Origin of the sequence: Klebsiella sp. V115_8, assembly GCF_029967715.1 — a bacterium.
In the GTDB taxonomy this organism is placed as follows: domain Bacteria; phylum Pseudomonadota; class Gammaproteobacteria; order Enterobacterales; family Enterobacteriaceae; genus Klebsiella; species Klebsiella quasipneumoniae.
In genome coordinates this window covers 282,157-338,631 of the sequence record NZ_JASCAR010000044.1, presented here as the reverse complement: position 1 = coordinate 338,631, position 56,475 = coordinate 282,157, and the positions used below count along the sequence as shown (strand labels likewise).

The window sequence follows — 56,475 nt, the reverse complement described above, 5'->3', positions numbered from 1 at the left end:
TACTCTTGATAACTGTCAGGGGAGCAACCGCTGGCGTTCCGCTACGTCATTTCTTCCTTTGAATGCTGAAAGCGGGACAGTCTCCGCCGCCTGCTTATTTCTGCTTTACCGTAATAAGAGATAAAAACCGCTGATGGCAGATGAAACATTTTAATAATCATAAAAATCGATGTGGTGGGTAATGACCTTTATTGGGGGATACGATATAAGGTATGGCGAACGCAAATTAATATTCTCATAACTTTTTAAGGTTAAATAAATGAAGCAGGTGGGTATTGTTGGCTGGCGGGGCATGGTTGGCTCAGTATTGTTGCAGCGAATGATCGAAGAGAATGATTTCGACGATATTTCAGCGCATTTTTTTAGTACCTCCAGTGCGGGTGCCGCGGGCCCGGTTATTAATGGTAAAAGCGACAGACTGAAAGATGCGAATTCCCTGAGCGCCCTCGCCGAAATGGATATTATCATCACCTGTCAGGGCGGGGATTATACCAAAGCCATCTATCCGGCGTTAATTCACTCTGGCTGGCAAGGGTACTGGATCGACGCCGCTTCGGCGCTGCGAATGGATGAGAACGCCTGCATTATTCTCGACCCGGTTAATCGCGATAATATCGATCGTGCGGTGAAAGCAGGAGTGAAACTGTTTGTCGGCGGCAACTGCTCCATTACGCTGAGTCTGATGGGGCTGGCCGGGCTGATCAAGGCTGATCTGATCGAATGGATGAGCGTGATGACCTATCAGTCTGCCTCCGGGGCGGGCGCTAAGCAGGTGCGGGAATTGATCGCGCAAAGCGCGTATATCAGCCAGCATTTGTCCGCTGATGAACTGGCGGCATCAGGTTCCGTGCTGCCTTTAGTCAATAAAGTGAGTGAGCTGATTAATAGCGCCGGCATGCCGGTGGAGAATTTTGGCGTCCCGCTGATGGGCAGCATTATTCCATGGATCGACAGCGATTTAGGCGATGGAAATAGCCGCGAAGAATGGAAGGGTGAGGCGGAAACCAATAAAATACTTGGCCTCGCGCCCGGCACCATCCCGGTTAATGGTTTATGTATTCGGGTCGGCGTGATCCGCTGCCACAGCGCTGCCATTACCCTTAAACTTAAACGTGAGGTCAGCGAAACGGAATTCGCAGAGTTAGTGACCCATTCCCATCCGTGGGTAAACTATATCCCCAATAATAAGCCAGAGAGTGTCAGTAAACTGACCCCGGCTGCTATTAGCGGTTCGCTGCAGGTGGGTATTGGCCGCTACAAGAAAATGTCGCTAAATAATGAGCCGATCTACTCGGTGTTGACGGTGGGCGATCAGCTGTTATGGGGCGCGGCGGAACCCTTGCGCCGTATGTTAAATATCCTGCTTGGCAAAGTGTAATGACTGTTGCTGCCTGACAGGCCTGCGGCAGAAATGACCTTTCCAGCGCAAGACTATCTGCTGATTCAGCAGCCCTCAAACACCTGACCATCGTCCATCACTCCATTTTTACCGGTCCGGGAATGGCCAGGGGAGACCGTATCCACCTGGCCATAATCGGTATTGTTCCCCTCAGTCCATCAGACTGACCTGGGCGGCGACAATCCGCCAGCCATAGGGAAAGCGCACCCACGTCTGTTGCTGGCGTCCAGGGCGGGCGCTGCCTTCGCGGGTGAACTCGGTGCTGCACACCGCCATGTCCGCGCCAAAGGTGGTGATGGTGGTATGGCGCAGGTCGCGGGCCAGACCGGCGGCGGGGCGGGCGGCGCGAAAGGCGCGGATCGCCTCGATGCCATACAGATTTTCACCGGCCCCCAGCCGTACGGTGCGCGGGTCGTGCCAGAACAGCGCATCCAGCGCCTCGATGTTATTGCTGACCAGCGCCTCTTCATACTGATAAAACGCCGCCGTCACCTCGGCGAGGATCGCCGGGCGGTCTACATTATCCAGATTGATCATGCTGCACTCTCCGCCACTCGGGCATCGGTAATGCCCATCGCTTCCAGCGCCCGCGCGGCGCGAAGACAGGCTTGTTCATTAAACGGCGCGGCAATCAGCTGCAGGCCAATCGGCTTGCCGCTGGCGGTACGCAGGGGCACGGTCGCCACCGGCAGCCCGAGGAAGGAGATCGGCTGCGTCAGCATTCCCATGCTGGCGCGCACCGGCAGCGGCTGGCCGTTAATCACCATCTCCTCGGCGCCAATCGGCGTGGCGCTGCATGGGGTGGCCGGGGCGATCAGCACATCGGCCTGACTGAACAGGGATTTCATCGCCTGACGGGCATGGCGGCGGAAGCGCTGGGCCTGCAGATACCATGCGGAGGGGATCATCGCCCCGGCCAGCAGCCGCTCGCGGGAGTGAGGCTCAAAGCGCTCGGGCGAGTGGCGAAGATCCGGCAGATACTGATTGCCGCCTTCGCTGGCGCTGATGATAAAGGCCGCCGAGCGGGCCAGGGCGGCATCCGCGAACTGCAGCTCGCTGTCGGCGCCCAGCGCGTGGGCGACCCGATCCACGGCCGCCCGGGCGTCGTCATCGCACCAGGTGGTGAAATAGCCCCCCAGCCGCGCGCAGCGCAGACCCTCCAGCCCGCGCTCCAGCAGGTTGCCGGTGCGCTCGCTGGCTTTATCGGCCTGAAAGTCATCGGCAGGGTCGCGCCCCTGCAGGGCGTCATACACCGCGGCAAGGTCGGCCACCCGGCGGGCAAAGGGACCAATATGATCCAGACTGGCGACAAACGGATGGCTGCCGGAGCGGGAGAGGCGGCCGAAAGTGGGTTTCAGACCAAAGATCCCGCACAGCGACGCGGGGACGCGGATCGAGCCGTTGGTATCGCTGCCGAGGCTGAAATGGACCAGCCCGGCCGCCACCGCCGCGGCCGAACCGCCGGAAGATCCGCCGGCGATCCGCGACAGATCGTGCGGGTTATGCGTCGCGCCATAGTGGCTGTTTTCGGTGGTGAAGCCGTAGGCGTAGGCGTCCATATTGAGCATCCCGCTGAGCAGGGCGCCCGCGCTGTGCAGCTGGCGCACCGCCCAGCTGTCGCTGGCTGCCGGCGGCCGGTCGCTCAGCAGTTCCGCGCCGGCGAGGGTGGTGTGCCCGGCGACATCAAACAGATTTTTCACCGCGTAGGGAATGCCCGCCAGCGGCGGCAGGGGGCGCTTTTCCCGGCGCAGGGCGTCGATGCTGTCGGCCTCCGCCAGCATGCGCTGGGCGGTGACCTCGGTCCAGGCGTTGATCTGCGGATTCACGCGGGCGATATCGTCCAGCGTCTGGCGGGCGATCTCCCGGGCGCTCAGTTCGCCCTCGTGCAGCGCACGCTGGATCTCGGCGATGGTGAAATGGTGAAGTGTCATGCTTTATACACCCCCGCAATGTCGTCGCGCGGCCCGAGGGGATAGTCCATCAGCGGCTGCGCCATGGCGGCGATGCGGGCAAACTGGCGCTCCAGCTCCTCACGGCGCGGCGCATCCAGCTCCAGGCGCAACAGGTGGGTCATTTGCGTCAGATACTCGCTCCAGTCTGGCTGTGTGGTCATGGTCTGCTCCTTAGTATCCGGCGGCGGCGCCGTTGCTGCGTGGATCGGTAGCCCCTTCAAGCAGGCCGTTGGGATGGCGGACAATGGCCCCGGCGTGGCCCATCGCCTCGCTGAAATCGGCCAGCACTTCCACCTCGTGCCCCAGCTCGCGCAGGCGAGCGATGCAGGCGGGGGCAAAGCGTCCCTCCAGCTTCAGTGAATCCGAGGACTGGCCCCAGGTGCGGCCCAGCAGCCAGCGCGGCCGGGAGATGCTCTCCTGCAGCGGCGCCCCCTGCAGGATATAGCGGGTAAACAGCGCCGCCTGGGTCTGCGGCTGACCGTCGCCGCCCATCGAGCCATAGACCATCACCCGACCATCGTTCAGGCGCGCCGCGGCGGGGTTGAGGGTATGGAACGGCTGTTTGCCTGGCGCCAGCGCCAGGAGATGCTGCGGGTCGAGGCTAAAGGCCGCCCCGCGGTTTTGCCAGACGATCCCGGTGTCCGGGATCACCACGCCGCTGCCGAACTCGTGATAGATACTCTGAATAAACGACACCGCCAGGCCGCTGTTATCCACGACGCCCATCCAGACGGTATCGCCCGGGCCTTTGCCGCCGCCCCAGGGGGAAGCGCTGGCGTCGTCGATGCTGTCGGCCAGCGGCTGCAGGGCTTCCGGGGTGAGCAACTGCTGTACATCCACATCCAGATGGCGCGGATCGGTGATATGCGCATCGCGCAGGGCAAACGCCCGCTTGGTGGCTTCGACGATGCGATGCACCGTTTGCGCCTCGTCGGCGTCGGCCATGTTCAGACGGTCAGTGATGCCAAGGATCGCCAGCGACACCAGCCCCTGCGTCGGCGGGGCGAGGTTCCACAGCGTGCCCTGTCGGTGCTGGAGCGTCAGCGGCGCCGGGCGCCGGGCGCGGTGGGCCTGCAGGTCGCCGAGGGTGACGGGCATCCCCAGCGCGGCCATCCCCTGGGCGAGACGTTCGGCCAGCGGGCCGCGATAGAAACTGTCGAGACCGTCGCTGGCCAGCATGCGCAGGGTTCCGGCGAGGGCGGGCTGGCGAAAGCGGCTGCCGGCCCGGGGGGGCTCGCCTGCCGCCAGCCAGGTTTCGCTGAAGCCCGGCTGGTGGCGCAGCTCTTCCAGTTTGCTGGCGGTGGCATGGGCCTGCGAGGCGGTGACCGGAATGCCGTCTTCGGCATAACCGATAGCATCGGCCAGCAGGCGCGCCACCGGCAGCGCGCGGCCGGTTAAGTCCCGTGAAATTCGCAGCGCCTCGTCCCAGCCGCTGACGGTGCCGGCGACGGTCAGCGCAGCCTGCGGCCCCCGGTGGGGGATATGCCGCTGACCGGCATAGGCCTCGAGGGTGGCCAGCGAGCCGGCCGCACCGCTGGCGTCAATGGCGATGGGATCCCCCTCGGGAGGCACGATCAGCCAGAAACCATCCCCGCCCAGGCCGTTCATGTGCGGATAGACGACGGCGATGGCCGCGGCGGCAGCCACCATCGCTTCAATGGCGCTGCCGCCCTCGCGCAGGATGGCCAGCGCGCTCTGGCTGGCGAGGTGGTGGGGAGCGACCGCCATGCCGTGGGTCGAAACGTTGCTACTGTGCATAAATTATCCTTTCTGAACGAATCACCCGCAGAACACTGCAAAAGCTGTTCCATCTCTGAACGTTTCGTTTCATTGATAAAAACAATGACCGGAATTTTCCCGCTGGCACGCTATGTGTAAGGCATAGCAGATACAGTATGATGAGGGATGGATGATGAAACGAAAGTTACAGGGGCGCTATGCAACAACTCGATGAACGACTGAAAGGGCAATATGCCTCGCTGTCGCCGCAGGAGCAGCGGGTGGCGGATTTCATCTTTGACCACTTTGATGACCTGATAAGCTACAACAGCGCCGAGCTGGCGCAGCTGAGCGGCGTGTCGAAAGCCACCGTCAGCCGGCTGTTCAAGCGCCTCGGCTATGACAAATATAAGGACATGCGCGATGAACTGCGCACCCTGCGCCAGAGCGGAATGCCGCTGACCGACCAGCGCGACGCGGTGCAGGGTAACACGCTGCTGGCGCGTCATTATAAGCAGGAGATGGCGAACCTCACCCAATGGGTCAATGCCCTTGACGCTCACCAGTTCGCCGAGGCGCTGACGGCGATGGTGGCCGCGCGCCGCATTGTGGTGATTGGCATGCGCAATGCCTATCCGGCGGCGCTACACCTGCGCCAGCAGCTGCTGCAGGCTCGCGGTCAGGTGCTGGTGCTGCCCCAGCCGGGGCAGAGCCTCAGCGAAGAGCTGGTCGACCTGACCGCCGATGACCTGGTGGTGATGATGGCGTTTCGCCGGCGGCCGCGGATCGTGCGCCCGCTGCTGCAGCAGCTGCAGCGCGACGGGGTGCCGGTTCTGTTAATGTGCGAGCCGCAGGCCCACAGCCTGTTCCCGCTCTCCCGCTGGCAGCTCTGCGCGCCGCTGGACAGCGTCTCGGCTTACGACAGCTATGCCTCGGTCAACAGTCTGATCAATCTGCTGGCCAATGCCTTTCTGCATGAAACGCTCGACAGCGGTCGTCCGCGGATCCACGATATCGCTACGCTTTATCAGCAGCTGGACGAGCTGGAACAACGCTGATGGGGCGCCAGCGTGGTGCTGTGCATCAATATGGTGCATTTGATTCCGCGTTCTGGCGCCGCCGATTTTTACACTTCTGCTCCTTACTCCCTGTCCGTTCTCACTTTTTGCCTTAATTCCTCGCCAACCCGCGCATCGACCGTATCTGGCACATTAGTTGCAAAAACAGATTCAAAGAATCTTTTGTTTCATGCTAACGTAACGGGTAAACATCATGAAGAAACTGTTGATCGCACTGGCCGGGGCCGCTTGTCTCCTTTCGTCTGTTTCCGCCGCTCAGGCTGACCAGCTCCAGGATATTGAAAAACGCGGCGTCATCCGCATTGCCGTACCCCAGGATTTTCCGCCATTCGGCTCGGTGGGGACCGACCTGCAGCCGCAGGGGTATGACATCGACATGGCGCGCTATCTGGCGAAGTCGATGAAGCTCAAGCTGCAGCTGGTCCCGGTAACCAGCGCCAACCGCGTGCCGTATCTGCAGACGGATAAGGTGGACCTGGTGATCTCCAGCCTCGGCAAAAACGCTGAGCGTGAGAAAGTGATCGACTTCAGCCGCGCCTACGCGCCGTTCTTCCTCGGGGTGTTTGGCCCGAAAGGGGCGGAGCTGAAGGACGCGGCCGCGCTGAGCGGTAAAAGCGTCGGCGTGACCCGCGGAGCGGTGGAAGACATGGTGCTGACCAGCGTGGCGCCGCAGGCGGCGCAGATTAAGCGCTACGAGGACAATAACACCACTCTGTCGGCCTATCTGTCAGGCCAGGTGCAGTATGTCGCCACCGGGAACCTGGTGGTGGCGGCCATCGCCCGGCAGAACGCCGACAAAGCGCCGGTGCCGAGCTTTATGCTGAAGGACTCGCCGTGCTTTATCGGGCTGAAAAAGAACGAACCAGCGCTGAAGGCGAAAGTGGATACCCTCATCGAGCAGGGCATTAAGGACGGCACCCTCAACGGTCTGTCTGAGAAGTGGCTGAAAGCGCCGCTGCCTGCCAGCCTCGGCGCGTAAGGTCTGTGGATGACGGAGCAACTTCATTTTTCTGAGCTCTGGCCGCATTGGCCGGAGCTGCTGGCCGGCCTGTGGGTGACGGTGCAGCTGACGGTGCTGGCGACGATCGGCGGACTGGCGATCGGCATCCTCGGGGCGGCGATCCGCAGCGGCCGCCCGGGCATCCTCAGCCGGGTATGGGGCGGATATGTGGAAATCATTCGTAACACGCCGTTCGTGGTGCAGCTCTTTTTTATCGTCTTTGGTTTACCGAACCTGGGACTGAAGATGACCGCCGGCGAAGCGGCGCTGCTGGCGATGGTGGTTAACCTTGGGGCCTACAGCACCGAGATCGTGCGCGCCGGCATTCAGGTGACGCCGAAAGGCCAGTGGGAGGCCGGACGCGTGCTCGGACTCAGCCGGACGCAAACCTTCGTTCGCGTCGTGCTGCCCCCGGCGCTGCAGCGGATTTATCCGGCGCTGGTCAGCCAGTGCATCATCGTGATGCTCGGCTCGTCGGTGGTGTCGCAGGTCTCCTATGAGGAGTTGACCTTCGCCGCCAACCTGATCCAGTCGCGGACATTTTTGAGCTTTGAGGTCTATCTGGTGACCACCGGGATCTACTTAGCGTTATCGATAGCGATGCGTCAGCTGCTGATGGCGGCGGGACGTAAATGGCTGGGAGTGCAGGCATGATGACCACCTTTACCGACTGGGACATTATCCGCAACCTGCTGCTGGCCGGTCGCTGGACGGTGCTGCTGTCTCTGGTCGCCTTCACCGGCGGGGCGCTGGTGACCTTACCGTTGCTGCTGTTGCGTCTGACCGGCGGACGGCAGGTAAAACGACTGATCCGCGGCTACGTCGAACTGTTTCAGGGGACGCCGCTGCTGATGCAGCTGTTTCTGGCATTTTTCGGCGTGGCGCTGTTCGGCATCGACGTCTCGGCATGGACCGCGGCGTCGGTGGCCCTGACGCTCTACACCAGCGCCTTTCTGCTGGATATCTGGTTCGGCAGCATTCGCGCGCTGCCGAAAGGCCAGTGGGAAGCCTCGCGCTGTCTCGGGCTGAGCTTCGGCCAGACCCTGTACCGGGTGGTGGCGCCGCAGGCGCTGCGCATCGCCATCGCGCCGACGGTGGGGTTCGCCGTGCAGGTGATCAAAGGTACGGCGCTGGCCTCGATTATTGGCTTTGTGGAGCTGACCAAGGCGGGAACCATGCTGACCAACGTCACTTACCAGCCGTTTAAAGTGTTTGCCCTGGTGGCGCTGGGCTATTTCATTCTGTGCTATCCGCTGTCCCGCTACAGCCGTTATCTGGAGAACAAATTCAATGCCTCTCATCACCATTAATCAGATGCAGAAGTACTACGGCGACAACCATGTGCTGAAGGGCGTCGATCTGGATATCGACATGGGGGAAGTGATCTCGATCATCGGCCGCAGCGGCTCGGGCAAAAGCACTCTGCTGCGCTGCATCAATGGCCTGGAGGGGTACCAGGAGGGGAGCATCAAGCTCGGGGGCATGACCATCACCGACCGCGATTCCCAGGCCCGGGAGATCAGCCGCTCCATCGGCATGGTATTCCAGAACTTCAATCTCTTTCCGCACATGACGGCGCTGGAGAACGTCATGCTGGCCCCGCGGCGGGTGCTGAAGAAGTCCCAGGCCGAATGCCGCGAGCTGGCGCAGCGGATGCTGGAGAAGGTCGGGCTCGGCGACCGTCTGGATTACTACCCGGCCAACCTCTCCGGCGGCCAGCAGCAGCGCGTGGCCATCGCCCGGGCGCTGGCCATGTCGCCAAAGGTTTTACTTTGTGACGAAATCACCTCGGCGCTCGACCCTGAACTGGTGGGCGAAGTACTGAAGGTGCTGGAGCAGCTGGCGGCGGAAGGCATGACGCTGATCCTCGTCACCCATGAAATGAATTTTGCCCGCGAAGTGGGCGACCGCGTGGTGTTTATGCATCAGGGGCGCGTCTGGGAGCAGGGTGACAGCAAAACGCTGTTCGCCAGTCCGCAGACAACCGAACTGAAACAGTTTATCTCCTCGGTGCGCGGTCTTAACTAACGTAAGGAATGGCAGATGGATATCACTCAGTTTTCGCAAATTAACCCGCCGCAGCGCCTGCTGATGGGTCCGGGGCCGATCAACGCCGACCCGCGCGTGCTGCGCGCCATGGCGAGCCAGCTGGTGGGTCAGTACGATCCGGCGATGACCCACTATATGAATGAAGTGATGGCGCTCTACCGCGGCGTGTTTCGCACCGAAAACCGCTGGACGATGCTGGTGGACGGTACCTCCCGCGCCGGTATCGAAGCGATCCTGGTGTCGGCGATCCGTCCGGGCGACAAGGTGCTGGTGCCAGTGTTCGGCCGGTTTGGTCATCTGCTGTGCGAGATTGCGCGCCGTTGCCGGGCAGAGGTATACACCATCGAGGTGCCGTGGGGGGAAGTCTTTACCCCGGACCAGGTTGAGGACGCGATCAAGCGCGTGCGCCCGCGCCTGCTGCTTACCGTGCAGGGCGATACCTCGACCACCATGCTGCAGCCGCTGGCGGAGCTGGGGGAGATTTGTCGTCGCCACGACGTGCTGTTCTATACTGACGCCACCGCGTCGCTCGGCGGCAACCCGCTGGAAACCGACGCCTGGCAGCTTGACGCGGTGTCCGCCGGGATGCAGAAGTGCCTGGGCGGCCCCTCCGGCACCTCGCCCATTACCCTCAGCCCGCGGATGGAAGAGGCGATCCGCCGCCGCCGCTGCATTGAGCAGGGGATCCGCACCGACGCCCACCACGATGGCGTCGACGAGATGATCTACTCCAACTATTTCGATCTCGGGATGGTGATGGATTACTGGGGGCCGGAGCGCCTTAACCACCACACCGAAGCGACCTCGGCGCTGTTCGCCGCCCGGGAGTGCGCGCGCCTGATCCTTCAGGAGGGACTCGACAACGGCATCGCCCGCCACAAGCTGCACGGCGATGCGCTGCTGAAAGGGATCCAGGCGATGGGTCTCGAGACCTTTGGCGACCTGCGGCACAAAATGAATAACGTGCTGGGGGTGGTGATCCCCAACGGGGTCAACGGCGACCAGGTGCGTAAGCTGATGCTGGAAGATTTCGGCATTGAGATTGGCACCTCGTTCGGCCCGCTGCACGGTAAAGTCTGGCGCATTGGCACCATGGGCTATAACGCGCGTAAAGACTGTGTGATGCAGACCCTCAGTGCGCTGGAGGCGGTGCTGAACTACCTCAAGTTCACCACCACTCAGGGCGCGGCGATGCAGGCGGCCTGGGATCACTACCGCACCGAGGGCAACCTATGAGTGATACCGTCCGCCAGCAGGCGGAGAGAGAGGTGGCCGCCAGCCGGGTAATGGCGCGGGCCGACCAGCTGGCCGCCCTCAGCGAAACCGCCGACGCCCTGACCCGGGTCTATCTGTCGCCGGAGCATCTGCAGGCCAACCAGCTGGTGGGTCAGTGGATGCAGGCCGCCGGTATGATGGTGTGGCAGGACAGCGTCGGCAACATCTGCGGTCGCTATGAAGGCGTGCAGGAGGGCGCGCCGGCAGTGCTGCTGGGCTCTCATCTTGACACCGTGCGCAACGCCGGGCGCTACGATGGCATGCTCGGCGTGCTGACGGCGATTGAGGTGGTGCAGCGTCTGCACCAGCAGGGGCGACGGCTGGCAAAGGCTATCGAGATCGTCGGTTTTGGCGATGAAGAGGGCACCCGCTTCGGCATCACCCTGCTTGGCAGCCGCGGCGTCACCGGCACCTGGCCCGAAAGCTGGCTGTCGCAGTGCGATGCCGACGGGGTGAGCGTCGCCCAGGCGCTGGTGAATGCCGGGCTCGATCCGGCGCGGATCGCCCATGCCGCCCGCCGCCCGCAGGATATCGCCGCCTATCTGGAACTGCATATCGAGCAGGGGCCGTGCCTGGAGCAGGCGGGTCTGGCGCTCGGCGTAGTGGAGGCGATTAACGGCGCCCGCCGCCTGAACTGCCGCTTTACCGGCGAAGCCGGCCATGCCGGCACGGTGCCAATGCTCCATCGTAAGGACGCGCTCGCCGCGGCGGCGGAATGGATGGTGCAGGTGGAAAGCCTGACCCGGCAGCGCGGCGGCAATCTGGTGGCGACGGTCGGCACCCTGCGCTGTGCGCCGGGCGCGGTGAACGTGATACCGGGCGAGGTGCAGCTGACGCTGGATATTCGCGGCCCGCAGGATGCGCCGCTGGCGGCGCTGCTGGAGGAGGTGCTGGCGGAGGCGCAGGCCATTGTCGGGCGCCGCCAGCTGAGCTTCAGCGCCGAGGAGTATTATCGCATCGCCGCCACCGCCTGCGACAGCCAGCTGCAGGCGGTGCTGAGCGAGGCGGTGGTGGCAGTGCAGGGGCGGTCGCTGACGCTGCCGAGCGGCGCAGGGCATGACGCCATCGCCATCGCCGAGCGCTGGCCATCGGCCATGCTGTTTGTGCGCTGTCTGGGGGGCGTCAGCCATCACCCGGCGGAATCGGTCACCACCGCCGACGTCGGGCTGGCCATCGACGCGTTCTCCCGGGCGGTAGAGCAGGTGGCCGACGCCTGATCGCGCCGGTTGCCGTACCCCGGCTGGCGGCGTTACACCGCCAGCCGGTTGACCACCTCGGCGACGGAGGTGATGGCATGGATATTGCCGATCCCCGCCCCCAGCGAGATATACCCCTCATCAGTATTCCCCTCCAGCATGCCCAGCCGCATTCCGCGCAGACCGCCCATCGCCTGGGCCAGCTCGGCCTTTGAGGCGCCGGCCCGGTCCATGGCTACCAGTTTGTCGCTCAGTTTGCCGGGCAGAGCGCGGTAGTAGTCCGGCAGGGTGCGGAACAGCCGCAGATCCAGGCCGTTGGCGGCGACAATTTTCGCTTTCACCGAGTCGGGAACCCGGCTTTCGACGGTGCTGATGAATACCGAACCGGCGAAGACGCCTTCCGCGCCGAGGGCGTGAGCGGCATGCGCCCCTCGGGCATCGGTTATCCCCCCCGCGGCCATTACCGGAACCCGCTGTACCGCGTCAACAATCAGCGGGACGATGGTGAAGGTCCCCAGCGCGGTGCCCGGCAGCGTGCCGCCTTCGTCAAAGCCGGTGGCGACGATAATGTCCGCTCCGGCCTGCTCCGCGCGGCGGCTGTTCTCAGGCGTCGGGTTAATATCGCGATAGATAATGGTGATCCCGGCGGCTTTCAGTTCGTCAAATAGCGCCGGTTTTAACGAACCGTCGCCGTAGCCGGTGTAGACCACCACCTTAACGCCTTCCGCTTTGATCACCGGCAGGATCGCCGGCGTCCAGATGTCGTTTTCCGCCGTCGGGATAAGATTGACGCCAAAGGGCTTCTCGGTCAGCTGTTTGGTTTTGCGGATCTCTTCGCGCATTTTCTCAGCCGTCGCTTCCGGCGTGGAGACAGCGGTTGCCGCCGTCAGCCCGGCGTTCGGGCCCAGTACCCCGAGACCACCGGCGTTGCCGACGGCCGCCACCAGACGCGCATCGGTCAGCCAGGAAAGCGGCCCCTGGACCACCGGTTTTTCAATACCCAGAATGCGGGCAACGCGGTTAGATTGCATGATATTTTTCCTTTTATGTTAACAAGTTATCTTTTTTTTCGCCCCAACGATGCGGCAATGAGAGCAGTGTAGGCGCCTTTATTGTTTTAAAAAATGAGCGAAAACTTTCAGCACTATTATTAATTTAGTAATAATTACGGCAGGCGATGAGATAGGGGACGGGCCGTTATGCAGATGAATCTGTTTGAAAATATTAAAATCTTTATTGAAATCGTCGACGCCGGCAGCTTTTCCCAGGCGGCGGAAAATTTGCAGATCCACCGGCCGGCGGTGACCAAAGCGCTGCAGCAGCTGGAGCGGGAGAGCGGGGTCAGGCTGCTGCAGCGTACCACCCGGCGCCTGTATCTCACGCCGGAGGGAGAAGAGTTTTATCGCCGCAGTAAACCGCTGCTCTCCCAGGCCGACGATCTGCTGGAGTCGTTCGCGCCGGACCGGCCGATACGCGGCCAGCTACGCGTCGATATGCCGATCGCTTTTGCACGGCTGCTGGTGATCCCGCATCTGGCGGATTTTTATCAGGCCCATCCGGAGGTGGAAATTGTCCTCAGCAGCTCCGATGTGCGCCGGGATATGCTGCGCGATGGCCTGGATTGCCTGCTGCGGGTGGGTGAACTGGAGGATGGCGACTATGTGGCGCGCTCGCTGGGGGAGGTGGCGTTAACCACCTGCGCCAGTCCGGAATATCTGGCGCGCTATGGGGTGCCCGCCACGCTGGAGGACCTGCAGTCGCACCTGGCGGTGAACTGGGTGAACAGCAGCAGCCGGCAGATTATGCCCTGGCGATTCCAGACCCCGGAGGGCGTCCGGCAGATCGCCATTCCCGGCAAGCTGGTGCTGGACAACTCGGAAGTCTTTACCGCCGCCGGACTGGCGGGGCTGGGGATGCTGCAGGGGATGAGCTTCTTTTTACAGCCCTACATCGACAGCGGCCAGCTGGTAGAAATTCTGCCGGACTTTCCGGCGCCGCGTCGCCCGCTGTCGCTGCTCTATCCGCACCGGCATCTTTCGCACAAGGTGCGGGTCTTTGCCGACTGGCTGCAGGGGCTGGTGGCGACCCTGGCGCGGACGCCGCCGGCTTGACTCTGCTGGCTGAGCGTTTATATATAAAATGTGAATGCTATTAAAGCAATAAATCACAAGGCTGGATAATGACTCAACCTGTAAGGGAATGCTGATGAAACTCTGGAATAAAACACTGCTCGCTTCCGCACTGTGCCTGACCCTGTTTGGCTGCGACGATGCGTCGAAAGTAGATAACAAACTGGATAAGGCCAAAGATAATGCGGAGCAGATGAAGGATGCCGCGGCGGACAAAGCCCAGGCGATTAAGCAGGATGCGGATAAGCAAATTGATACGCTGAAAAGCCAGGCCGACGCCGAGGCCGATCGTCTGAAGGATCAGGCCAGCGCCATCAAGGCGGAGGCGGACAAGAAAGCGGATGCCATCGCCGAGCAGGCGAAAGCCCAGGCCGATGCGGTGAAGCAGAACGCAAAGCAGGAAAGTGACCGCATCGTCAAAGAGGCGGGTCAGATCAAAGACAACGCCATCGGCGATGCCAATCAGCTTTCGGCGGAAGCGGCGAGCAAAACCAAAGCCATTCAGGACAGTATCGCGAAGGATAAACAGAACGCTACGCCACCGGCCGCCCAGCAGTAACTTGCGGTGTTTGCCTGGCCAGCCGCCGTCCGTTAAAACAGGGCGTGGAGCCTGATATCGCGCCCGGCGGCGCGGCGCTTGCGCGGGCCTGCAAGCGGGGCGAGTTGGCTGCGCAATGATCGGGTATTGTAGGCCGGGCAAGGCGTTGCCGCCGCCCGGCACATAGGACGGCATTAACATCCTGCTCAGGGGTATCTTACGATACCCCTTTTTGATGCCCGTTCCGGGTTCAGCGGTTTGGAAGCAGGGTGCCTTTCAGGCCGTGCGGCTCGGAGCGCAGATATTGCGAAGGTACGCGAACCTGGGCGCCAAGGCTGGCCGCGGCGTGCCATGGCCAGTGCGGATCGTAGAGCACCGCGCGGGCGAGGGCGATCAGGTCGGCATCGCCATTCTCCAGCGCCGCTTCCGCCTGCTGCGGGTCGGTGATCAGTCCCACGCCAATCACCGGGATGGCTACCTGCTCGCGAATGTCGCGGGCGAAAGGCAACTGATACCCCGGCCCGACGGTGATTGCCTGCTGCGGCGACAATCCGCCGCTGGAGACATGGATATAGTCGCTGCCCAGCGCTTCCAGCTGCTGACTGAACTGAATGGATTGCTCGCCGTCCCAGCCGCCTTCGACCCAGTCGGTAGCCGACAACCTGACGCCCACCGCCATGGCGTTGCCCACCGCCTCGCGGATTGCCTTAAACACTTCCAGCGGATAGCGCATGCGGTTTTCCAGCGAACCGCCATACTCGTCCCGGCGCTGATTGCTGAGCGGCGAGAGAAACTGGTGCAGCAGATAGCCGTGGGCGGCGTGCAGCTCAATCAGCTCAAAGCCCAGGCGTTGGGCGCGCAATGCGCTGGCGACAAAGGCCGCTTTGATGCGCGCCAGATCGGCATGGCTCAGCTCGGCCGGGGCGCGATCGCCGTCGTGAAACGCCACCGCGGAGGGGGCGACGGTCTGCCAGCCGCCCTGGTTGAGCGCCAGCTGATGGCCACCCTGCCAGGGGGCCGCGCAGGAGGCCTTGCGCCCGGCATGCCCCAGCTGGATCCCCAGAGGGATCGGTGACCAGGCCCGGATATCCTCCACCACGGCGCGCAGGGCGTTTTCGGTTTCATCATCCCACAGCCCCAGATCCCCCGGCGAGATACGTCCCGCCGGCTCTACCGCCGTGGCTTCCAGAATTAACAGGCCGGCGCCGGAGAACGCCAGCTGCCCGAGATGGATCCGGTGCCAGGACGTCGCCTTCCCCTCGTCAGCAGAGTACTGACACATGGGGGCGATAACGATACGGTTATCCAGCGTCAACTGACCAATACGCGTCGCGCTAAAAAGATGACTCATGAGTACCTCGTAAATGTTAGACGTGGTCTTGCTCGGGGGCGAACAGCCACTGTTTATAGCACGCCTGCCAGCCCCCCTTTATTCGGATATTGCGTTTAAACGTCCCGCTAGTCGATAAACCAGAGACGGCGCCGCCGGCCGGTTGCCTGCTGTGACACCGCGCGGGCCATTGCGCTGCCAATCTCGGCGCTGGCCGTCAGCCCCTGGATAAAGGGGCGATCGTGCATCAGCCAGGGAAGGGCGCCGAAGGCGACCCGGCCGCGCACTGCCTCCGGCGCCTGCAGCGTGTAGTCATCGCCAACGTCCGGAATAGCGTCGCCGCAGGCCAGCAGCTGCTGGCGCAGTGAAGGAAAGGGCAGATCCCGGGTTTTGAGCGCTTTCTGTCCGCGGGCATCGATAAAGACATCGAATTCACAGCGCTGCTGATGATGGACAATCAGCGTCCGGTCAGACTCGCGCTGCAGATCGTAATCCTCACCCAGCGCCACAATTCGCAGAATGCCCGCCCGGTGCAGGGCCAGCAGGCGGCGAATGGACTCCGGCGGGATCGCGGCGTAGTTATCAATAAACACGCGGGCGAGCCCCTGGCGGAAGCGACGGCTGTCCTCGTCGTTGAGCTGCGGCACCACGGTTTCAATCGCCTCGTGCAGGCGGAGAATGGCATAGCGCCAGGGCACCGTGTGGCGCTCGCGCTTATTGCGCTCCACCTCCTGCAGATTGCGCTGCGCCCACTGGAAGGGGTCATGGGTGAGACGGTCGGCAAACCAGGTGTCGGCGATGCTGTCAGGCGTCAGCTGGCGCAGCCCCATCGCCTGGCACCAGGCCGGGGCGGCATATTCCAGCTCCTGGACGATCAGCTGAAACACCCGCTCCAGCAGGCCGTCGCTACCCTGAGCGACGGCCGCCTCAAGGGCGGCAGGGGTGGCGAACTCCAGCGGCTCCCACGGGATCGGGCAGTAGAAATCGGCCTCTGGCAGCACGCCGTTGCGTGACATCAGCGTGATCTCCAGCGCTTCGCTGCCGGGATGCAGGGAAAAATGGGTCGTTTTGTCGTGTTCAGTATGGAAAACGCCGTGGCGGGCCACAACCGCCACGGCGGCATCAATCGCGCTTAAGGAGGTCCCGAGGATCCCGACCCGACAGGGGGCGATGCGGGCCTCCATCAGGCCGGTCCACGGACTGGGGAAGTATTGCCGGCTGGCGCGTTCTTCTTCAGGCCACAAATGGCCGGTGGCTACCACCACCAGATCGACGATATCCGGCTGCGCCGCGCTGTCGGTGTGGATGGCGATCCCGACGGGCTGCACCGCAATATCCGTGACCTCACAGGACTCGCAAACGTTCACCACGAAGCCCGCGTCTCTGGCCCGTTGGACAAGATACAGAAAGCGGTCGCGGTAGTACTCGCCGAGGATCACCCGTGGCAGAAACTGGCGCTCATGCAGCGCGTGCCGTTCAAGACCGCGCGCCGCCAGCCAGTCATCGCTCTGCTGCTGCAGCCATTGCAGATAGGTCAGGTCGATAGGGGGGATCTCAATGCTGGCGATGTTGGCCAGCATCTGCGCCGCGGTATTATCGTCACTGTAGGGCATACCGACCCCGGCCTGCGCCTCTTTTTCAAACAGCGCGATCGATAGCGGCTCACCGCGCTTCACCAGTTCATACAAGGTGTAAATCCCCGTCGGCCCGGCGCCGACGATGGCGATTCTCTTCATGATTCTCTCCCTTCCTGTGGGTGGATACGGCATCGGGGCAGTGCACTGAAGCCAGCCTGCCCTTAATTCTGGTCGAAAATTAGCGAACCGGTGGGCCGTCGCACGCAATTTGAAACAAATTAGCGTGCTAATAAACTTGCCGACGGCCGGAAAAGGGGTGTAATTAACAAAAGAGCAACTTTCTATACAAACAATTTACACAAGCGGTGACACCAGCCTGCTCTGCCGGACGCCGCGCAAGCTCCCGGCAACGCCGTCGGGATAGGGATGACAAGATGCACGGCTGGACTTCACGACAGCGCAATGCGGCGATCGCCAGTTTTTTAAGCTGGACGCTCGATGCTTTCGACTTTTTCCTGTTGGTTTTTTTACTGAGCGATATCGCCCACTCCTTTCACGTCGACCTCGAAGAGGTCACCCTGGCGATTCTGCTGACCCTGGCCGTGCGGCCCGTCGGCGCATTGATCTTCGGCAGGGCGGCGGAAAAGTTTGGCCGCAAACCGATTCTGATGCTCAATATCGTTTTCTTCTCCGCCTTTGAGCTGCTCTCCGCCGCGGCGCCGTCGTTGATGCTGTTTTTTCTGCTGCGGGTGCTGTACGGCGTGGCGATGGGCGGGATCTGGGGCGTGGCTTCGTCGCTGGCGATGGAGACGATCCCCGACCGCTCGCGCGGCCTGATGTCCGGTCTGTTCCAGGCGGGGTATCCCTTCGGCTATCTGCTGGCGGCGGTGGCCTACGGGCTGCTGTTTGCACAGCTCGGCTGGCGCGGGATGTTTGTCATTGGCGCCGCCCCGGTGCTGCTGTTGCCGTTTATCTATTTCTGCGTCGAGGAGTCCCCGGTCTGGCTGGCGGCCCGGCAGAGTAAAGCGAGCACGGCTCTGCTGCCGGTGCTGCGTAGCCACTGGAAGCTGTGCCTGTACCTGGTGGTGCTGATGGCGGCCTTTAACTTCTTCTCCCATGGGACGCAGGATCTCTACCCGGTATTTTTGAAAGTCCAGCACGGGTTTGCGCCGGAAACGGTCAGCATTATCGCGGTGTGCTACAACATCGCCTCAATCATCGGCGGGGTGTTCTTCGGCTCGCTGTCGGAGAAGATTGGCCGGCGCAAAGCGATTATGATCGCCGCTCTGCTGGCGCTGCCGGTGATCCCGCTGTGGGCTTTCGCCAGCGGCTCGCTGGCGCTGGGGGCCGGGGCGTTTCTGATGCAGTTTATGGTGCAGGGCGCCTGGGGGGTGATCCCGACCTGGCTCAACGAACTGGTCCCGGCCAATACCCGGGCGGTGCTGCCCGGTTTCGTCTATCAGCTGGGGAATCTGTTGGCCTCGGTGAATGCCACCCTGCAGGCCTCCATTGCGCAGCACCACGGGCATAACTACGGCCTGGCGATGGCCCTGGTGGCCGGGACGGTGGCGATCGTCATTACCATTCTCACCTTCTTTGGCCGCGAGGGCCGGGTGGCGCAACCTGCCGGAGCGGCGAGTCACCAGCCGCTCTCCACCAGCCGTTAAGGGCTGACGCCGGGCGTAATCAGGCGCCCGGCAGACACGCTAACCGCGCAGGCGAACCGTCGCCGCCTGGCGTTTTTCCAGCGAGCAGATGCCAATCCCCAGCATAATGAACAGCGCGCTGAACAGGTGCCAGGCATGGGGCTGGGTATGCAGGAAGAGGATGCTTAACACGCCACCCGAGAGGGGGATGATGTGGGTGTAAATCTCCCCCCGCGTGGCGCCGATGGTGGCGATCCCTTTATTCCAGAACAGATAGGCCAGCCATGACGGAAAAATCACCAGATAAGCCAGCCCGCTGAGGAAAAACGGCTCGCGCCAGGCATCCCAGTCCTGCGCCGGGTGGCGCATCAGCCAGAAGGCGACGATCGGCAGCAGGAGCAGGGCGCCGAGCAGCGAGCTGACGGCGACAAAGCAATTCGCCGGGATCCGGCGGTCCTTCAGACGTAACAGCGAACAATAGAGCGCCCAGCTCAGCGCCGACCCCATCGCCCACAGATCGCCGACGGAAAAGGTATGCAGCGAGGCGGCATGCAGCGGGTTGCCCTGGAATAAGAGGATCATCACGCCGAGGGTGCTGAAGACCACCCCCAGCCAGTTGCGGGCCGATACCGGGTCGCGAAAAATCAGCCGGTTAATCAGCAGCACCATGCTCGGCGTGGCGGACATATAGATGGCGGCGTTGAGGGCGGAGGTGGTTTGCAGACCGATATAGAGCGTGAGCGGGAAACTGACCTGACCGCAGAGGGTGAGCACCAGCACCGCCGGGGCGTTTTCCCGCAGCAGATGACGACTGCCGGCAATCTGTCGGCGGTAGAGCAGGCCCAGCAGCAGCGCCGTTAACGCCCACCGCGCTTCGGTCATCAGGATCGGATCCACGCCCTGAACCAGCACGTGACCGACAACGTAATTCCCACCCCAGAACAGGGCGGCCAGCGTCAGTAACAGATAGGGCATCGTGATTCCTTGTGTCGTTTGTCACTGTACTGAATGGTAACGTTATTATTTTTATAATATCAACACTATTTTAGTGGCTTTTGTTCTGTTTAGTTAAAGTCTTTAATAAACAGCGCATTAACAATGTGGTTGAAATTTACGTTGCCGCATTGTGAGCGGTACTATACCGTATAGTCGCCATGCATTTCACAGGGATAAATTCATGCGTAATACCGACAATGGGGTCATTGGTAGTGACCAAACCGCGGTGATGGCCAGGCTGGCGCTGGATGAGTTAATTGACCAGCTTCTGCACAGCAACGCGCTGTCGCTGAAGCTGACGGCCAATCCACTGGTCGCTGACAGAGCCTGGCATCTGACGGAGAATACCTGCATCCGCGCCTTCTCCGCTGACGATCCGCAGGCCAAAAAGCGCGCGCACCATGCGCTGTTCATCCTTTATCAGTCCTGGCTTGCCGACCCGCTCTCGCCGGCGGCTGCCAATCAGTTTCATCCGCTGCTCTCCGGGATCCGAAATTACATTGAGTCTGAGTGGCTGCGGGCGGAAAGCAAACGTTTCCACCGCCAGAGGCCGGTGCTCAATGCCGGCAATATCGTCGACGAACTGCGCGCCTTATGCCAGCAGCACCCGGCGTCTCATCATCCGCTGTTCGATTTCCTTGCCAGCGAGGCCTCCGCGGCGCAAATCGACTATTTCTTCAAAAGCGACAGCGCGCTGAATCTGCTTTTCTTCGATCTGGTGGCGATGGGGCTGGTGGGCTCGTTGCCGGAAACCCGCGCCGAGATTGCGCAAAATCTGTGGGATGAGATAGGCCAGGGCAGCACTGAGATCACCCACGTCAATCTGTATAAGGATTTACTGAAGCGGCGGAATATCGCCTTACCGGACAATCATTTTGCCCATCTTTATGAGTGGCAGGGGCTGGCCGGGTATAACGCCTTTATGCTCGGCGGCGTAAATCGTCAGCATTACTACAAATCGCTGGGGGTGATGGCGATGACCGAACTGCTCGACCCGCCGCAGTATGAAAAACTGGTGGCGGGCTGTCGGCGGATTGGGCTTAGCGATCGCGACGTGCATTACTATGCCGAACATATCACGGTCGATATCGGCCATGCGGACGGTTGGCTGAACAATGTGATTGTGCCGATTGGCAAAAAACATCCGGCGGCGATGGAGGAGGTCTACTTTGGCGCCGCGCTGCGCCTGCAAACCTGCAACGATTACTATGATGGTCTGCTGGCGGCGCTGCAGTCGCTGGACGGCAGCATGAGCTCACAGCGTACCGCCTTCTGAGTAGATCAGCGCTTTGGCCGCGCTCCAGGCGGTCGTCCCCGGCGGGATCTCCCGGCATTCGGCGGACTCGGCCTGCTGGGCGGCGATGGCGCCATCGATGAGCATCACCATCATCATGGCGACCCGTTCGGCAGGCTCTGGTTTTAATACCCGAGTCAGAATATCGCGGAAGAACTGCCACAGGCGCGATTTGAACCGGGAGCACTGCTCCCGGATCGCCGGCGATGACGCGCCATATTCGAACAGCGCGCGGGTAAACATGCAGCCGTGGAACGTTTCGCAGGTCAACCAGCACTGATAGTAGTCGAACACGGCGAACAGCTTCTCCCGCGCGGTGGCTTTATCCGCGGTGATCTGCGTCAGATCCTGCATAAACTCGCTCTCTTTCTGCCGGAGGATAGCCAGAATGAGCGCCTCTTTATCGGCATAGTAGCGGTAGAAGGTCATTTTGGAGATGCCGGCATGCTCAGCAATCCGCTCGATGCTGGGCGACTGATATCCTTCGCGATTAAACAGCGCGCTGGCGTGGCGGAGAATGTCCGCTTGTTTTGGCTTCATGCGTTTTCCTGTCGAATGGTTCGCTGTCATGACTGCCGGTGACCCGGTCGTCCTGCGACAGCGGTGCATTATGCCGGATCTTGCCGCCAGGCGGGCAAAAAGTAAATCAGCCGCGCCTCGCGCGGCGCCGGTATTGGTGTATAAGGTGACAAGGATGAAGAAGAACATTGCCTTTTTTGACTTCGTTGGCACGATAACCCACGAAGATACGTTTACCCCTTTCATTTATCAGTCCCTCGATGCGAAAGCCATTCGTCGGGGCAAACTGCGGCTGTTGCCCTATATTCTGGCCTGGAAAATGGGCTGGCTTTCAGCCTCTGCCATCCGGCAAAAAGTGTTTCATTATGCTTTTGCCGGGAAATCGCAACCTGAGATCCTGCAGCGTGGGAACGATCATAGCCTGGCGTTTATTCCCCGTACGCTGCGGGAGAACGCGATGCAGCGTATAGCCTGGCATCAGGCGCGAGGGGACACCGTGGTGGTGGTCTCAGCCTCGCTGGATGTCTACCTTCGTCCGTGGTGCCAGCAGCATAATCTTGAGCTACTGTGCAGCGAAGTGGAATTTCAAAACGGGGCAGCGACCGGAAAGTATCAGGGTGGAGACTGCAGCGGCCTGGCCAAAAAGGCGCGTATCCTGGCGAACTACGCCCTGACCGATTACGAAGCGATCTTCGCTTACGGCGATACGCCGGAAGATTTCGCCATGCTGGCGCTGGCCACCACTCAAATCTATCGCTGGGAGGAGGCACCGCCATGCGGCTAGCGGCGTCAGGCTGCGCAGGTTAAGATGGCGCGCTATTGCCCCTCTCACCAGGAAGAAGAGAAGAGATGTTGCTACCCCTGACCACGCCCCGGCTGCTGCTGCGCCGGTTCAGAACGGAAGATCTGCCGTCTTTCAGCCGCTATCGCAACCTGCCGGAAGTGGCCCGCTTTCAGAGCTGGAGCCATTACGGTATGGCAGAGGCGACTGCCTTCTATGAACAACAGCGTTCCCTGGCCTTTGCTGAGGATGAGAGTTGGTTCCAGCTTGCCGTAGAGATCCAGGCCAACGGTGCGCTGGCGGGAGATGTGGGGATCCACTTTTTCGATCAGGGCAGACAGGCCGAGCTGGGGATGACCTTTTCCCCGGCGTATCAGCATCAGGGGTATGCCCGGGAAGCCATACAGGCGGTGATAGCCTTACTCTTTGAACCGTTGGCCCATCACCGGCTGATCGCGGTGGTAGACACCCGCAATACCGCCGCGATCAAACTCCTGGAAGGGCTGGGCTTTCGTCGCGAGGCGCATTACCGGCAGAATATCTTTTTTAAAGGCCAGTGGGGCGATGAGTATCTGTACGCGCTGCTGCGCAGCGAATATCAGTGAAGTGACGGCCTGGCCGTCACTTCTGCCAGGGTTGCCGGTTAGGTATGCTGGCGGATAAAGCGCGCGCGCCACGGTTTTAGCACCCACAGCGCGAGGGCGGCGGTGACAAAATCCAGGCCAATGGCGCAGCTGAAAACCACATGCCAGCCGTGGGTGTACTGATAGAGCAACGCCGCCAGCGGGCCGCCGAAGATTGACCCGATGCCCTGAGAAATATACAGCCAGCCATAGTTGCTGGCGGCATGTTCGCTGCCGAAGGTATCGGTGAGCGTCGACGGGAAGAGGGAGAAGATTTCCCCCCAGCCAAAGAACACCACCCCGGAAAGCAGGACAAACAGCAGCGGATCTTCCCGGCACGCCAGCCAGAGCGTCATCGCCACCCCCTCCAGCGCAAAGGCGATAAACATGGTTTGCTCGCGGCCGAAGCGGTCGGAAATAAAACCAAACAGCGGCCGGGTTAAACCGTTGGTGAAGCGGTCTATCGTTAACGCCAGCGGCAGCGCCGCCATGCCAAACACCACCGCCTGGCTAATGCCGAAGTCCTCGGCGAACACCGCCATCTGCGAAGTGACCATCAGCCCGGAAGTCGACATCATCGCCATCATGGCAAACATCAGCCAGAACAGCGGTTGGCGCAGCATTTCCCGGGAGGTAAACGATCTGCTGCTCTGCGCCACCGTCTGGCTGACGGGCAAAGAGACAGCAGGCGGCGGCAGCTTCAGTCCCTGACTGGCGAGGAAGCCGACGAGCGCGAAGAGGACCCCGAAGGTCGTCATCGTGTGTTCAAGGCCGTTGGTGGTCAGCGACAGGGAGATGGGGAAGGTGGTTAGGATGGCCCCCATCCCGTAGCCCGCCGCCACCGCGCCGGCGGCGAACCCCCGCTGCCGCGGAAACCATTTGACCATCAGGCCGACAACGCCGATGTAGACGATCCCGGTTCCAAGGCCGCCCATGCAGCCATAAACCAGCCACAGCGTCGCCAGGCCATTTACCTGTGCGGAAAGCACCCAGCTCATTCCCGCCATCACCGTGCCGATAGCGATTAGCCGCCGTGGGCCAAATTTCTCCACTAACCGCCCCTGAAAGGGCGAAAAGAAGGTCTGGAGGATGATCAGCAGCGAGAAGGTGACCTGCAGCTCGGGCAGACCGACGCCCAGCTTTGCGGCCAGGGGTTTCGTCAGCAGCGTCCAGACATATTGCGGACTGGAGATGGCGGCCATACAGATCAGGCCCAGCACCAGCTGGCGCCATTTGCCATATTTCGGGGTAACCAACGGTTCGCTGAGTGTCGTCATATTGTTCTCCGTTTTCAGTTAACAGGTTTCCGTGAAACGCATCCGCCCCGGAGGCTTCACGGAGAGAAGAAGGCGTTGGCGTCGCGACCGCAGGTGGCTATGGGTTGTCGCCTCCTGGCCTGAGATCTTGTCAACATCGCTGTATACAACCGCAGAGCATTAAACGTGCCAGTTAAAATAGTTATTTATATACAAACAGTTAACATGGAAGTGTGGGAGGGGATGGGATTCAGTATGGTGAACAGGCGGCACTGAGTCGGTGCAAATGGGTCATCGCTGTGCGCTTCACTTATTGATTGGCTCAAGGCCGATGGTAGGTCCAATGGAAAAAGAGGCATGGCATTCAGGCGGGGGACAGGCACCCACCTGTTTATCCTCTTCCTGATCGCTGATTATATTCACGCTATAGATACAGGAGGCGCTAACCTGGTCGGTGCGAACGGCTTTAAATCGCATGCTGATGAAGTTGAAGATAAACCCTGCTTAAACATGACGCAGAAATAAGTGAAAAATAAGTTACAGTTAACAATTTATTAAATTCACATTGGAATTATTTTAATGGTTATTTTCTCAATGCGCTGATTTATAAGTTTAAATATAATGACAGCCTGGATTTTCATCAAATAGTGATAACGGAGAATATCATTGATAATACCAATATCATGATCTATGGTAGCGTTCACTTAATAGTAAATTGAATGAGGTGGGAAATGCATAATTATATTGCCAAAGGTATTGCGCTGGCTGTAGCCATCGCTGCCTCAGGAACGGTGCAGGCTATTGATAAAAAGAATCCTGATCCTTATTTTTCAGGGGTCAAGATTTTTGCCCTAAAGGAGGCCGCCGGAAGTGAATGGGATAGCGTGACCGGCGAGGCGAAGTATCTGGTGACCTATAAAGTTACGCTTGATAACTTCTCTGATAAAAGCATTGAACCTGGCAAAGATAACAAAATGTGCTTCTTTTTGTATGATAAAAATGGCAAGTCATTTATGAGCACGGGTATTGAAATGGAGATGCTGAAAAAATACAAACCCATTGAAAGCCGAACAGGTAACGTGTTCTTCAGCAGCGCCGATCCTGAAATACTGAATATACCTTTTGTCCGTCTCGCTTTCGGTAAAGACTGCTTAACAAAATAACCACCATCCCGAGCGTGGATGATCTGCCTTATATGACGTTAGCGTAACACCAGGCGTCCGTCAGGTGTTACGAGATGAACATAACATCTGGATGATGAGGGGCGTGCGCGGCAGACATCAACTGTGTCAAGCACTACGCTCATCTGAAGTAGGTCACTCGTATTTCATTTTACGGGGGAGGTGCGTCTGCCGGGAGGGGGATACACTGGCCAGTTATTGGACAATCTTTACGCGTCTTTTTTTGCGTCGCTATCCGTGACGCTCCTGATGATTTTTCTCAGTTGGCAAATGCCAAAACTCATCGCTAATTTATTATGGTGCTTCGCTTTGCTTACGGTGCCTGTAAAAAGAGAGTGCCCGACAAAATGGCTATCCTGATAAAAAACAGTATCAGCGTGTAACTCGCCAGAAATCACCAGCACTGCTATTAGCAAAAGGAGAGAGGTTTTCATCATTCGTTTCTTTTCAGCTTAACACTGTCTCTGGTTATCCGGGCATTATGAACACCGTTCAGCAATGGTAGTGACCGACCGATGTATATCCGGGGCATGCGGCGCATAATAAAATTCTACCGAAGTCTGCCTGCCGTTGAAGTTACTGATTTCCACCCACGCGACAGTCGTTTTTTCAGTATTCATCAGGTTGTATTTATCGATGTTTTCAGGAAGAGTGTCATCATATTCCAGCGATAAATTCGCTTTAGAAGCGGCATAATGAAGGCAATCGATCACCTGATGTTTTCCCTGATTAACGTAATAGGTTTCTTCTTCCGGGTGTATGCCCACATCCCCCAGATCCACACAACCACTTAACAGAAAAAGGGTGGGCAACATCAGCAATATTTTCATGGAACCTCTCTGTGTTAAATAACATCGGCGTGATTTTAACTTGTATTTAACAGGCCAAGCATTCTGAGTTAACGAATGGTGAATTTATTCCACCCCTCTACTTAACGTGGCGCAATATTATCACTGTGCGTTAAAACGCACAAGCTTGCGATTTAGCGTTAGTATGTATTCAACATTTAAATGCTTTACCGTCAGGCGGGTAAAACAGGCGGTAAAAATATGATCCCCGCCTGGCGACGGGACAGGGGAGAAGCGCCTGCGACATCCCCCCATGTCGAAGCGGCGTAATGGCAAACATTTACCCCGCGCCATGATAATCAGCTACAGGATTCATCCCCCATGACCCCCGGCCGGTTGTTGTCCAGAACGCGGTGGGCTTTCCCTTTGCACCAAAGCCATGCAATGCCCCACTTTTACTCCCCATTTTTGGGAGGCGATGCGCCGGTTGGCGGTAAATCACTGAAAGCACGGCTGTCTGGCTCCTGGCATGGCGCTTGCAAGACCATCAGCAGAAAGCAGCGCAACAGACAATTTAGATCACACAATAGCTGGCTAGGGTTCCGGTTCACCGCGGTGAACGTCTGGTCCGAGAGCTGGCGACCTCGGCGAGGTTACACGGCGGGATAAAAGCCCGGGAGACAGCAGCACCGTTGGGTGTCGCGCTGCTCCGTTTCTCGTGCTAACCAGAGGTCCACCATGAAAACATCGCCGCTCCTCCGCTCACTTGTCCTGTCACTGACGCTATTGACCAGCGTCCCGTCCTTTGCCGCCGTCAAGAAAGAGTTCAACGTCTGCTGGACCATCTACGCCGGCTGGATGCCCTGGGGCGCCATCAGCAATGAAAAGATCATCGATAAATGGGCCAGCAAGTACGGCATCAAAATCAATATTGTTCAGCTCAACGATTACATCGAATCCATCAATCAGTACACCGCCGGACAGTTTGACGGCTGCACGATGACGAATATGGACGCCCTGACCATTCCGGCGGCCGGCGGCGTCGACAGCACGGCGCTGATCACCGGCAGCTACTCCGATGGTAACGACGGGGTGGTTCTGAAAGGGGCGGATAAAAAGCTCAGCGACCTGAAAGGGATGTCGGTGTATCTCCCGGAGCTGTCGGTCTCCCACTATCTGCTGGTGCGCGGCCTGGAAAAAGCCGGGCTGCAGGAAAAAGACGTCAAAGTGGTCAATACCTCGGATGCGGATATCGTCTCGGCTTTTGGCACCAGCGGCGTGCGGGCGGCGGTGGCCTGGAATCCGCAGCTTTCGGTTATCAAAAAGACGCCGCAAACCACGGAAGTCTTTAGCTCTTCGCAGGTTCCCGGCGAGCTGATCGACATGATGGTGGTCAATACCCAGACCCTGAAAGATAACCCGGCGCTGGGCAAAGCCCTGACCGGCGCGTGGTTTGAAATGATGGCCAAAATGAAGGCCGGCGATACCCAGGCGCTGAGCGCTATGGCCGCCGACTCCGGTACCGATCTCGCCGGCTACCAGGCGCAGCTCAAAACCACTCATCTTTTCTGGACGCCTGCCGACACCCTGGCGTTTATCGCCTCGCCGGATCTGGCGAAAACCATGCAGCGTGTGGCGCAGTTCTCCTTCGATAAAGGTCTGCTGGGCGAGGGGGCGCAGAGCGCGGACTTTATCGGAATGACCTTCCCGGGCAATGTCACGCTCGGCGATGCCGCCAACCGCAAACTGCGCTTTGACGACAGCTACCTGAAGCTGGCCGCCGCGGGCCAGCTGTAATGATTGCCGCCGGGAGACCACGCCATGCGCCACATTAACCGATATCCCCAAAAGGGGATGCGCCTGACGCTGATGCTGCTGCCGTTTGTGCTGCTGATCGCCGCCTGGTTTATGGGATCGGCGGTGCGGCTGGAAGCCAATCCGCAGGACAAGTTGCTGCCAGGCCTGTCGCAGATGGCGGCGGCCATCGATCGGATGGCGTTCACCCCGGATAAACGCAGCGGCGAGTATCTGCTGTGGGCCGACACGCTGATCAGCCTGAGCCGTCTGCTGACGGGCCTGGCCGTCTCGTCGCTCATCGGCCTCGGCATCGGTATCGCCGCCGGCGTCTTCCCGATGTACCGCGCGGCGCTGTCGCCGCTGATGACGGTGGTGTCAATGATCCCGCCGCTGGCAATCCTGCCGGTGCTGTTTATCGTCTTTGGCCTGGATGAGCTGTCGAAAGTGATGCTGATCGTCATCGGCATTACGCCGATGCTGGCGCGCGACCTGGAGCAGCGGGCGCGGGAGATCCCGGCGGAGCTGTTTATAAAGGCGCAGACCCTGGGGGCCAATAGCTGGACGGTGGTGCTGCGGGTGGTGCTTCCTCAGCTGCTGTCGCGGCTGATCGCTTCTCTGCGCCTGCTGTTGGGATCGGCATGGCTGTTCCTGATCTCCGCCGAGGCCATCTCCGCCACCGCCGGGCTGGGGTATCGCATCTTCCTGGTGCGGCGCTATATGGCGATGGACGTGATTATTCCGTATGTCATCTGGATCACGCTGCTGGCATGGCTGATGGATCTGGCGCTGCGTCAGCTGCACAAAGCCTGTTTCCCGTGGGCGGAAGGAGGCCGGGGATGAGTTTTATCGACATCAAAAACATCTGGCAGGAGTACGGCGACCACGTGGTGCTGGAGCGCATTAATCTGCAGGTGAAAGAGGGCGAGTTTTGCTCAATGGTCGGCGCGTCCGGCTGCGGTAAATCGACCTTTCTGCGTCTGCTGCTCGGTCAGGAGCAACCGACCCGCGGCGCCATCCTGCTCGACGGCCAGCCGCTGGCGGCGGAGCCGGACCGCAGTCGCGGCGTGGTTTTCCAGCGCTATTCGGTGTTTCCGCATCTCAACGTGCTGGATAACGTCGCCATCGGCCTGGAGCTGCCGGCGTCCCCGCTGCTGGGGCGCCTGTTTGGCGGCAGAAAGCGCGAGGCCCGGCAACAGGCCCAGCGAATGCTGGAGAAAGTGGGCCTGGGACACGCCCTGGATAAATACCCGGCGCAGCTCTCGGGCGGGATGCAGCAGCGGCTGGCCATTGCCCAGGCGTTCGTGATGCAGCCGAGGGTGCTGCTGCTGGACGAGCCCTTCGGCGCGCTGGATCCCGGCATTCGCAAGGATATGCATGCGCTGCTGCTCCAGCTGTGGAGCGAAACGCGCATGACGGTGTTTATGGTCACCCACGACCTGGCCGAAGGCTTCAACCTGGGCACGAGGCTGCTGGTGTTCGACAAAGTGCGCATCGACCCGCAGGCGCCCAACGCCTGGGGAGCGCGTATTACCTACGACATCCCGCTCAATGAAGCGCGGATGGCGCAACTGGCCGCCGGTAGCGACACCAACGTTTACGCATTAAGGAGATAAATTGATGACTGAACTGTTTCACTCCACCCCCAGCCTGCGCGAAGAGCGGCTTCCCGGCGGGGCGCACACCTCGCTGATTTTGCGCAAAGGGCAGATCCTGCGCATGACCGATCTCGACGGCGGGGCAAACGTCAGCATGATGATGCTCAATCCCCATGAGAAAAGTGAGCGGCTCAACCTGCCGGATACCCTCAAAGGACAGCATACCGCGCGCCTGAGCGCCGGGCACTGTTTCTACTCCGATATGGGCCGGGTGCTGGCCGGGATCGTCGCCGACAGCTGCGGCTGGCACGATCCGTTCGGCGGGGTCCTCAACGCCGGGGAGACGCACGACAAATATGGCGCCGGACGCTACCAGGAATTACGCAATGGCTTCTACCGCAACGGCGTCGATAACCTGCTGGTGGAGATGGGGAAATGGGATCTCGGTCTGGAAGATCTGCTGATGGTGGTCAACTTCTTCAGCAAAGTGACCGTCGATGACGAGGGGCGCTTTCACTTTGTCTCCGGCAACAGCCGCGCCGGGGACTATGTGGAACTGTATGCCCCGATGGACGTCCTGCTGGTCCTCACTGCGCTACCGCATCCTCAGGATCCGGCCACAGAGTATGCCCCCCGTCCGGTACAGCTGAGCTGGTATCAGGCCGACGATGAAGACGCGGCCACTCAGGCGCTCCTGACCCGCGATGAGAACCTGCGCGCGTTCCGCAATACCCAATTTTTTGCCCTGTAAGGAGGCGTTTATGACCCTTATCACCAGTCACCGACGTCCGGAAGAGGCCGTCTATCGCCATGTGATCCCCGCCGGGGAGCCGTGGCTGTTCGAGGTTAAACAAGGGCAAACCCTGCGTCTGCTCGATCTCGAAGGCAACCAGGCGATTGATACCCTGTTTTACAACGCCGACAACCCGCGCGAGCGCTACGATGCGCAGCGCACGCTGCGCCGCCAGGGTAACGCCTACCTCACCGCCGGCAGCGTGCTCTATTCCAACCTTGGCCGTCCGCTGATGACCATCGTGGCCGATACCTGCGGGCGGCACGATACCCTCGGCGGCGCCTGCGCCCAGGAGAGTAACACCGTCCGCTACGCCCTCGACAAGCGCTACATGCACAGCTGCCGGGATAATTTCCTCTGCGCCTGTCTGCATGATGGTCGTCTGCATAAGCGCGATATTGGCGCCAACATTAACTTCTTTATGAACGTGCCGGTGACGCCGGAGGGCGGTCTGACGTTTGCGGATGGCATCTCGGCGGCGGGAAAATACGTGGAACTGCGCGCGGAGTGTAACGCCATGGTGTTGATCTCCAACTGCCCGCAGCTCAACAATCCCTGCAATGGCTGGAACCCGACCCCCGCCGAGGTGCTGGTATGGAACTGACCCGCTGGCAGCGCTGGCGTTTGCTGGCCTTTCGGCTGTTCGCCGTTCGCGCCGACCGCCTGAACCACACGCCGACGCGCCACCTTTAAGCGCCGGTTCTCCCGGGGACGACCTCAGGGGAAGACGAATTGTTGCGGGACGACCCGCTTCGCTGTGAGTTCCGCTTATGTTTGATACCTTACTGATTGCCAACCGCGGGGCGATTGCCTGCCGCATTCTGCGCACCCTGCGCGCCATGCAGGTGAAGGGCGTCGCCGTTTACGCCGAAGCCGACCTGAGCAGTCTGCACGTCCGCGAAGCGGATGAGGCGCTGAGCCTTGGCGAGGGGCCGGCAGCGCAAACCTATTTAGTCGTAGAGAAGATCATTGCCGCCGCGCGGCAGAGCGGCGCCCGCGCCATCCACCCCGGCTACGGCTTTCTGTCGGAAAACGCCGCCTTCGCCGAGGCCTGTGAGGCGGCGGGACTGGCGTTTGTTGGCCCGACCCCGCAACAGCTGCGAACCTTCGGCCTGAAACATACCGCCCGCGCGCTGGCCAAAGCGGAGGGCGTTCCGCTGCTGGAAGGCAGCGACCTGCTGGCCGACAGCGAAGAAGCCTGCCGGGCGGCAGAGGCGGTGGGCTACCCGGTGATGCTCAAGAGCACGGCGGGCGGCGGGGGGATTGGCATGCGCGTCTGCCGCGACGCCCGCGAACTGAGCGAGGCGTTTGCCACGGTGCAGCGGCTGGGGCAAAACAACTTCAGCGACGCCGGGGTGTTTCTCGAAAAATATATCGAACGCGCCCGCCATCTCGAGGTGCAGATCTTCGGCGACGGGAAGGGGGCGGTTATCGCCCTCGGCGTGCGCGACTGCTCGCTGCAGCGGCGTAACCAGAAAGTGATTGAGGAGACGCCGGCGCCAAATCTGCCGGACGGGATGGCGCAGGCGCTGTGTAGCGCGGCCATTGCCCTCGGGAAAGCGGTGAACTACCGCAGCGCCGGGACGGTGGAGTTTGTCTACGACAGCGCGGCGCAGCGCTTTTATTTCCTCGAGGTCAATACCCGGCTGCAGGTGGAGCACGGCGTCACGGAGCAGGTGTGGGGCGTGGACCTGGTGCGCTGGATGATCGCCCTGGCGGCAGGGGATTTACCGCCGCTGAGCGAGCTGTCCGCCGGGCTACAGCCCCGGGGGCATGCCATTCAGGCGCGAATTTACGCCGAAGATCCTGGCCGCCAGTTTCAGCCTTCGCCCGGACTGTTAACCGACGTCTGGTTTCCGCCGGCGGACGGCGCTACCCTGCGCATCGACCGCTGGGTGGAGGCCGGCTGTGAAGTGCCGCCGTTTTTTGACCCGCTGCTGGCGAAAGCTATCGTCTGGCGCCCCAGCCGCGATGAGGCGATCGACGGCCTGGCGCAGGCCCTGGCGGAGACTCGCCTGTACGGCGTCGAAACCAACCGCCAGTACCTGCAGCAGATCCTTGGCTTTGCGCCGTTCACCGCCGGGGAACCCTGGACCCGCTGTCTGGAGCAACTGCGCTACCGGGCCGATACCGTGGAGGTACTCAGCGCCGGCACCCAGACCAGCGTCCAGGACTACCCGGGACGTCTGGGGTTCTGGGCGGTGGGCGTACCGCCCTCAGGCCCGATGGATGACCGGGCGCTGCGCCTGGGCAATCGTCTGCTGGGCAATGCCGAGGGCGACGCCGCGCTGGAGATCACCCTTAGCGGACCCACGCTGAAATTTAATACCGCGGTGCAGGCGGTGGTCTGCGGCGCGCCGCTGCCCGTAACGCTCGACGGCATCGACCAGGAGATGGACGGCGTCTTCTCTGTTCCGGCGGGGGCGACCCTCAGGCTGGGGGCGATAAGCGGGCCAGGCGTCAGAAGCTATCTCTGCCTGCGCGGCGGCATTCAGGTGCCGGACTACCTGGGCAGTAAAAGCACCTTTACCCTCGGTCAGTTTGGCGGCCACGGCGGACGGGCGCTGCGCGCCGGCGACGTACTGCATCTTGCGCCTCCGGCTGAGACCATGGAAGGCGCGGCGCTTCCCGCAGGGCTGCGCCCTGAGCTTTTGGAAGTACGAACGCTGCGGGTGATTTATGGCCCCCACGGCGCGCCGGAGTTCTTTACCCCGGCGTATATGGCGACCTTTTTTGCCACCGACTGGGAAGTGCATTTTAACTCCAGCCGCACCGGCGTGCGCCTGATCGGGCCCAAGCCGGTCTGGGCCCGCGACAGCGGCGGAGAAGCCGGGCTCCATCCGTCGAATATTCACGACAACCCCTACGCGGTGGGGGCGGTGGATTTTACCGGCGATATGCCGGTGATCCTCGGGCCGGACGGCCCAAGCCTCGGGGGCTTTGTCTGCCCGGTCACGGTGATCGAAGCCGATCTCTGGCAGCTGGGCCAGCTTAAGGCGGGGGATAAGGTGCGCTTTGTGGCGGTTGACGTCCCCACCGCCCGGCGGCTGGCGGCAGGCCGTCGCGCGGAGCTGGCGACCCTGCAGGCGCAGGACGTTGCCTGGCAGCCTGTGCCGCTCGCCTCGCCGGTGGTGATGACCTGCGGCGACGCTGACAAACGCCTGGTGGCGCGCCTCTCCGGCGATACCCATCTGCTGCTGGAGGCCGGTGAGGCGGAGCTGGATCTGGTGCTGCGCTTTCGCATCCATGCCCTGATGCAGGCCCTTGAGGGGCAATCCCGGGACGGGATCATCGATATCACGCCGGGGATCCGCTCTCTGCAGCTCCATTTCCAGCCGGAAACGCTGGCGCTGGAGACACTGCTGGCGTGGGTCCGCGAGGAGTGGGCCACGGTCTGCATGAGCGACGATCTGCAGGTTCCGACACGGGTGGTGCATCTCCCGCTCTCCTGGGACGATCCGGCCTGCCGCAAGGCGATCGACAAATATATGACCACCGTCCGCCCGGACGCCCCCTGGTGCCCAAGCAACCTCGAGTTTATTCGCCGGATAAACGATCTCCCGGATGAGCAGGCGGTGTGGCAAACGGTGTTTGACGCCAGCTATCTGGTGATGGGTCTCGGCGATGTCTATCTCGGCGCGCCGGTGGCCACGCCCCTTGATCCGCGCCATCGGCTGGTCACCACCAAATACAACCCGGCGCGAACCTGGACGGCGGAAAACTCGGTGGGCATCGGCGGAGCGTATCTGTGCGTTTACGGCATGGAAGGCCCGGGCGGCTATCAGTTTGTCGGCCGCACCCTGCAGATGTGGAATCGCTATCATGAGGTGGCCGATTTTGCCGGCAAGCCCTGGCTGCTGCGCTTTTTCGACCAGCTGCGTTTCTATCCGATCTCGGCGGAAGAACTGCTGGCTATTCGCCGCGATTTCCCGCTCGGACGCTACCCGCTGCGCATCGAGCACAGCACGCTGCGGCTGGCGGAGTACCAGCAGTTTCTCTCTCGCGAGGCGCAGAGCATTAGCGCATTTCGCGACCATCAGCAGCGGGCGTTTAACGACGAGCGCGAGCGCTGGATCGCCAGCGGCCAGGCCCATTTCGACAGTCAGGAGAGCGCGACAGAAGAGGCGGGCGATGCGCCGCTGCAGCCGGGGGAGCAGGGGGTGGAAAGCCCGGTATCCGGTAATCTGTGGCAGGTACAGACCGCGGCCGGCAGCCAGGTACGCGCCGGCGATGTGCTGGTGGTGCTTGAGTCGATGAAAATGGAGATCCCGCTGCTGGCGCCGTGCGATGGCAGGGTTCAGCAGGTCAATGTGCAGCCAGGCAGCGCGGTGCGTGCCGGGCAGCGGGTGGCAGTGATTATTGAGGAGAAGGCATGATGCAGCAGACGTTTGATTTACGCCTGGCGACTCTGGCGGCGAACTATCGTAACGGCCACACCACCCCGCGCGCGCTGCTGGCGGGGATCCGCCAGCGGGCGCAAGCGCTGGATCCCGAGTTTAATCTGTTTATCCATCTCCTGAGCGAAGCGGAGCAGGCGCCGTTTCTGGCGGCGCTGGAAGGCCATTCGCCAGACACGCTCCCGCTGTACGGGGTGCCGTTCGCCATCAAAGATAATATTGACCTTGCGGAGATCGTCACCACTGCCGCCTGTCCGGCGTTTGCTTACCGGCCGACGCAAAGCGCGACCATTGTCGCACAGCTGATTGCCCTGGGGGCGGTGCCGGTGGGCAAAACCAATCTCGATCAGTTTGCCACCGGCCTGAACGGGACCCGTTCGCCGTATGGTCGCTGCCGCAACGCGTACCATCCCGCTTATCCCTCCGGCGGCTCCAGCGCCGGCTCGGCGCTGGCGGTAGCCCTGGGCGTCGCCAGCTTCGCGCTGGGGACCGACACCGCCGGCAGCGGTCGCGTCCCGGCCGGGCTGAATAACCTGGTGGGCCTGAAAGCGACGAAAGGGGTGATCTCCACCGCCGGGGTGGTACCGGCCTGCCGCACGCTGGACTGCGTGACCTTTTTCAGCGCCACCGCCGACGAGGCCAGCCAGCTGCTGGCGCTGGTTGCCCGGGCCGATCCGCAGGATAGCTACAGCCGCCGCAATCCCCAGTGGAACAGTCGTCAGGCCTTCGGCAGGCCGTCCGCCGGGTTTCGCTTTGGCGTCCCGCGGGAGCTTAACTTCCTCGGCTGCCGCGCCAGCGAAGCGCTGTTCGCCCAGGCCGTGCAGCGGCTGACGGCGCTCGGTGGGGAAGCCGTGGCAATCGATTTTGCGCCTTTTCTCGCCGCCGCCCGCCTGCTGTATGACGGGCCGTGGGTCGCTGAACGCTATGCGGTGGCTGGCCCGTTGATTGAGCAGCAGCCGGACGCCGTGCTGCCGGTCATTCGCGACGTGCTGGCGAAAGCGCCTGATATCGACGCGACGGCGACCTTTAAGGCGATGTATCAGCTGCAGGAGTATAAAGCGCAGTGCGATGCTATCCTCGAGACGCTGGACTGCGTGCTCACGCCAACCTTTCCGCGGCCTGTAACGCTGGACGAGCTGGCGGCGGAGCCCATCGCCCGCAACGCCGACCTGGGCTACTACACCAATTTTATGAACCTGCTGGACTATGCGGCGGTGAGCGTGCCGTGCGGGTTTATGCCCGACGGACTGCCCTCCGGCGTCACGCTGTTCGGCCGGGCCTTTACCGATCAGTATTTGCTGAGCCTGGCCGACGCCTTCCAGCGCGCGGAGCGGCTGCCGCTGGCAGGCGGCGCGCGGCTGGAGAGCCCGCCGCCTGCGCGCCCCGCGGGCCATGATCGGATGGCCCTGGCGGTATGCGGCGCCCACCTGACCGGCCAGCCGCTGAATGGTCAATTGCTGGCGCGGGGCGGCCGACTGCTGCAGGCTACCCACAGCGCGCCGCGCTATCGGTTGTATGTCCTCCCGGATGGCAAGCGCCCGGCGATGGTGCGTGACGAGCCAGAGGGGGCCGCGATAGCGGTGGAAGTCTGGGCGATCCCCAGCGCTGAGGTGGGGTCGCTGCTGGCCGCCATCCCCGCGCCGCTGGGGCTGGGACAGATTGAGCTGGCGGACGGCCGCTGGGTGACAGGCTTTATCTGCGAAGCCGGGGGGCTGGGCGCGGCCACCGAGATCACCGCCTGGGGCGGCTGGCGCCAGTGGCTGGCCAGGTAAACGGAACACCCTCTGCGGTAGCGCCGCAGAGGGAACTTCCGCACCATCCGGGCGATGCCTCCCGGACGCCGAGCGACGGCCGGGGAAGGTTACTGATGGTGTGGGGCGGGATAAAACGCTTCCGCTGTCCATTGCGCTGATGGCTGGCGGTATTGCTGCCAGAACAGTTCGGCAATCTCCCGGGCTTCGGCGGAACCCGGCGTGACGTACGCCCCCACCGTCACGATGGAAAGATGAATATTCTGCGCTTTTAATAACGGAAAAAGGCCATGCGTCAGGTTAAGCAGCCCGGCTTTGCCGACGCTCAGCGTCAGATACTCCGGGTGAGGCTGAGTGGCAAACATCCCGCCAGTCAGCAGGATCGCGCCTTCTCCACGCGCGGCCATCAGCGGAGTGACCGCTTTGATGGCGGCATATACCGCGCCAATATTGGTGGTGAGATCCTGGATGAAGCCTGCCACCGACTGGGTCTCCAGATTACCGTCATGCATGGCCGCGGCGTTGAAGTGCAGCACATCCACGCCGCCGGTCTCCACCTCTACCTCGCGAATGAGTTCCACGATACTGGTGATATCGCTGGCGTCCGCCACGCGGCCTTCCGCGGCTAATCCAGACGCTCTCAGTTGGTCGGCCTGCGCCGCCACATAGTTTTTATTGCGTGAGGACAGCACCACCCGGAATCCCTCACCAGCAAATCGTGAGGCCGTCGCCATTCCCATCCCAGGACCGGACCCGATACTCAAAAACGTTTTCATGTGCTTCTCTCACTGTAGTTTGCAGAGCCGCTATGTTAATACCCTGGCAGATCGCTGATAATCAGCCTTATTTGCAAATGATTAATGTGCTGGGTGCAGGAATCATGTTCGATGATTTTGAAGAGCTGATGGCGTTTGTCTGTGTGGCCGAGACAGGGAGTTTTATCGGGGCCAGCCGCAGGCTGGCTCGGGATGCGTCGGTCATTTCCCGCCGGGTTAGCCACCTCGAGAAAAAACTGGGCGTCCGGTTGCTGGTGCGCACTACCCGTAGCGTAACGCTTACCGAAGCCGGAACCTGGTTTTTGCAGCGCGCCCGCGCGGCGCTGGATGAGCTCAGCGCCGCCAGCCGGGAGGTGGGGGACTTTGCTGCCACCCCGCAGGGAACGTTGCGGGTTTCGCTGCCGGTGACCTTTGGCCGGGAGCTGATTGCCCCGGTGTTTCCTGATTTCCTGCAGGCGTATCCGGATATTCGCCTGGATGCCCATTTTCTCGATCGACGGGTCGATATTGTCGCGGAGGGGTTTGATGCGGTGGTTCGCCTGGGGAGCGTGCGGGACAGTACCTTAACCGGGCGCGAGCTGGGGGCGTTTAGAAGTCAGCTGATTGCTTCGCCGGCCTATCTGCAACGCTTCGGTGAGCCGACTCATCCTGAGCAACTGGCAGCCCATCGGTGTCTCGGCTTTACCCACCATCCGGACTGGCCCTACTGGATCCTCGAAAATGGTCGGGAGCATATCCAGGTGACGCCAGCCGGCCCTCTCACCACCAATATCAGTGAAGCGCTGCTGACGGCGGTCATTCGGGCAACCGGGATCGCACTGCTGCCGGGGTGGATGGTTTGCCAGGCGGTGCAGCGCGGGGAACTGGTCCGCGTGCTGCCCGACTGGCGTAGCGCGGCGAAGGTCAGCGTTTATGCCCTGATGCCGCCCGGCACGCTGGTTCCCGCCAAGACCCGGGTATTTATCGACACGGTATGCCATCAGCTGGCGTCATCCCCGCTGTGGCAGGACGAATTGAAGCGATAAGCAGGGGGGGCCGATTGCGCAGAACGTTGATGGAGAAGGGCCTCGAAGTGTTCCTGCTGAATGTACGGAGCAATAAATTTATCCTCGGACAGATAATGCCCTGGCGGACTTTCTTCGTGCAGTGAGAAGGTTTAATCACTCGAATTAATAGTGAATATCAAATGCCAAATTGATATTAACGTTTATCAAGAAAGCCATTAATATCACCAATATGGAGGGATTATGAATTTAATTGATAGCGCTAAGAATGAAGAGCTACGGAATATTCGTTTTGTTTTAACTGATATGGATGAAACGCTGACCTATAAGGGCAGACTGCAGGCCAGAACCTATCAGAGTCTGGAAATGCTACAACATGCGGGCATTAAGGTTATTCCGGTAACGGCGGCCTCTGCCGGGTGGGCCGATCAGATGGCGAGAATGTGGCCTGTTGATGGGGTCATCGCTGAAAATGGAGGATTATTTCTTATCAGAAATAACGTCGGTGAGGGTATTAACAGGTATTTCTGGCATGAAGACAACAATCTTCTTAATCGAAAAAACATCAGCCATATTCTTATCAAGATTCGCCAGAAATACCCCTGGGTTGAGGTTTCTGACGATCAGGATTTTCGCCTGACGAGTATTGCTTTCAAACTTCCCAAAAATCATGAGCAGACCAAACAACTTATTGACGAATTAGTGGAAAATAAATGCAGCTATACCATTAATAATTTATGGGTACTGGGGTGGTTAGGGGGATATGACAAACTCGTCATGAGCAGAAAGGTGTTAAAGCAGTTTTATGCACTGGAAGAATCTGATGAACAAGCATCGGTTTTCTACAGTGGTGATTCGCTCAATGATGCACCTATGTTCAGTTACTACAGCAAAACGTTGGGAATGAACACGATCAATGACATAGCGCAAGTTATACCATCATTGCCTCGCTGGATAAGTCAATTTCCAGGTGGTGAAGGGTTTGTCGATGGCGCGAACAGAATTTTAAATGCTAAAAGGGCAAGCATCAGTTAAGTTGCCTTCTCCGCTCTGGCCGAATTAAACCGGCTACGTTCGTTGCAACAGGTCCGGTTGTTGTATGCGTTAGATAGAGAGCTTCATGTGGGGTACTTCCCGTTATCCAGGCGGAACGCCATTCACCTTGAATGGCTCATCATTCTTGTTGCAAAAATGTGAACACTTCAGTAGCCTTGTCTCTTTCGGAGACAGGAAATGCTCGTCACTGATTCACTTCTGGCTTACACCCTCGCTGCCACTCTGCTTACCCTGACGCCAGGTCTGGATACCGCGCTTATACTGCGCACGGCGACCGCTGAAGGCGGGCGCAAAGCCTTGCATGCCGCGTTAGGTATCGATCTCGGGTGCTTTATCTGGGGGGCGCTGGTGGCCTTTGGTTTGGGCGCGCTGCTGGCGGTTTCTGAGCTGGCTTATACCTTGTTGAAATGGTGCGGCGCGGGCTACCTTTGTTGGCTGGGCATCCAGTTGCTTCTGCGTCCGCGCCAGCAATTTGACAGCAATCCGGCAGCGGCAACCGCCACGAGCAACTGGTTTCTGCGTGGGATGCTGGGAAATGTGCTTAATCCCAAAATGGGCGTCTTCTACGTTTCGTTTTTACCTCAGTTTATCCCGGCGGGGCATTCCCCCATCACATGGACCTTTCTCCTGGTTACTATCCATGTATTGATTGGTACGCTGTGGTCGTTAACCCTGATTACCGCCACTCGCTATGCCGCGGGTATCCTGAAAAAAACGGCGGTAGTGAAATGGATGGATCGAACGACCGGCTGCCTGTTTCTGCTTTTTGCGGCGAAGCTGGCGATGAGCCGCCGGTAATAAAACAGGGGCCTTTGCCCCTGTTTTTGCGCTTTGCTCAGCTATCTTGAGGTACAGGCTCTACGATCCCGGCTGGGTCACACACTGTGCCGGATCAAACACCGTTTTCCAGTCTTGCTTCATATCAACGACGGTCCAGCCATGCGCTTTTGCCTGCGTTAATCCATCAATCAGCTTTCCGCTGGCTGGAGGATGACTATCATAGGCATATTCACGCACGGGATCCGTATGATGCACCAGAAGGCCAAAGGGTTTGACGTCAGGATTGGCGGCGGTGTACTGCAGCATGGCGAGATCGCCATCGCTATTGCCAAATGCCGCGACAGGGCGCTGGCCCATGAAAAGGTGGATCGCCACGGGTTTATTGGCTGCATCGTCATTGAAGGCCCCCGACATTGTCTTGGTAATTTTTGTCCCTTCATCAGATAACGCGAATTCGCCAAGCGAAAACGACCCGATCACTTGTTCAGGTGGAATACCGTACATCTTTTGCGACAGTACGCGCATAAAATCGATACCGCCGCCGGAGACAATCCAGGTTTTGAAACCGTTGGCCCGCAGATATTCCAGTAGCTGACGCATCGGCTGATATCCCATCCGATCGTACTGGCAGCCAAAACGCGGGTCCTTATGCGATGAAACCCAGTTAGCAACGCGCTGATTAAAGTCATCTGTCGTCATGCCGCTGTGCGTCAGCGATAAAAGATGAATAAGCCCTTTTTCGCCGGAAGCGGCGACAGTTTTGATATCGTCTTTCAACACGGCCTGCACCAACGCGTCGCTAGACCACTCCTGGTGTTGCGGGGCCAGACGTTTGATCTCATCCAGCACGAACCGGATCTGAAACGTCAGCGGCGCTTCTGGCCAGAGGGTGCCATCATTATCAAATACGACGTAGCGTTTTTCGGCCGGAATAAACGTTGAGCGGTCTGGGTTGGTGGCACCTTGCACCCATTCTTCAATGGCGCGCTTGGCTGCCGTATCGTTCCATGCTGAGAGTGGATCTGCCACTGCGTTGCCGCAGAGGGCGAATAAAGTCAGAGCGATTAACGTACGCTTCATCGTGAACTCCTGTTATCCGGGGTCTGTCCCGGTAGCGAAAGTGGCTGCCAGAATCGGCGCCAACGGTGAGATAAGTAACGCGCGCTACGCAGCAAAGTGCGGCGGAAAATAAACATCAGCATGAGTAACGCGAGGCCGCCTGCGAGCATTAACGCATTCTGCCGGGTCAACGTGCCACGATCGCCCTTTAACGAGGATTCCGCACCGGCCGAGCGCGAAGCGGCAATTCGGTAGGTGCTGCCGGGGAGTTCAGCGGTTTGCCACTGCTGATGGGTTGTATCCCACCACCGCAATTTGATCGGCGGCAGCGTGACTTCCCCCGCAACAACAGGCAAATAGCGGAGCGTTTCCACGCGTTCCGCGCCTTCAAGATCCCCCCGACCCGAAGTCAGCAGACGATTTTCAGGCGGCAGACGCTGGGTATGGGTGCCGCTGATGGCATAGAGCAGCGGTGGGATTTGGGCGGGCATCACCTCCGTGGCTCGGACGGTGACGACGCGTTCAATAACGTCGCCGGCACGCAGCGTTTTATCTTTACCACTACGGTAAATATTGATCTTCTGGCTGAGCGAGAGACCTGAAGCGGGCAGGAAACGGTCTGGCTGTTCAATTCCTTGCGGCCAGTTAACCTGCGTTTCCAGCGCCGGTAGTTTGACCGTCACGGGCGCCTGTCCGGAGGCGGTTAACGTCATTTCAAAAGCCGGTAAACGCAGCTTACCTGCATCCCAGGCAGTGAGCTGGCGTTCCATGCGCACGCCGCTCCAGCTGGTTCCCTCGGCGTGACGGGTCAGCAGCTGATTGGGTTCGGCTTTGCTCGAGATATCGCCATTTTCGACCGGGAAACCGGGCCACTGCGGCGGCGGATTAAACCATGAGTCCGTCCAGAACGTCACCGCCACGCGCACCGGTTGGCCTGGGACAACGTGTTCGGGAGCAACCAGCTCGCGCGTGACCGTCATGGCTGCCTGACAGGGAAGCGCCGCCACCAGAATTAACCAGATAAGTTTCATTGGCCTTCTCCTGACTGAGTGCGGTAGAGACTTTCCAGCAGCCCCGAAGGCGAAACGGTCAGATTTTCGTACCACTGATTCACCTGCGGATTCCCTCCAGCAATGGGCTGAATGTCCTTTTGTTCAACGCCATCGTCGGGTTTCAAATCATGTTTAATTTCATCAGGTTTGTAATCGGCTTCTTCACCTTGCGCCGACTTTTTCTCGCGTTCTTTTTGCCGCAGTTGCATGATGATCGCGGCGATTTTGGCGCGGTTCCCCTGGGCCAGCTTCCAGTCCGGGCGCAGACTTAACGCCCGGTCATAGCTGTTTAGCGCCTGCTGCCACTGTTTTTGCTGGGCATAACTATTGCCTGTCCAGAGCAGGGTTTCCGGGGTTTGTTGCGCCTGGCGGAACGCGGCGGTAGCGGCGGGGTAATTGCCCGCCCGATACCATGCAATACCTTGCCGGAGCGGGTCGCTATAATGCTGGGCCGCGCGGGCATAATCCCCCTCGGCAAAGGCACGCTGACCCTGCACATCGGGACTTATCCAGGCATCAAGCCAGGCGGCATGGCCGGATGGCTGCCAGAGCAGCAGCGGCGCGATTAAAATCCAGCAAAAGAGCTGGCGTCGCCAGATAAACAGCATGACGAGCATAGGTATCGCCAGCATCCAGCCATCGTTACGCCAGTGTAAATCACTCCGGGCATTGTTCTGCGCGGTGACACTTTGTTGAATATGGCTCTGTATCACGGGCAGATCGTCATCATCGGTGGTCACCAGCGTGACGGGGATCCCCTCGTCTCGCACCTGCTCGAAGCGTTTAACATTCAGTCGCGTATCGGTTTCACTGGCGGCATATTTTTCAGGCAGCGCGCCCCCCTGAGCGGTTCCCGGCACCCAGATCTGCAGCGGTGTCTTTTGTGTGCCTAGCCATCTGGCGTCATCCGCACTAAGGGTATCCGCCACCAGAATAATGCTGCGCGGGGCGGTGGGCATATTATGCATGGCCAGTGAGATGGCATGCTGAAGTCCGGAACCCTCGCCAGACGGTAATAACGCGGGGGTTTGCGCATGCAGGAATAGCGAATAAAACGCCGTATCGACAGTGAGCGGGGTGGTTAGCCAGGCACCGGAGTTATACACCACCAGGCCAAATCGGGTACCCGGCATGCGCTCCATGAGGGACAGGATTTTGGTCTGCATCCTCTGATGGCGGCTGGGAGGCAGATCGCTGGCAAACATGGCGGTATCCTGTTGCAAAATCACCATCACGTTACTTTCCGTCGTCAGCGCGGCGGGAAGCTGACGCTGCCAGCTTGGGCCAGCCAGCGCGATGAGGCCAAGCATCGTCAGCCATGGCAGTACGCGGGTGAGCTTGCGCTGCCGCCCGACGATCAGCGCTTTCGCCAGCGGCTTGTCCATGATGCGCGACCAGGCGCTATGCCCGGCGGAGGGTAACCACCACAGCGCGATGGCCGGGATCAGCAGCAGCAAACGCCAGGGGTATAAAAAGTGAAAATCACTCATGCCGCTCTCTCCCTGAACGCGCGATACAGATTAAAGGTCAGCAACAGAAGCAGTGCGGCGGCAAGCGGCCAGGCAAAAAGCGGTATACGCCACGACCAGCCGATGCTTTTTACCTGCACTGGCGTAATCGCGTCAATTTCTTGCCAGACCGCATCCAGCGAAGCTCCGCTATTCTCTGCCGTCCAGGCGCGCCCACCGGTGGTGCGAGCTATATCCTGTAAAAGAGCGGCATCCACTTTGTCATCGCCGTCGCTGTTCACGTCGCCAAAGGCGATGGTGTGAACCTGTACGTGATGACGGGCCGCCAGCTGAGCGGCGAGGCGAGGGGTCAGTTGTGACGCGGTGTCGTTACCATCGGTCAACAGGATGGCTAATTTACTGGCGTCAGTATCGCCGCTGGAATCCAGCAGTTTCACCGTGACGCCCAGCGCGTCGCCTATCGCCGTCTGTTGTCCCGCCATGCCAGGCGCAAGCTGATTGATACGGGTTTCCAGCGCCTGTTTATCCTCACTGACGGGCGCGAAGGGCCAGGCGCTGTTGGCAAAAATCACCAGCCCGATACGATCGGATTTACGAGCCGCTACGAATTTTTTAACGGAGCTCTGTACCGCCTGCAGACGGGTGATACCGCCCGTGACGTCGTTTTTCTCCATAGAGCCGGAAACATCAAGAATCAGCATAATATCGCGCATCGGTTTTTCAGTATGCTGCGGCGGGGCAAGCAATTCCGGGCGGGCGAGGGCGCAGACCAACAGCGACCATACCAGCCAGAACAGCCAGGTGGATAGCTTCCCGCCATGTGCAGGTTGGTTGTTAAGCTGGAGTTCATTAATCAGCCCAGGCAAAAAAGGAACCCGGACATACTCTTTCAACGAGCGCTCTTTGGCCATCACAAAGCGACTTGCCAGCGGCAGGATCAGCAGCATCCAGGCCCACGGCCAGGCGAACTCCAGACGTGAGAAGAAGTCAGACATGGGGTAATCCTTCAAGCCAGGAGCGAAGCTGCATACGCAGCCGTTCGGTATCGCCATCACTGAGCTGGTTCTCTGGCTGACAGTAGCGTTCGCACAGCTGCTGGCGTAACGCGTCATCCAGCGGGACGTTTTGCAACCATTGGGCAGGATCCAGCGCGCCGCTCACTTGCTCCCGCGGCTGATGCACCAGCAAAATACGTTTCATCAGCAGCAGCCAGCTGTCTACCGTTTGCGGTTGAGCGAGAGCCGACAGCGCCTGGCGACGCCACAGGTTTCGCCGCCATCTGGCGATGCGGATGATGAGATAAATGAGCAACAGGGCGAGCAGGATACCGCCCAGTACAAACCATCCCGGCGGTAGGGGAAACCATGACGGTGAATCGGGAAGAACCGGTTCCGCCAGTTCGGGTATCGTAAATCCTTTCTCCAGCATCTATACCTCTTTTTGAAGCTGTCTGACTAGATCCCCGGCGACGACAATCTGCTTCACCTGCACGCCAAGTCGCGTGAGACGAGACGCCTGGGCTGAGAGTCGCGCCGTGATGCTTTGTTTGATGCCGTCCTGTAGCGCAGGCGAGAGCGAAAAGGCCGCCTCTTGCCCTTCATACCGGGCGGCCAGCCGCCCGTGTGCAGGCAGACGCAAATGCAGATCGTCGAGGATCACGAATGCACTCACTTCCCCTCGACGGCGCAGGGCTGCCAGCAGCGCATCGCACTCGTTATCCAGATCGTGAAAGTCGCTGATTAACGCGACCCAGCAGCCGGTTGGAATTAACGGAAGAGAGTGGCGCAGAATGGTGGCCAGCGAAAGTGGGTCAGGCGTTTCCCGCGGATAATTATCCGCCACGGCGTGGTTGTACTGCACAATATCGTCGAGAAATGCGGGAAGCGTACCGTTTGGCGCGCGGCATTTACGCAGAGAAAAGTCCCGATCGCCAAAGACAATGCCGCCTAAACGATCGCCGTCGTGCCAGCTGCGCCACGCCAGCAATCCGGCAGTTTTCGCTGCCGCGACGGATTTTGTCTGAACGCGCGTGGAAAAAAACATATCCCGTCGTTGATCAACCAGCAGAAAGACGGGGCGCTCTTTTTCTTCGTTATAAAGTCGGATCCACGGCGTACGCATGCGGGCAGTAGCCTGCCAGTCAATCAGCCGGACGTCGTCGCCGGGCTGATAACGACGCAGGCTGTCAAAGTTCAGCCCGCGGCCCTGCTGGCGTGATGTACGTTCACCCCCAAGCGCGCCAGGCGGGATCTGCCCTGGCGGATTGGCGATGGCTCGCGCCTCTGCGGCGAGCTTCAGCAGCGTTTCCCGGTCAATGCGAACGGCGCTACTCATTATGCCACCACGGCATCAAGCAGCATCCGCACGGCATCGTCCGGCGTGCAGTTATCCGCGCTGGCCTGGTAGCTGAGCATCAGACGATGACGTAATACCGCTGGGGCGATCTTTTTAATGTCTTCGGGCAGCACCGCGTCCCGGCCTTCCAGCCAGGCCTGCGCTCGCCCGCAGCGCTCCAGGGCCAGCGTGCCGCGAGGACTGATGCCAAACGTCAGATAACCGGCCAGCGTATCGCTCACCGACTGTGGATGACGACTTAAGTCTACCAGGTTGACGATATAATTTTCGACGGTCGGGGAGACGTGAATAGCGGAAATCGCCTGCCAGCATTCAGCGATTTCCTGCTGACTCAGCATGAGCGTATCGGTCTGTTCTGGCTGTGCTGATGCGGTACTCGTCAGTTGTTGATACTTTTTCTGCTGCTCGGCGCGCACCAGTTGCATCACTTTCTGTTCATTGTCTTTTGACGGATAGTGCACCAGTACCTTCATCAAAAAACGGTCCAGCTGGGCTTCCGGCAGAGGCCAGGTACCTTCCTGATCCACTGGGTTTTGCGTGGCCAGAACCATAAAAACACCGGGTAAAGGCCAGCTTTTGCCCGCCACGGTGACGTGACGTTCTTCCATGGCTTCGAGCAGCGCGGACTGCACGCGGGCCGAGGCGCGGTTGATTTCATCGGCGAGGATGATATTGCCGAACACCGGGCCGGGACGGAAGCGGAACTGATCCTCTTCACGGGTGGCGTTTTGCTGATAAATTTCGCTGCCGGTGATATCTGAGGGCAGAAGATCAGGCGTGAACTGAATACGACGGTAATCCCCCTCAACGTGGCGGGCAAGTTCGCGTACCGCGCGCGTTTTCGCCAGGCCCGGTAATCCTTCAAGCAACACGTGTCCGTCGCACAACAGGGCGACTATCAACATGCGCACCAGTTCTTCCTGACCGAGAACCTGTTCGTTCATGCGTTGCTCAAGCTGCAATAACTTCTCTCGATTTATCATCGGCGTAGCCCTGCAAAATCACGTTTAATTAAAGTGGCGATGCCCACCAGGATCGGCTCGGCATAGTTGAAAAAGGCCTTAATGCCCGGGCAAAGATAATTCAGTCCCAACTCGCCGTCCGGTGCGCGCACCAGGCGGTTTTTCGGGCATTCGCCCCAGCACAGCTTCAGATAAGGGCAGGCTTTACAGTAGTTGGGCAGCGTGTCGCGCTTGCCCATGCCAAACGCTTTCTGCCGTTCGGAGAAAGCCAGATGCGAAAGCTGAGCATGCTCAATGTTGCCGATCTGATATTCCGGGTAGACATAGTGATCACAGGAATAAATATCGCCGTTTTTCTCAATCGCCAGCCCTTTTCCGCAGAATTCTGAGTGGGTGCAAATTTGCGCCGGCATTCCCATTGTCTGGGCGACCGCCGTTTCAAACAGATTGACCTGCACGCGGCCCAGGTCGTTATTCACCCACTCTTCAAAAACGGCAATCAGAAACGTGCCCCAGTCTTCCGGGTCAACCGACCAGTCGGTAACAATGGAGTCGAGGTCGCCGGGACGCGCGCGGCGGCTACCGGTGAGCGGGATGACGTCATCCTGCCAGAATTGCGGCGCGGTTTGTTTGAAATCAACAGGTTCGACGCAAGGATTAAACTGTACATAGGTCGCACCCAGTTCGCGGGTGACGAAGCGGTACACTTCCAGCGGAAAGCGGGCGTTGGTCCGGTTTACCGTTACCAGCGCGTTAAATGGGACGCCGTGACGCTTCAGGGCCTCAACGCCCGCCATCACTTTGTCAAATGTCGGTTTGCCGCTACGGGTCACGCGATAGCGGTCATGCAGTTCTCGTGGGCCATCAATAGAGAGTCCCACCAGAAATTGATGTTCTTTTAGAAATTCAGCCCATTTATCGTTTAACAACACGCCATTGGTTTGTAAATCATTCTCGACACGCTGTCCGGGCTTCTGGTACTGCTTCTGAAATTTCACAACCTTCTGGAAAAACGCTAACCCCATCAGCGTGGGTTCGCCGCCTTGCCAGGAAAATACCACCTGGTCACCGTCCTGACCGTCAATATACTGGCGAATGAAATTCTCCAGCACCTCGTCACTCATTCCGGTATGTCTGTCCTGATGCAGAAGCTCTTCTTTGTGCAGGTAAAAACAGTAGGAACAATCGAGGTTGCAGGTTGAGCCGGTTGGTTTAGCCATGACATGAAAGCGGCGCTTGTATTCTGGCCCTTTGCCGTCATATTTTTCCGCCGACGGAAGCGCCTTAACGGGTAGTGTGGTGCTGTACTTCATATAGCAGACCCCTGAACAGAAAAACAAACAAAGCGCAGATTGACTGCTCTTCAAAGCACGAACAGACTGCCGGGGCAGTCTGTCCGCAGGCTTTCATCATTTATTGATATTAGAGCCTTGTTCCAGCATTGCCGAAGCATCAGAGATCGTGAATGAACCTGGCTTCTGACGTGGCGGGAACTCCTTAAAGGTGGCCAACATTTCTTTGGCGTACTTCTGCGCGCCGCCCATCAGGAACATACGATCGTAGAACCAGGAGTTGTATCCCATACCGTCGCTGCCTTTCTCCAGCGGGTCAACTTCGAGATCAAAGATCATTGGCGCACGCAGTTTGGTGAACGGATAACGCCACAAATCAAGACCGGTATGCTCCTGAATCATGAAATGCGCTTTCCAGCGTCCGTAGCGCATAGCCAGCAGATCGCCGTCATCGCTCCAGTAGAAGAATTCTTTACGCTGATCCTCGCCTTTGCCCTGAAGGAAGTCGAGCTGGTTATAGCCGTCGAGATGAACTTTATAAGTAATAGATGGCGTTTTATAACCTTTTAAAAGCTCTTGTTTGATATTAGGGTTACCCGCTGCGGCAATAAGGGTAGGGAACCAGTCGTAGCTGGCAAAAATATCATTAATTAGCGTGCCTGGTTTAATATGACCTGGCCATTTGATCATCGCAGGGACGCGGAAACCGCCTTCCCAGCCCGTATTCTTCTCGCCACGGAACGGTGTGATACCGGCATCTGGCCAGGTCGCGGTCATGGGGCCGTTGTCAGTGGTATAAATGACGATCGTATTGTCTTCAATGCCGAGATCTTTAATTTTCTTCAGCACTTCGCCAATCATTTTATCGTGTTCAACCATGCCATCGGCATAGGTCCCAAGGCCCGTTGCACCAATGCTGGCATCTTTCAGGTGGGTTTTATTGTGCATCCTGGTGGTATTGAACCAGGTAAAGAACGGTTTGTTGGCCTTAACCTGGCGCTCCATGAAGTCATTATTCGCAGCCAGGGTCTCTTCATCCACGGTGCCCATACGCTTCACCGTTAATGGACCCGTATCTTCAATTTTGCCGTCTGCGGTACTCTTAATTACGCCGCGCGGACCAAATTCCTTACGGAAGGCAGGATCTTTCGGATAGTCTGAGTTTTCTGGCTCTTCTTCGGCATTCAGGTGGTAAAGGTTACCCAGGAATTCATCAAAGCCGTGAGCGGTCGGCAGGAATTCATCGCGATCGCCCAGGTGGTTTTTACCAAACTGACCGGTAGCGTAGCCCAGCTGCTTAAGGATGTTCGCAATGGTTGGATCTTCTTTTTGCAGACCCTGAGGTGCGCCCGGCATTCCGACTTTACTCATCCCGGTGCGGAAAGGCATCTGGCCGGTAATAAACGATGAGCGTCCTGCGGTAGAGCTTTGCTCAGCGTAATAAGAGGTGAACTTGGCGCCTTCGGCAGCAATACTGTCGATATTTGGGGTTTTATATCCCATCATGCCTTGGTTGTAGGTACTCAGGTTCCAGTAGCCGATATCATCGCCAAAAATTACCACAATATTTGGTTTAGCGGGATCTTGTTTCGGGGCATTCTCTGCGGCGGTCGTTGCGGGTGCTGCATGGACAGTGGAAACCACGCCAGCCGCTAACGTCAGCATGCTGGCAATCACGGTCCTTCTAAAGGGGACACTTTTTTGCATTAGGGACACTCCAGTCTTTATGATGGCAAGTTGAGTATAGACGGGTAAAAACGCTTACATTAATTTTAGTAATAAAATTAATAGGCTTGACGAAAAATCACGTATCGTCAATGAAATATTACTAGCGGTTATAGTGAATTCTCTGTCACTCATCGGAAAACCAGATTAATTCAAAAGCGCGACTATATAAAAGGAAATGTTGTTTATTAATAAATTAGCGGCGCTACGGCATCCCGCGTCAGTTACGAAGCATCACTTCCATCGTTGCGTCAAATAAATGGAAGGAAAATCCGAATATCCCTTTAACTTATTATCATGCAAAAGTTTAGTGTATTCATGCTGAATCGATTAAATAATCGTATTATTTTATAGACTACGTATTATGCATTACTGGTGAAAAATGTTATCCTTTGGGCAATATTGATGTGAACTCACTTTCAACATCGAAATAGTCGGTTGTATCCGTTAGTCGGCGGGGGGAGAGATATAAGATAGGCGAACAATATCTTCTGGTGCGTATTGCAGAAGTGAACGGCTAGTCTATGCTCAATTATTAAAGAGAAATAGTTCAAAACTTTTCAGAACAATAACAACAATGTTTCGTGGGTTGAGGGTGGAAATGAAGCAAATTCTGTTCATTTGTCTGGCGAGCTTGTTCACGATAACAAGTTTCATTTCGCATGCCGCAGAGCCACGACAGGAGGCGACGCCGCAAGAGCGTGCCCGTACGGTATATATCTTTCATCAGCCGATAGTCATGCTGCAGGCTAAATTTGGACTTACCACGCCGGAAGAGCGGGTATTGCGAATTAGAAATACGCTGCGGAATTTCACTGAGGAGGATGTTCGCCAACCTCTCAAACTGGTATCTGTTACCCGTTATAACCAGCCTGGAAAACTCATCGTGATGAACGGTAAGCCAGTTATGCTGCTTACCGAAGGTGATCTTGACGAAGGGGATGACCTCACACTCGATCAGGCCGCGCAGCGGGTTATGGCGCGTATGGAGGCACAGAGAACCGCTCTGCGCGACCAGTATAACCGCAGCTGGCTGGTGCTTTCCGCCATAAAAGCCGTTGGAGGTCTGCTTGGGCTAGTCGCGCTTTGGTACGGTGCATACCGCTCATGGCGCAGGGTAAAACATCTATTTCGGCGACGTATCATCGAGAATCGTAGCTGGATCCCCCAAAGCTGGCGACGCTTTATCGGTGCTATCGAAGCGCGACTTTATGCCATATTCATGATCTTGCTGGGCGTCATAGCACTGTATGTCTGGCTGAGCTGGGTATTAAGCCTGTTCCCATGGACACGCGTATGGGGAGCCTCACTGGGCGATTGGTCTGTGCGCGCTTTTCAGGGCATAGCGCTTGCTGTGGTATCTGCCTTGCCGGGCCTGATGATCGTGCTGATTATTTTTATGCTAACCGCTGTGATTTTGAAACTGCTTAAAGTGGTTCTCAATCAGGTGGCAGCAGGGCGTTTGCAACTTCCTGGCATTCATCCGGAAACGGTCGGGGCGACTCGTAAACTGATCGCTGTGGTGGTATGGCTGTTTGCGCTGTCAGCAGCGTACCCCTTTTTGCCTGGCGCTAACTCGCTCGCGTTTAAAGGGATCAGCGTCTTCTTTGGTCTGATGTTGACGTTAGGTTCCGCCGGGGTGATGAACCACGCCATGAGCGGTCTTGTACTGATTTATTCCCGTGCGTTGCGCAAAGGCGATGTCATACGCGTGGCCGATAACGAAGGGCTGGTGAGTGAAATTGGTATGTTGGCCACCAAGATCATTACCCGAGAAAATTACGTGGTCACGGTGCCTAATGCGGTGGTTGTGAGTGGAAAAATCACCAATTTGAGCGCACATGCTCACGGTGGTGGCATCAACCTGACCATCAGCGTGACGATTGGTTATGACACACCCTGGCGACAGGTTCATGCCATGCTAGAGCTCGCCGCCAAACGGGCAAGCTCAGTCGATCCGGCTCAACCACCGCTGGTACGCCAGCTCAGTTTGATGGACTGGTATATCGCCTATGAATTACAGGTACAACTGAAAGCAGGGCAATCATTAGCCGCAGCACGCAATGAGCTTTATAGCCATATTCAGGATGTATTTAACGAATTCAATGTACAGATTATGTCTCCGAATTATGTTATGCAACCTGAGGGTTCAGTCACTGTTGCCAAAGAAAACTGGTATTCAGCCCCGGCGGTTCCTCCTGATGGCAATAAAAATGTGAGTGCGTAACTTATTTCCGTCCTTCCTGACAGAGAGGGACATTTTGTAATATAAATTGGCAGATAGCGCATGAAAAAATTGATACTGGTATGTTTTGGGCTCCTTATTTCGCAGACCACGCAGGCGAGCGCACTCTACTTCTACGAAATTGGCACAGAAGATACGGCACTGGCAGGCGCAGGGCAGGCTGCTCGCGCTCAGGATGCATCAACGATTGTCACCAACCCGGCCGGGATGACTCGTTTGCCTGACCATATGTTTACCGGGGGAGTTCAGGCGATGGACGGTGATGTATCTTATTCACTTAACGATGACGCCGGACGTAAGAGCCCTGGGGATATTATGCGCTTCTTCCCTAATGCCAGCGCATTCTATGCGCAAAAAATCAATGATGATCTCTATGCTGGCCTCGGCATTTACGGCAACTATGGCCTGGGGATTGACTTTGGTCAGTGGGCTGGGGACAGATTAATCAAGAAAAGCACCATGGTGGCGATGACACTCAGCCCTTCAATCGCTTACAAATTAAGCGATAGAGTGTCTGTGGGCGGCTCTGTAAACATCAACTATGGCTTCCTGTCATTAACACGTAACGTCGATAATACTGATGAAACGCAGAAGGATCACGACTGGGCGTTAGGGTATCGTCTTGGCTTGCTGATGCAGCTGACGGAACAGACCCGACTTGGTATAGCATGGACGAGTAAGACAGAATACGATTTTGATATTGATGGTAAGGCGCGCTTGCCGAATTTAGCCAACGTTGAGTACGAGCTTCCTGTCTCAGCGCAGGTACGCGCGCCTCAGCAAATTATGCTGAGCCTGGTGCATGATATCAATAAACAATGGTCGGTGATGGGCGATCTCGGTTGGCAGGACTGGAGCCAGTTTGGCGCCCCACAAATTGCCGTGGCGGGGCAGGAACTGGATAAAAAGAGCCGTCTGAAGGATTCCTGGCATACGGCATTAGGCGTGCAGTACCGTCCTACCGAACAATGGCGTCTCAACGCTGGTGTTGCCTTTGACAGCACGGTATACGATTCGCAGAGTGACGTAGCGCTGACCTTACCGACGGGTGATGAATGGCGTTTTGCTACAGGCGCCCAGTACCAGATTACACCGCAGAGTAATATTGGCGTCGCCGTCTCCTACTTGCATATGCAATCGTCTCACGTTCAGTCGCCTGCTATCTATAGCGGTAGCTACAACCACCCATATTTATGGTTTGCTAATGTAAACTATAGTTATCAATTCTAATGGGCTGATGTCTTTGCCGTGCAATGCGCGGGGAGGGATGCACAAATGATTTTTTGTGCCCTCGTAAAGGGGCATCACCGCCTTTGTACGGTGGGTGTGGCGTTTATCCTGAATCAGTTTGATTAATTCGCCTGTATATCCTGAGCGCTGGTTATCCACGATCCCTCGGGTCTTTTTTTGAGACCCGGGGGCGATGGTAAGTGGCGCTGGGAAGACGTTCGACGGTCTGTTTCTGTGACTTGCCAGCTATCATTAATTTACATTTATAAAGCCCTTGGGCCAGTCGCTATTTATTGTCAGTTTATTGAGCAGGAGCATTAACTCATAATCGCTATGTAAGTTAAATTTCCTCATCACCATATATTTATGCGTATAGACCGTTTTCTCACTCACCATCAGTTCTTCGGCAATTTGCATGACTGACATTCCCTCATTTAAATAGCTCATGATGCGGATTTGCTGTGGCGACAGTTTGGTAAGCTGGCAATCACAACATGACCCGGTTGAGTGCCGATAATTTGTCTGCTGCAGCCGGTGCCAGGCGGTATGCATTGCTGTACGTAACTGCGTCACGGAATGTCGGCGAGAGAGAAAGATAATATCCTGAAAGCAAGAGGGTAGCGCTGAGACACGCATGTCATCATCAACAATACCAATCACAATGCTTTTTTTTCGACTCCGCAGCTCAGGGCGGCAAATAAAACATTCTCCTGGGCATAATGCCAGCACAATAACGTCCGCTACCTTCACGCTTTCTGAGGTAAAGTTAAAGATGAAATTAACTTTAGTGTTGTGCTGAGAAAAGAAATCATTAAAAAAAAAGGTCAGCCCACGCCTAAAGAGGGTATCCCACTCTTTTATTACAATGTTAACCATTTACTATACCGAAACATAATTATTAAGCGCAGCTGCATTGGGGGAATAATAGACGCAGCTTTTTTACCCTGTTAGCTTCCTGAAGGGGATGACGACTCACGCGCCTATGACCCGCTATAGCCAGCGACCCGTCAGTTGTATTGCATTGTCAAAACGACAACGGCATGAATGGAACCTGGCGTCGGCCTTCCCGCCACTGAGGTCACCATGGCGCTCATCGGAATCGTCGCCGTTCTGTCTGCGGCAATATTTTGCGTGATGCTGGATCCGCTGCCCATCAACAAACCTGTAGTAGCGTCAGACATCGCAATGGCCACACGGGTTGCCGTGCCACTGTTTTGGTAATAATTCATGCCCGCTTCCGGGTCAGGCGTTCCGCTAAAACGGGTTGTCACGCTTAGCGTACCCGGCGGACAGCGGGTAAACAGGAGATTAAAGGTAACCGGATCGGAAGATGACCCGGGGGTGAACATGTTTGTTGCCTGGATATTACCAAGATCAACATTCATATTTTCACTCCCCCCGTTAAAGACGCAGGGTGCTGCGATAATCCGACCTGTGACTTTGATATCGACGTTGTCTGCCGACAACGCAGGCAATACTATTGCGCATGCCATCAGCAACACGAGTTTATTTATTTTCATTTAACAGCCCTTATTGATAGGTAAGACTCAGCGTTGCGGAGGCATTGGCGATGCCGGTGGTTACCGTTGTATTGGTCTGATAGTAGCGTGCGGTTAACGGAAACATCTCCTGGCCGCCATTGGTTCTCTTCAGAACAAGATTATTGCCAAGGATGAGAGGGGTATTGTTATAAACCAGCTGCACGCCAACCCCCTGTGCGACGCCTGCGCTTCCCTGACCGGTTAACGCCAGCACGGTATTATCGCTGACGTCTGGATTTTGTGCCCCGGAGAGCATGACGTTAATATTGGCTCCGGCGTCACAGTCCAGAATGAGATTCTGCGTTTTCTGCGCATTAGCGGGGGTTGATCCCACCGCAGAACCAAACTCGCTGACCAAAACGTCCCCCAGTTCAAATACCATATTCGACGTTGTCACCGCGCATGCCACCTGGGTAATAGATCCGGTCCCCGCATTGACGGGGATCTCAGGAGCTTGTTCTCCGCCGAGATATTGCATCGTAAAGGCGACAAACGATGCCAGTTGCCCCGTTACTGAGCCAGATGTAATATCACCAATCTTCCAGAATTGTATAACCGGCTGATAATCATGAATAACCAGCTCGCCTGGGTTTGAAGACCAACTGGACATTGAAGCGTTACCGCGGTCAATATAATCGGTGCCGCTATACGTCGACGCGCCTGCTTTGGAGTTCATGTAAAAGCCAAAAGAAATACCCACCCCAGGCACATTGGTTTGATAAACGCGCCGCGCGCCGTACGTCGCGACATAGGGTAAAATAGCGCTTTTCATTCCTGAGCTAGACCCTTCATTGCCGGTTGTGACGCAGGTATAAGCATGTGCTAAAGAGCCATATATCTCATTGCTTATCGCCTGGCCAACGGGAACATCGCGCTGAACGATAATATTGCCATAATCCACGGTATAGGGAGAGCCGATGTAAGTATAATCACAACAGAAGCCACTCAATGGAAACAACACAGCCAGCATTAATAATGCAGATCGGAAAAGTCGCATACCTATGCACCTGATATAAAAATTCATTTCAACGTTATCGGCAAACAGCATTATCGATAATCACATCGTTATTCAGCTTCGTCATGTTTATCGAGTAATGAACCCTGCAGGTGTTTGCGGATTGATTTCCCCATTTCACGGTCAGGTTTACCTCGGGATCGAGACCCGTCAAATAGACCTGTCCGCTATCACCCACGATAAAACTGTTATGATCTGTTCCATCAACGCTGGCCATTGCGCCAAACGGCACTACCTGGCCGTTTCGCTGGCTC

General features: G+C 58.4%; 52 protein-coding genes, 1 pseudogene and 1 riboswitch (1 of these 54 only partly in view). Of the genes and pseudogenes, 27 read left to right on the top strand and 26 right to left on the bottom strand.

Annotated features, from left to right (window positions below):
• The first annotated feature begins 259 nt into the window (after positions 1 to 259).
• Entirely contained in the window at positions 260 to 1,378 is a 1,119-nt protein-coding gene (asd, locus tag QLG03_RS23090; RefSeq protein WP_044523352.1) for an aspartate-semialdehyde dehydrogenase, read from the top strand.
• A 171-nt stretch (positions 1,379 to 1,549) separates the two neighbouring features.
• On the opposite strand, the gene hpxZ is transcribed toward asd, so the two are convergent.
• From hpxZ to hpxW, 4 genes are read right to left on the bottom strand one after another with little or no spacing between them, the layout of a single operon-like run.
• A complete protein-coding gene (gene hpxZ, locus QLG03_RS23085) occupies positions 1,550 to 1,936 on the bottom strand; it encodes an oxalurate catabolism protein HpxZ (RefSeq protein WP_023289760.1) in 387 nt (128 codons plus the stop codon).
• The gene (locus tag QLG03_RS23080) at positions 1,933 to 3,330 is read right to left on the bottom strand and encodes an AtzE family amidohydrolase (RefSeq protein WP_044523349.1); all 1,398 of its coding nucleotides are present in this window, start codon (positions 3,328 to 3,330) and stop codon (positions 1,933 to 1,935) included. The genes hpxZ and QLG03_RS23080 overlap by 4 nt, the downstream gene beginning before the upstream one ends.
• Complete coding sequence (hpxX, locus tag QLG03_RS23075) at positions 3,327 to 3,512, bottom strand: oxalurate catabolism protein HpxX (protein WP_023289758.1); 186 nt, start codon at positions 3,510 to 3,512, stop codon at positions 3,327 to 3,329. Before hpxX ends, QLG03_RS23080 begins: the two co-directional genes overlap by 4 nt.
• A gap of 10 nt (positions 3,513 to 3,522) precedes the next feature.
• Positions 3,523 to 5,109, bottom strand: coding sequence for an oxamate amidohydrolase (hpxW, locus tag QLG03_RS23070; RefSeq protein WP_048297540.1), 1,587 nt, complete (start codon positions 5,107 to 5,109; stop codon positions 3,523 to 3,525).
• Between the two features lie 179 nt (positions 5,110 to 5,288).
• Between hpxW and hpxU the strand changes: the two genes are divergently transcribed.
• From hpxU to hpxK, 7 genes are all read left to right on the top strand, one after another.
• The gene (hpxU, locus tag QLG03_RS23065) at positions 5,289 to 6,128 is read left to right on the top strand and encodes a MurR/RpiR family transcriptional regulator HpxU (protein ID WP_023289756.1); all 840 of its coding nucleotides are present in this window, start codon (positions 5,289 to 5,291) and stop codon (positions 6,126 to 6,128) included.
• 214 nt (positions 6,129 to 6,342) lie between these two features.
• Entirely contained in the window at positions 6,343 to 7,128 is a 786-nt protein-coding gene (locus QLG03_RS23060; RefSeq protein ID WP_023289755.1) for a transporter substrate-binding domain-containing protein, read from the top strand.
• Between the two features lie 9 nt (positions 7,129 to 7,137).
• Positions 7,138 to 7,803: an amino acid ABC transporter permease gene (locus QLG03_RS23055; protein WP_023289754.1), complete on the top strand. Its 666-nt coding sequence runs from the start codon at positions 7,138 to 7,140 to the stop codon at positions 7,801 to 7,803.
• Positions 7,803 to 8,459: an amino acid ABC transporter permease gene (locus tag QLG03_RS23050; protein ID WP_002905295.1), complete on the top strand. Its 657-nt coding sequence runs from the start codon at positions 7,803 to 7,805 to the stop codon at positions 8,457 to 8,459. Before QLG03_RS23055 ends, QLG03_RS23050 begins: the two co-directional genes overlap by 1 nt.
• Complete coding sequence (locus QLG03_RS23045; RefSeq protein WP_002905293.1) at positions 8,440 to 9,177, top strand: amino acid ABC transporter ATP-binding protein; 738 nt, start codon at positions 8,440 to 8,442, stop codon at positions 9,175 to 9,177. Before QLG03_RS23050 ends, QLG03_RS23045 begins: the two co-directional genes overlap by 20 nt.
• Before the next feature lie 15 nt (positions 9,178 to 9,192).
• Positions 9,193 to 10,434, top strand: a complete 1,242-nt coding sequence (locus QLG03_RS23040) for an alanine--glyoxylate aminotransferase family protein (protein ID WP_255987606.1) — start codon at positions 9,193 to 9,195, stop codon at positions 10,432 to 10,434.
• On the top strand, positions 10,431 to 11,690 hold the full coding sequence (gene hpxK / locus QLG03_RS23035) for an allantoate amidohydrolase (protein ID WP_180265918.1): 1,260 nt from the start codon (positions 10,431 to 10,433) through the stop codon (positions 11,688 to 11,690). The genes QLG03_RS23040 and hpxK overlap by 4 nt, the downstream gene beginning before the upstream one ends.
• Positions 11,691 to 11,722: 32 nt before the next feature.
• Here hpxK and QLG03_RS23030 read toward each other — a convergent pair whose 3' ends face one another.
• Complete coding sequence (locus tag QLG03_RS23030; protein WP_023289751.1) at positions 11,723 to 12,700, bottom strand: nitronate monooxygenase; 978 nt, start codon at positions 12,698 to 12,700, stop codon at positions 11,723 to 11,725.
• 174 nt (positions 12,701 to 12,874) lie between these two features.
• Between QLG03_RS23030 and QLG03_RS23025 the strand changes: the two genes are divergently transcribed.
• Together QLG03_RS23025 and QLG03_RS23020 are read left to right on the top strand one after the other, a co-directional pair.
• The gene (locus QLG03_RS23025; RefSeq protein ID WP_255988007.1) at positions 12,875 to 13,780 is read left to right on the top strand and encodes a LysR family transcriptional regulator; all 906 of its coding nucleotides are present in this window, start codon (positions 12,875 to 12,877) and stop codon (positions 13,778 to 13,780) included.
• An 88-nt stretch (positions 13,781 to 13,868) separates the two neighbouring features.
• Positions 13,869 to 14,357, top strand: a complete 489-nt coding sequence (locus QLG03_RS23020; RefSeq protein WP_032452914.1) for a hypothetical protein — start codon at positions 13,869 to 13,871, stop codon at positions 14,355 to 14,357.
• A gap of 229 nt (positions 14,358 to 14,586) precedes the next feature.
• On the opposite strand, the gene QLG03_RS23015 is transcribed toward QLG03_RS23020, so the two are convergent.
• Entirely contained in the window at positions 14,587 to 15,687 is a 1,101-nt protein-coding gene (locus QLG03_RS23015; protein WP_023289748.1) for an NADH:flavin oxidoreductase/NADH oxidase, read from the bottom strand.
• Positions 15,688 to 15,794: 107 nt separating this feature from the next.
• Positions 15,795 to 17,402, bottom strand: coding sequence for an FAD-NAD(P)-binding protein (locus QLG03_RS23010; RefSeq protein ID WP_255987604.1), 1,608 nt, complete (start codon positions 17,400 to 17,402; stop codon positions 15,795 to 15,797).
• 275 nt (positions 17,403 to 17,677) lie between these two features.
• Here QLG03_RS23010 and QLG03_RS23005 point away from each other — a divergent pair, with 275 nt between their 5' ends.
• A complete protein-coding gene (locus QLG03_RS23005; protein WP_049014070.1) occupies positions 17,678 to 18,910 on the top strand; it encodes an MFS transporter in 1,233 nt (410 codons plus the stop codon).
• Positions 18,911 to 18,949: 39 nt separating this feature from the next.
• On the opposite strand, the gene QLG03_RS23000 is transcribed toward QLG03_RS23005, so the two are convergent.
• Positions 18,950 to 19,864: a DMT family transporter gene (locus QLG03_RS23000; RefSeq protein WP_255987603.1), complete on the bottom strand. Its 915-nt coding sequence runs from the start codon at positions 19,862 to 19,864 to the stop codon at positions 18,950 to 18,952.
• A gap of 202 nt (positions 19,865 to 20,066) precedes the next feature.
• Between QLG03_RS23000 and QLG03_RS22995 the strand changes: the two are divergent.
• Positions 20,067 to 21,165: pseudogene (locus QLG03_RS22995) on the top strand (iron-containing redox enzyme family protein).
• On the opposite strand, the gene QLG03_RS22990 reads toward QLG03_RS22995, so the two are convergent.
• Positions 21,141 to 21,719 carry a TetR/AcrR family transcriptional regulator gene (locus QLG03_RS22990; protein WP_023289743.1) on the bottom strand — a complete coding sequence of 193 codons (579 nt, stop codon included), beginning with the start codon at positions 21,717 to 21,719 and terminating at the stop codon, positions 21,141 to 21,143. The pseudogene QLG03_RS22995 and the gene QLG03_RS22990 sit on opposite strands and share 25 nt — an antisense overlap.
• Positions 21,720 to 21,873: 154 nt before the next feature.
• On the opposite strand from QLG03_RS22990, the gene QLG03_RS22985 reads away from it, so the two are divergent.
• Together QLG03_RS22985 and QLG03_RS22980 are read left to right on the top strand one after the other, a co-directional pair.
• Positions 21,874 to 22,482, top strand: coding sequence for an HAD-IB family phosphatase (locus QLG03_RS22985; protein WP_282473669.1), 609 nt, complete (start codon positions 21,874 to 21,876; stop codon positions 22,480 to 22,482).
• 65 nt (positions 22,483 to 22,547) lie between these two features.
• Positions 22,548 to 23,084, top strand: coding sequence for a GNAT family protein (locus QLG03_RS22980; RefSeq protein WP_032452908.1), 537 nt, complete (start codon positions 22,548 to 22,550; stop codon positions 23,082 to 23,084).
• Between the two features lie 38 nt (positions 23,085 to 23,122).
• On the opposite strand, the gene oxlT is transcribed toward QLG03_RS22980, so the two are convergent.
• Positions 23,123 to 24,379 carry an oxalate/formate MFS antiporter gene (gene oxlT, locus QLG03_RS22975; protein ID WP_048335737.1) on the bottom strand — a complete coding sequence of 419 codons (1,257 nt, stop codon included), beginning with the start codon at positions 24,377 to 24,379 and terminating at the stop codon, positions 23,123 to 23,125.
• Between the two features lie 710 nt (positions 24,380 to 25,089).
• Here oxlT and QLG03_RS22970 point away from each other — a divergent pair.
• Positions 25,090 to 25,521 carry a DUF4354 family protein gene (locus tag QLG03_RS22970; RefSeq protein WP_032452906.1) on the top strand — a complete coding sequence of 144 codons (432 nt, stop codon included), beginning with the start codon at positions 25,090 to 25,092 and terminating at the stop codon, positions 25,519 to 25,521.
• 227 nt (positions 25,522 to 25,748) lie between these two features.
• Here QLG03_RS22970 and QLG03_RS22965 read toward each other — a convergent pair whose 3' ends face one another.
• Both QLG03_RS22965 and QLG03_RS22960 read right to left on the bottom strand, forming a co-directional pair.
• The gene (locus tag QLG03_RS22965) at positions 25,749 to 25,973 is read right to left on the bottom strand and encodes a hypothetical protein (RefSeq protein ID WP_032428852.1); all 225 of its coding nucleotides are present in this window, start codon (positions 25,971 to 25,973) and stop codon (positions 25,749 to 25,751) included.
• Between the two features lie 45 nt (positions 25,974 to 26,018).
• On the bottom strand, positions 26,019 to 26,369 hold the full coding sequence (locus QLG03_RS22960; RefSeq protein ID WP_049014075.1) for a hypothetical protein: 351 nt from the start codon (positions 26,367 to 26,369) through the stop codon (positions 26,019 to 26,021).
• A gap of 541 nt (positions 26,370 to 26,910) precedes the next feature.
• Positions 26,911 to 27,009, top strand: a riboswitch (guanidine-I (ykkC/yxkD leader).
• 56 nt (positions 27,010 to 27,065) lie between these two features.
• Between QLG03_RS22960 and QLG03_RS22955 the strand changes: the two genes are divergently transcribed.
• From QLG03_RS22955 to atzF, 7 genes are all read left to right on the top strand, one after another.
• Positions 27,066 to 28,124, top strand: a complete 1,059-nt coding sequence (locus QLG03_RS22955) for a putative urea ABC transporter substrate-binding protein (RefSeq protein ID WP_178944535.1) — start codon at positions 27,066 to 27,068, stop codon at positions 28,122 to 28,124.
• Between the two features lie 24 nt (positions 28,125 to 28,148).
• On the top strand, positions 28,149 to 28,964 hold the full coding sequence (locus QLG03_RS22950) for an ABC transporter permease (protein ID WP_023289736.1): 816 nt from the start codon (positions 28,149 to 28,151) through the stop codon (positions 28,962 to 28,964).
• On the top strand, positions 28,961 to 29,737 hold the full coding sequence (locus QLG03_RS22945; RefSeq protein WP_044523302.1) for an ABC transporter ATP-binding protein: 777 nt from the start codon (positions 28,961 to 28,963) through the stop codon (positions 29,735 to 29,737). The genes QLG03_RS22950 and QLG03_RS22945 overlap by 4 nt, the downstream gene beginning before the upstream one ends.
• Positions 29,738 to 29,741: 4 nt before the next feature.
• Positions 29,742 to 30,470: an urea amidolyase associated protein UAAP1 gene (locus QLG03_RS22940; protein ID WP_255987598.1), complete on the top strand. Its 729-nt coding sequence runs from the start codon at positions 29,742 to 29,744 to the stop codon at positions 30,468 to 30,470.
• A gap of 10 nt (positions 30,471 to 30,480) precedes the next feature.
• On the top strand, positions 30,481 to 31,116 hold the full coding sequence (locus tag QLG03_RS22935; protein WP_023289733.1) for an urea amidolyase associated protein UAAP2: 636 nt from the start codon (positions 30,481 to 30,483) through the stop codon (positions 31,114 to 31,116).
• A gap of 166 nt (positions 31,117 to 31,282) precedes the next feature.
• Positions 31,283 to 34,888, top strand: coding sequence for an urea carboxylase (gene uca / locus QLG03_RS22930; RefSeq protein WP_255987595.1), 3,606 nt, complete (start codon positions 31,283 to 31,285; stop codon positions 34,886 to 34,888).
• Positions 34,885 to 36,681: an allophanate hydrolase gene (gene atzF, locus QLG03_RS22925; protein ID WP_255987593.1), complete on the top strand. Its 1,797-nt coding sequence runs from the start codon at positions 34,885 to 34,887 to the stop codon at positions 36,679 to 36,681. Before uca ends, atzF begins: the two co-directional genes overlap by 4 nt.
• A gap of 89 nt (positions 36,682 to 36,770) precedes the next feature.
• On the opposite strand, the gene QLG03_RS22920 is transcribed toward atzF, so the two are convergent.
• Positions 36,771 to 37,436, bottom strand: a complete 666-nt coding sequence (locus QLG03_RS22920; RefSeq protein ID WP_255987591.1) for an SDR family oxidoreductase — start codon at positions 37,434 to 37,436, stop codon at positions 36,771 to 36,773.
• 104 nt (positions 37,437 to 37,540) lie between these two features.
• Here QLG03_RS22920 and QLG03_RS22915 point away from each other — a divergent pair, with 104 nt between their 5' ends.
• From QLG03_RS22915 to QLG03_RS22905, 3 genes are all read left to right on the top strand, one after another.
• Positions 37,541 to 38,461: a LysR family transcriptional regulator gene (locus QLG03_RS22915; RefSeq protein ID WP_132135811.1), complete on the top strand. Its 921-nt coding sequence runs from the start codon at positions 37,541 to 37,543 to the stop codon at positions 38,459 to 38,461.
• Positions 38,462 to 38,683: 222 nt separating this feature from the next.
• The gene (locus QLG03_RS22910; protein ID WP_117137001.1) at positions 38,684 to 39,475 is read left to right on the top strand and encodes an HAD-IIB family hydrolase; all 792 of its coding nucleotides are present in this window, start codon (positions 38,684 to 38,686) and stop codon (positions 39,473 to 39,475) included.
• 198 nt (positions 39,476 to 39,673) lie between these two features.
• Positions 39,674 to 40,294 carry a LysE family translocator gene (locus QLG03_RS22905; RefSeq protein ID WP_060590609.1) on the top strand — a complete coding sequence of 207 codons (621 nt, stop codon included), beginning with the start codon at positions 39,674 to 39,676 and terminating at the stop codon, positions 40,292 to 40,294.
• 60 nt (positions 40,295 to 40,354) lie between these two features.
• On the opposite strand, the gene QLG03_RS22900 is transcribed toward QLG03_RS22905, so the two are convergent.
• The 9 genes from QLG03_RS22900 to QLG03_RS22860 all read right to left on the bottom strand — a co-directional run bounded on the left by QLG03_RS22900 (position 40,355) and on the right by QLG03_RS22860 (position 50,172).
• Entirely contained in the window at positions 40,355 to 41,356 is a 1,002-nt protein-coding gene (locus tag QLG03_RS22900; RefSeq protein WP_117137003.1) for an HAD family hydrolase, read from the bottom strand.
• Positions 41,353 to 42,366, bottom strand: coding sequence for a BatD family protein (locus tag QLG03_RS22895; RefSeq protein WP_186976383.1), 1,014 nt, complete (start codon positions 42,364 to 42,366; stop codon positions 41,353 to 41,355). Before QLG03_RS22895 ends, QLG03_RS22900 begins: the two co-directional genes overlap by 4 nt.
• On the bottom strand, positions 42,363 to 43,877 hold the full coding sequence (locus QLG03_RS22890; protein WP_255987587.1) for a tetratricopeptide repeat protein: 1,515 nt from the start codon (positions 43,875 to 43,877) through the stop codon (positions 42,363 to 42,365). The genes QLG03_RS22895 and QLG03_RS22890 overlap by 4 nt, the downstream gene beginning before the upstream one ends.
• Positions 43,874 to 44,851, bottom strand: coding sequence for a VWA domain-containing protein (locus QLG03_RS22885; protein WP_255987586.1), 978 nt, complete (start codon positions 44,849 to 44,851; stop codon positions 43,874 to 43,876). Before QLG03_RS22885 ends, QLG03_RS22890 begins: the two co-directional genes overlap by 4 nt.
• Positions 44,844 to 45,284: a DUF4381 domain-containing protein gene (locus tag QLG03_RS22880; RefSeq protein ID WP_255987585.1), complete on the bottom strand. Its 441-nt coding sequence runs from the start codon at positions 45,282 to 45,284 to the stop codon at positions 44,844 to 44,846. The genes QLG03_RS22885 and QLG03_RS22880 overlap by 8 nt, the downstream gene beginning before the upstream one ends.
• Positions 45,285 to 46,190 (bottom strand): DUF58 domain-containing protein, encoded by a 906-nt coding sequence (locus tag QLG03_RS22875; protein WP_049014086.1) that lies wholly within the window; start codon positions 46,188 to 46,190, stop codon positions 45,285 to 45,287.
• Positions 46,190 to 47,194: a MoxR family ATPase gene (locus tag QLG03_RS22870; RefSeq protein ID WP_049014087.1), complete on the bottom strand. Its 1,005-nt coding sequence runs from the start codon at positions 47,192 to 47,194 to the stop codon at positions 46,190 to 46,192. Before QLG03_RS22870 ends, QLG03_RS22875 begins: the two co-directional genes overlap by 1 nt.
• Entirely contained in the window at positions 47,191 to 48,486 is a 1,296-nt protein-coding gene (locus tag QLG03_RS22865) for an anaerobic sulfatase maturase (protein ID WP_132135800.1), read from the bottom strand. The genes QLG03_RS22870 and QLG03_RS22865 overlap by 4 nt, the downstream gene beginning before the upstream one ends.
• A 96-nt stretch (positions 48,487 to 48,582) precedes the next feature.
• Positions 48,583 to 50,172, bottom strand: a complete 1,590-nt coding sequence (locus QLG03_RS22860; RefSeq protein ID WP_049014088.1) for an arylsulfatase — start codon at positions 50,170 to 50,172, stop codon at positions 48,583 to 48,585.
• Positions 50,173 to 50,791: 619 nt separating this feature from the next.
• Here QLG03_RS22860 and QLG03_RS22855 point away from each other — a divergent pair.
• Both QLG03_RS22855 and QLG03_RS22850 read left to right on the top strand, forming a co-directional pair.
• Positions 50,792 to 52,417, top strand: coding sequence for a mechanosensitive ion channel domain-containing protein (locus QLG03_RS22855; RefSeq protein ID WP_255987584.1), 1,626 nt, complete (start codon positions 50,792 to 50,794; stop codon positions 52,415 to 52,417).
• A 60-nt stretch (positions 52,418 to 52,477) separates the two neighbouring features.
• On the top strand, positions 52,478 to 53,665 hold the full coding sequence (locus QLG03_RS22850; RefSeq protein WP_101866051.1) for an outer membrane protein transport protein: 1,188 nt from the start codon (positions 52,478 to 52,480) through the stop codon (positions 53,663 to 53,665).
• A gap of 252 nt (positions 53,666 to 53,917) precedes the next feature.
• Here QLG03_RS22850 and QLG03_RS22845 read toward each other — a convergent pair whose 3' ends face one another.
• The 4 genes from QLG03_RS22845 to QLG03_RS22830 form a co-directional block, all read right to left on the bottom strand.
• Positions 53,918 to 54,541, bottom strand: coding sequence for a LuxR family transcriptional regulator (locus QLG03_RS22845; protein WP_101997241.1), 624 nt, complete (start codon positions 54,539 to 54,541; stop codon positions 53,918 to 53,920).
• 131 nt (positions 54,542 to 54,672) lie between these two features.
• The gene (locus tag QLG03_RS22840; protein ID WP_032452877.1) at positions 54,673 to 55,185 is read right to left on the bottom strand and encodes a fimbrial protein; all 513 of its coding nucleotides are present in this window, start codon (positions 55,183 to 55,185) and stop codon (positions 54,673 to 54,675) included.
• 10 nt (positions 55,186 to 55,195) lie between these two features.
• Entirely contained in the window at positions 55,196 to 56,254 is a 1,059-nt protein-coding gene (locus tag QLG03_RS22835) for a fimbrial protein (RefSeq protein WP_255987582.1), read from the bottom strand.
• A protein-coding gene (locus QLG03_RS22830; RefSeq protein ID WP_255987580.1) for a fimbria/pilus outer membrane usher protein crosses the window boundary here: on the bottom strand, positions 56,238 to 56,475 show its final stretch. 2,297 nt of this gene lie beyond the right edge of the window; 238 of the gene's 2,535 nt are visible here — the last part of the coding sequence; its start codon lies beyond the right edge, outside the window; the stop codon is at positions 56,238 to 56,240. The genes QLG03_RS22835 and QLG03_RS22830 overlap by 17 nt, the downstream gene beginning before the upstream one ends.

Coding starts and splice junctions, on each gene's coding strand:
- hpxU (WP_023289756.1), top strand. CDS start 5,289: ATGCAACAACTCGATGAACGACTGAAAGGGCAATATGCCTCGCTGTCG.
- hpxX (WP_023289758.1), bottom strand. CDS start 3,512: ATGACCACACAGCCAGACTGGAGCGAGTATCTGACGCAAATGACCCAC.
- QLG03_RS22905 (WP_060590609.1), top strand. CDS start 39,674: ATGCTCGTCACTGATTCACTTCTGGCTTACACCCTCGCTGCCACTCTG.
- QLG03_RS23080 (WP_044523349.1), bottom strand. CDS start 3,330: ATGACACTTCACCATTTCACCATCGCCGAGATCCAGCGTGCGCTGCAC.
- QLG03_RS22955 (WP_178944535.1), top strand. CDS start 27,066: ATGAAAACATCGCCGCTCCTCCGCTCACTTGTCCTGTCACTGACGCTA.
- QLG03_RS22965 (WP_032428852.1), bottom strand. CDS start 25,973: ATGAAAACCTCTCTCCTTTTGCTAATAGCAGTGCTGGTGATTTCTGGC.
- QLG03_RS23050 (WP_002905295.1), top strand. CDS start 7,803: ATGACCACCTTTACCGACTGGGACATTATCCGCAACCTGCTGCTGGCC.
- QLG03_RS22885 (WP_255987586.1), bottom strand. CDS start 44,851: ATGTCTGACTTCTTCTCACGTCTGGAGTTCGCCTGGCCGTGGGCCTGG.
- hpxZ (WP_023289760.1), bottom strand. CDS start 1,936: ATGATCAATCTGGATAATGTAGACCGCCCGGCGATCCTCGCCGAGGTG.
- QLG03_RS22845 (WP_101997241.1), bottom strand. CDS start 54,541: ATGGTTAACATTGTAATAAAAGAGTGGGATACCCTCTTTAGGCGTGGG.
- QLG03_RS22840 (WP_032452877.1), bottom strand. CDS start 55,185: ATGAAAATAAATAAACTCGTGTTGCTGATGGCATGCGCAATAGTATTG.
- QLG03_RS22890 (WP_255987587.1), bottom strand. CDS start 43,877: ATGAGTGATTTTCACTTTTTATACCCCTGGCGTTTGCTGCTGCTGATC.
- QLG03_RS22880 (WP_255987585.1), bottom strand. CDS start 45,284: ATGCTGGAGAAAGGATTTACGATACCCGAACTGGCGGAACCGGTTCTT.
- QLG03_RS22850 (WP_101866051.1), top strand. CDS start 52,478: ATGAAAAAATTGATACTGGTATGTTTTGGGCTCCTTATTTCGCAGACC.
- atzF (WP_255987593.1), top strand. CDS start 34,885: ATGATGCAGCAGACGTTTGATTTACGCCTGGCGACTCTGGCGGCGAAC.
- QLG03_RS22990 (WP_023289743.1), bottom strand. CDS start 21,719: ATGAAGCCAAAACAAGCGGACATTCTCCGCCACGCCAGCGCGCTGTTT.
- asd (WP_044523352.1), top strand. CDS start 260: ATGAAGCAGGTGGGTATTGTTGGCTGGCGGGGCATGGTTGGCTCAGTA.
- QLG03_RS23020 (WP_032452914.1), top strand. CDS start 13,869: ATGCTGATGAAACTCTGGAATAAAACACTGCTCGCTTCCGCACTGTGC.
- QLG03_RS22970 (WP_032452906.1), top strand. CDS start 25,090: ATGCATAATTATATTGCCAAAGGTATTGCGCTGGCTGTAGCCATCGCT.
- hpxK (WP_180265918.1), top strand. CDS start 10,431: ATGAGTGATACCGTCCGCCAGCAGGCGGAGAGAGAGGTGGCCGCCAGC.
- QLG03_RS22980 (WP_032452908.1), top strand. CDS start 22,548: ATGTTGCTACCCCTGACCACGCCCCGGCTGCTGCTGCGCCGGTTCAGA.
- QLG03_RS22910 (WP_117137001.1), top strand. CDS start 38,684: ATGAATTTAATTGATAGCGCTAAGAATGAAGAGCTACGGAATATTCGT.
- QLG03_RS22860 (WP_049014088.1), bottom strand. CDS start 50,172: ATGCAAAAAAGTGTCCCCTTTAGAAGGACCGTGATTGCCAGCATGCTG.
- QLG03_RS22835 (WP_255987582.1), bottom strand. CDS start 56,254: ATGCTGTTTGCCGATAACGTTGAAATGAATTTTTATATCAGGTGCATA.
- hpxW (WP_048297540.1), bottom strand. CDS start 5,109: ATGCACAGTAGCAACGTTTCGACCCACGGCATGGCGGTCGCTCCCCAC.
- QLG03_RS22915 (WP_132135811.1), top strand. CDS start 37,541: ATGTTCGATGATTTTGAAGAGCTGATGGCGTTTGTCTGTGTGGCCGAG.
- QLG03_RS22935 (WP_023289733.1), top strand. CDS start 30,481: ATGACCCTTATCACCAGTCACCGACGTCCGGAAGAGGCCGTCTATCGC.
- QLG03_RS22920 (WP_255987591.1), bottom strand. CDS start 37,436: ATGAAAACGTTTTTGAGTATCGGGTCCGGTCCTGGGATGGGAATGGCG.
- QLG03_RS22855 (WP_255987584.1), top strand. CDS start 50,792: ATGAAGCAAATTCTGTTCATTTGTCTGGCGAGCTTGTTCACGATAACA.
- QLG03_RS23060 (WP_023289755.1), top strand. CDS start 6,343: ATGAAGAAACTGTTGATCGCACTGGCCGGGGCCGCTTGTCTCCTTTCG.
- QLG03_RS22960 (WP_049014075.1), bottom strand. CDS start 26,369: ATGAAAATATTGCTGATGTTGCCCACCCTTTTTCTGTTAAGTGGTTGT.
- QLG03_RS23040 (WP_255987606.1), top strand. CDS start 9,193: ATGGATATCACTCAGTTTTCGCAAATTAACCCGCCGCAGCGCCTGCTG.
- QLG03_RS23015 (WP_023289748.1), bottom strand. CDS start 15,687: ATGAGTCATCTTTTTAGCGCGACGCGTATTGGTCAGTTGACGCTGGAT.
- QLG03_RS23045 (WP_002905293.1), top strand. CDS start 8,440: ATGCCTCTCATCACCATTAATCAGATGCAGAAGTACTACGGCGACAAC.
- QLG03_RS23025 (WP_255988007.1), top strand. CDS start 12,875: ATGAATCTGTTTGAAAATATTAAAATCTTTATTGAAATCGTCGACGCC.
- QLG03_RS22870 (WP_049014087.1), bottom strand. CDS start 47,194: ATGATAAATCGAGAGAAGTTATTGCAGCTTGAGCAACGCATGAACGAA.
- QLG03_RS22950 (WP_023289736.1), top strand. CDS start 28,149: ATGCGCCACATTAACCGATATCCCCAAAAGGGGATGCGCCTGACGCTG.
- QLG03_RS23005 (WP_049014070.1), top strand. CDS start 17,678: ATGCACGGCTGGACTTCACGACAGCGCAATGCGGCGATCGCCAGTTTT.
- uca (WP_255987595.1), top strand. CDS start 31,283: ATGTTTGATACCTTACTGATTGCCAACCGCGGGGCGATTGCCTGCCGC.
- QLG03_RS23030 (WP_023289751.1), bottom strand. CDS start 12,700: ATGCAATCTAACCGCGTTGCCCGCATTCTGGGTATTGAAAAACCGGTG.
- QLG03_RS22895 (WP_186976383.1), bottom strand. CDS start 42,366: ATGAAACTTATCTGGTTAATTCTGGTGGCGGCGCTTCCCTGTCAGGCA.
- oxlT (WP_048335737.1), bottom strand. CDS start 24,379: ATGACGACACTCAGCGAACCGTTGGTTACCCCGAAATATGGCAAATGG.
- QLG03_RS22985 (WP_282473669.1), top strand. CDS start 21,874: ATGAAGAAGAACATTGCCTTTTTTGACTTCGTTGGCACGATAACCCAC.
- QLG03_RS23010 (WP_255987604.1), bottom strand. CDS start 17,402: ATGAAGAGAATCGCCATCGTCGGCGCCGGGCCGACGGGGATTTACACC.
- QLG03_RS23000 (WP_255987603.1), bottom strand. CDS start 19,864: ATGCCCTATCTGTTACTGACGCTGGCCGCCCTGTTCTGGGGTGGGAAT.
- QLG03_RS22865 (WP_132135800.1), bottom strand. CDS start 48,486: ATGAAGTACAGCACCACACTACCCGTTAAGGCGCTTCCGTCGGCGGAA.
- QLG03_RS22945 (WP_044523302.1), top strand. CDS start 28,961: ATGAGTTTTATCGACATCAAAAACATCTGGCAGGAGTACGGCGACCAC.
- QLG03_RS22900 (WP_117137003.1), bottom strand. CDS start 41,356: ATGAAGCGTACGTTAATCGCTCTGACTTTATTCGCCCTCTGCGGCAAC.
- QLG03_RS22875 (WP_049014086.1), bottom strand. CDS start 46,190: ATGAGTAGCGCCGTTCGCATTGACCGGGAAACGCTGCTGAAGCTCGCC.
- QLG03_RS23055 (WP_023289754.1), top strand. CDS start 7,138: ATGACGGAGCAACTTCATTTTTCTGAGCTCTGGCCGCATTGGCCGGAG.
- QLG03_RS22940 (WP_255987598.1), top strand. CDS start 29,742: ATGACTGAACTGTTTCACTCCACCCCCAGCCTGCGCGAAGAGCGGCTT.